The sequence below is a fragment of the Desulforamulus ruminis DSM 2154 genome (genome assembly GCF_000215085.1).
Classification (GTDB): domain Bacteria; phylum Bacillota; class Desulfotomaculia; order Desulfotomaculales; family Desulfotomaculaceae; genus Desulfotomaculum; species Desulfotomaculum ruminis.
The window spans coordinates 2,133,848-2,191,518 of record NC_015589.1 but is presented as its reverse complement, the minus strand read 5'-3'; the positions used below and the strand labels follow the sequence as shown (position 1 = coordinate 2,191,518).

The window sequence follows — 57,671 nt, the reverse complement described above, 5'->3', positions numbered from 1 at the left end:
GAGGCTAGTCCTTGATTAAATAATGTTTCTAACACCGTGGTAATGTCTGAAAACATATCGGTATTTTTAGTAATAAGCTCTTGATTGATATTAACCACTTTATTATCCTGCTGAGTCATGAATATGGCCTCCTTTATTATTTGCATTTATTATTTCCCGACTTTCCATGAAATAAAGAACGCGAAGAAAACTTGATCACCGCTGTCAAAAGAATTAAAATATTATGGACAAAAAGAATTTATGAGAGGGGTTTTAAATATGGTGATTCCCATTATCAAACCATTAATTGAATGGGATTATGACTTTAATAACGAATTTAAAAACCGGGAAAGAGGATATACCTTTGTCATAGATGTCTGGGAGTGTAAACCCAAATTGGCTTTATACAAATTTACCCCCTTTGGCGTAAAGTGTGACCATCTGGATCAACAACCTCCGGAGGAAATGCTGCAAAGCGCCCTTAGGGAGCAGACGGAAAATGCCCAGGACGGCATTTATAAAATCTCTCCGGAATTAAGAAGCTGGATTGAAAAAAACGTTTTACAGGAAGAGTCTTAAAAAGAAATAATTTACTAAAGGTTAAAGGAAATTTTGATTTATCAGTGAATATATAGATTAAGGCTGACTTACCACGAAAGGATGGGAGGTGTTGACCTTGATCCGGGCTATATTTAGTTTATTTTCAGTATTTTCCATCAGCCCTGTCATTGAACTTGTCATTTTCTCCGCCCTGGTGGGCACGGTATTTCTTCTCCAGTTAGTTATTCTATAAATAGGTGTTATTAACCGGCCGGGGGCCGGTTTTCTTTAGCAACAACCTGGCTTCCGCCTGCTCTAAAGGCTTGGCGGGAGCCAAGTTTTCTTTCTTCATTAGCAATATAGCCATTATTTTAGAATAAGCTAAAAGAAGTACAGGGAAACGGGGTGGACGGTAGGTGACGGAGAAGGCATCCAAAAATTCCGGGATTCGATTATTAAAGCTGTCTATAGGGGTATTGGTGCTTATTTTTTTAGTCTTGGCAGGGGGATTGACTTATACCGTTATACAGGATTATGAAGAGGTTGCCTCACGCTATAATTTGGATCAGTTTGAATATCAAAGAAATCAAAAGAGTATCATTTACTCCTCCAACGGAGAAGTCATCGCTGAGTTGTATGAACGGGAGAAACGTTACGTATCCCTGGACAAAATCTCAGCACCCATGAAAGAGGCTATTTTAGCCATTGAAGATCACCGTTTTTATAATCATTTTGGCATTGATTTTATTGGCACCTTCAGGGCCCTTTACCGAGACCTGGCCCACCGGGAAGCGGTTGAGGGCGGCAGCACCATCACCCAGCAACTGGTAAGAAATCTGTTTCTTACCAACGAAAAAACCTTTCAAAGAAAGATTACAGAAATTTTTTTAGCCTTAAAAATGGAAAGCCGTTTTAGTAAAGATGAAATTTTGGAGATGTATTTAAATGAAATCTATTTTGGCAACGGCTGTTATGGGGTGGAGTCCGCTGCCAGAAAATACTTTAATAAAAATGCCGGTGATCTCAATTTGGCCGAATCCTCCATGCTGGCAGCCATACCCAAGGCGCCGAACCTTTATGAGCCCTTAAACCATTTAGAGGCCAACAAAGTTCGTCAAAAAGATGTCCTGAATCGAATGGTTCAATTAAAGATGATTGCTTTCCAGGAGGCGGAAGCTGCCCGGCAGCAGGAAATACAGGTGCATCCTGTTCAGGCCTCAGAGGAATCGTTCCATTACGCCTTTCCTTATTTCACCACCGAAATTGTAAAACAACTGGTGGATCTGTATGGCCGCCAGAGAGTCTTTCATGAAGGGCTGGTGGTTACAACCACCTTAGATACCCGGGCGGTTAAGGCAGCGGAGGAAGTGGTCCGGCGAAAGGCCGCCGAATTAAAGCAAAGGGGAATCGCCGCCAGCAATATTTGTATTGTATCGGTGGATCCGGCCGATGGGGCGGTGCTTTCCCTGGTGGGAGGCACGGATTTCCGGGTGGATCAAAACAACCTGGCCATGATTCCCAGGCAGCCCGGTTCCTCCATTAAGCCCATTCATTATGCCGGGGCCCTGGAACAGAAAATCATTAATGAATCCTCTCAAATTAACGCCCGTTCCAAGGACTTCAACAAATATTATGTGGCTTCCAAAGTGGACGGCAGCGTAACGGTGCTGTCGGCCTTAAAGTATTCCATGAATGTACCGGCAGTGGAAGTTGTTAATTTAATGGGTGTAAAAAACGCCATTGAAAACATGAAACGGTTTGGCATCACCACCATCAGCAGCGAGCATGATGCGAATCTGGCCATTGCTCTGGGGGGGATGTATTATGGCGTGAAACCCATTGAGATGGCGGCGGCCTTTGCCACCTTTGCCAATGATGGGAAATATAATAAACCGTATATGATTAAAACCGTAGAGGACCAAAAGGGAAATATTCTTTACCAGCATGACTCCCAACCCAAACAGATTATTTCCGCCAAAACCGCTCAAACCATGACCAAAATACTGACCGAGGCGGTACGGGGCGGCACCGGCACCCGGGCCAATATTACCGGAAACGAGGCCGGGAAAACCGGTACCACCGATGACAGCCGGTGTTTATGGTTTGTTGGCTATAACCAGGAGATCTCCACTGCGGTTTGGGTCGGCAACAGCGATAATCGCCCTGTCCGGGGCTACAGCGGGGGTGACCTGGCGTCTCCCATCTGGCGTGAATACATGATCTCTTTGATGGATAGCCGGGTCATCAAAAGACCCTCCCGGAGCATCCTTCCTTTGCTTGAGGATACCCCTGTGAAGGAGCAGGAAGAGAATCTGCCGGAGCAAGAGGAGACCGCCTTGCCTCCGGAAGAGCCGGTGCAGGAACCGGTAGAGCCTGGAGCTGAACCTGAAACGGAACCCTCTTCTCCGGTAAACACTCCGGAGCAGCCAAAGGGCAATGAACCCCTAGAACCAAACACCCCTGTGGAGAGCCCGGAAACGTCTGAAAATCCTCAAACCACGGAAGTTAATCCCGCAAATATGCCGTAGGAGTGTTGCAAAACTACCTTTTAATTGCGTGTCAAAGAACAGCGAGATAACGCAATGAACAATCGGACTAATAAAACACGGATTTTACAGATTTTTACGGGTTCGCATCTTTATCTAAAAATCCGCGTAAATCCGTGTTTTATTCTTTTCCCCAAACCAGAACCCCCGGATATTCTCCGGGGGTTTCTTAATGCTTAATTGCTGTTACAGCCACAACCGCCGCCGCTGCCTCCAAGAAGCAGTAGGATAAGGATTAAAAAGATGATAAAAACACAGCTATCATATCCGCCGCCACCGCATCCATAGCCCATTGTATATTCCCCTTTCCTGTTTGATAGTTCATGGTATGGAAAGAAAAGCTGGAATGTTACAAGGAAAAATAACCCCGACTTGAGTTTGCTTCAGGAGGGCTGTCCTTGGGGCGGCTTTTTTATCAATAATCCGGATTTGGGCTAACGTAATTCCGATATGAGTAGAGAAATGATCCGGCGATTTTTATACTTGGATATAACAGCACCCTTCAGAGGGGTTTTAGCTGCATCCTGCCCTTTATGGAAGAACCGTAGCGGGGTTGACAGAAGTTTTAAATGGAAAAACGAATAGGAGGAATGACATTGACCGAGCAAAGCATGAATCAAAAAAGAACCTTTTGGCTATTTGTTCTGACCGGGATGCTCCTGGTACTCACCACCAGCGGGTTTGCCCGTATGTCCTATGGGGCGGTGCTTCCCTACATGCAGGAGGATTTAAGTTTATCCATCTCCCAGGCAGGTTTGATCGGCACGGTGATGTTTTTAGGTTATCTGGTTACGGTGGGATTATCCGGCGTTTTAGCCTTCCGTTGGGGTGCCAAGGCCGTACTGCTGGCAGGGGGAGGCGGCGTCCTGGTTAGTATGCTGGGTCTGGCCTGGGCCTCTTCATTTTGGTGGGTGTGCTTGTTTATGTTTGTTTCCGGCGCAGGAAGCGCGCTGGTTTTTACCCCTTTGATGTCCGTAATGATCGGCTGGTTTCCGGACAAAAGAGGAATTGCCCTGGGCATCATTTTAAGTGGAGCGGGAATCGGCATGCTTTTAAGCGGCATCCTCACGCCTTTGATTATGCAGCAGTTTGCAGATTTAAGCTGGCGGGCGGTATGGATCTTTTTTGGCCTCATCTCACTGGCTGTTTTACTGCTGGCGGTGGTAATTTTAAAAAACCCAGCACTGACCCATACAACCGATACCCAGGAAAACAAACCTCAATGGCTTAAAAACAGAGAACTGACGAAAATAGCACTGCTCTATTTCTTACTGGGTGTTTCCTACCTGATCCCCAATCTTTATCAAACCAGCTACATGCTGGAAAACGGATTTTCCAGTGCAACGGCGGGGTGGGTATATGCCGTAGCCGGGGTCTTCAGCATTGTAGGAGGTCCCCTATGGGGAGGTATTTCCGATAAAATTGGCGCACAGAAAACACTGCTTGCTGCCTGGATTTTTGCTGTGGCCGGCGACCTTATTCCCGTGCTTGGCACCCATATAGGAGGATTTATCCTTTCGGCGGCCATTTGGGGATCCAGTATCGGGGGATTGGTTACACTAATTCAGGTTAAGGCCTCTCAGCAGGTGCCTCAAAGGTATGTTTCTGCGGTAATTGGTTTCATCTCGGTATTTTATGCGGTGGGTCAGATGATGGGGCCCGGTTTATCCGGCTGGATCAGCGACCATATGGGCGGTTTTGCCAGTGCCTATGTATTTGGCGCCATCATCTATGCCGCAGGGCTGATGGTAACCTTGAACCTTTCAAAGGAAGCCGCAAGAATTTCAATGGCGGCCAAGAAATAGCAGTGGTCCAGGAGGTTTGTTGCTGTCACCCTTTAAATCAGGGGTCTTGCCAACCTAGCCGGGCGGGCCGCTAAGAACGGATGGTCCTTGTAGCCTTAGAGGGTATCCCTTGGGCGGCTTGACCAGGCCATGGCTCACCTGCTAAAATTTAGATGTTACAATAGAAAGGCATTGGTAGCATACTCCTGAAAAATAGGATGAAAGGATGACTCCTGTGAAGAAGCGTTTAATGAATGATATGAAAGAAGCCATGAAGGCCAGAGATAAACTGAAAGTGGACACCATCCGCATGGTGAATGCCGCCGTCAAGAATGCGGAAATCAACGGGAAAAAGGAATTGGGCGATGCGGAAGTAACGGATATTATTGTCAGGGAAATCAAAATGAGGCGGGATGCCCTGGAAGAATATAAAAAGGCGGACCGTCCGGAAGAGGTGGCTAAGCTGGAGCAGGAAATCAATTTACTGCTGAACTACCTGCCGGAGCAGCTTTCTGAAGAGGAGATTAGAAAAATCGTTCAGGAAACCGTTCTCCAGGTGGGGGCCCAGGGACCCAAAGAGATGGGGAAGGTTATGGCCGCCTTAATGCCAAAGGTGAAAGGGAAGGCCGATGGCAAGGTTGTTAACGGTATTGTTAAAGAAGTACTGGGTGCCTAGAAATTTGTATTTTGCAAAGTAAAAACCATTAAACCCACAGTCCATCTAAAAAGGACTGTGGGTTTAATTTTTTAACTTACCGCTTTAATCTCCTCTTGAAGCTTTTCCTCAACCTCTTCCCAGATTACGGTTTCCGCCTTGGCAAAGCCGTTAAAAGTAGTAGCCGAGGCCGATGAATAAGCGCCGCAGTTGGCTACCAGCACCAGATCGTCAATTTCAAGAGGGGGAGTTTTATAGTCTTTAAAGACCACATCCAGGGAATCGCAGCTAGGACCGGCAAAGGTTGCTTCAATTTCCGGACCTTTTTTAGTTTTGGCCACTTCCATTTCATATTCCCAGTGATCAAAAAGAATTCCTGAAAAAGTTCCGTAAATTCCTTCGTCCAGATAGTACCACTGCCGGCCGTTACGAATCTGGGAACCGATAATCCGTGTAATTAAGTTCATGGTGGTGCCGCTGAGATAACGCCCGGGTTCCGCCCAAATCTCGGTATCCGGGAAAAGGCTTTGCAAGCCATAATGAATCTGATCCATAAAGGAGGCCATATCCATATTTAAATCGCCGGTAGGGATGGGGAAGCCGCCGCCGATATCCAGAATTTTTAAATGGATTCCTTGCAGGGCTGCATCATCAAAAATCCGCCGGGAGATGGAGAGGGCATCCAGATAAGCGTCGGCACTGGTATTTTGGCTTCCCACGTGGAAGCAAAGCCCTGCTACCTCCAGACCCTCCTGGATGGCCAAAAGCATTAAAGGAATGGCGTCCTTGGGATCGGCGCCAAATTTTTTATTTAAATCCACCAGGGAGTGGTTATTATCCACCCGGATGCGCACTAAAACACGGGCTTGTGGATTGGAACGGGCAATACGGTAGATTTCACTTTCGCTGTCCAGGGTGAAATCGCGGACACCGGTTTTACCGGCGGTTTCCAGACCTTTATAGGTTTTTACCGGATTGGCGTAAACCATACGATCCGGAGAAATGCCCATACTGACCAGGGAGGTAATTTCGCCTTCCGAGGCCACATCAAAAGAACAGTCCATCTCTGCCAGTTTTTGAACCAGCCGCAAATCAGGATTGGATTTGATGGCATAAAAAATCTTAACTCCGGGAAGGTGCTGGCGGAGAAATTCATAGTTATGCTCTACCTGCTTTAAAGAGAGTATCAGTAAAGGCGTACCATACTCCTGGGCCAGTCCCTCAACCTTCCCCCAGGGAAGCTTGAAAAATTCTTTCATGACCGTTCCCCCCGGTAAAATATTTAAAACACACGAAATAAATTGTACCACAGATTGTCAAATCTGCAATAGATACGGCAAAAAAATTAAAAAGAATATGGCAAAGGTCCGGTGGATTCAGAAAATAAAGGGAATGACATGATAACCGGGCGGCCGTTGCAGGGGATAGCACAGTATAAAACTACCAGTAATGCAAATAATTAATAAAGATGGAGTCCGTTTAAACGGGAGATCAAATGAATGCGCAAATTGATTAAGCCGTCCAGGCCAAACTCGTTAAAAAGCCGTAAGCAGAATTCCAATAAAAATGGTGATACGGAAAAAAAGATTCCGGAAAACCCGATTCAGCAGAGTCTTCTGGAGCCTGATATTGAAAACAACCTTCAGCGAATAAAAGAAGTTTTTAAAGATTGCAGCGACGTGGTTTACCGTGAATTTCTTTTTGCCCAGCAAGAAGATATAAAATTAGCCCTGGTCTACATGGATGGGCTGGTTGATGAAACAATCGTTTCGGACCAAATCATGAAAGCATTGACCCTGGAGGCGGCCATGGCTACGCCGCCTTCCGACATTTCCAAGGCCAGGGCCTATCATTTAATTAAAGAGCGTGGGTTGTGTACCCAGCAGATCAAGGAAACCGTTAAACTGGCAAAGGTTGTGGACGCGGTATTGGCCGGGGATACGGTACTGCTGGTGGACGGGCACGCCAGTGCCATAATTAATGGCGCCAGAGGTTGGAAAGCCCGCCAGGTTGAGGATGCCAAAACCGAGATGTCCATCCGCAGCCCCCGGGAGGCCTTTGTTGAAACCCTACGGGTTAATACCGCGCTGCTTCGTCGCAAGATCAAAAGCACGGATTTAAAAATGGAAATGCTGAAGATCGGCCGTCTGACCCAAACCGATGTGGCCGTAGTTTATATCCAGGGTATTGTGAACGACGGCCTGGTAAAAGAAGTTAAAAAACGGCTGCAAAGAATTGACATTGATGGTGTGCTGGAGAGCGGCTATCTTGAGGAAATGATTCAGGACAATCCATTCAGCCCATTCCCCAATGTTAACCATACTGAACGGCCGGACCGTCTGGCGGCCAAGATACTGGAAGGACGGGTGGGCATCATGGTTGACGGAACCCCCTTTGTCCTCACGGTGCCAACCACGTTTTTTGAATATATGCAGGCGGCAGAGGATTATTACGAACGATTTCCCACGGGCACGGCGGTTCGCGTCATCCGTTATTTGTCCTTAGTGCTGTCGTTGTTGGCGCCTTCTTTATATATTGCTCAGGTTTCCTTTCACCAGGAAATGCTGCCCACCTCCCTTTTGTTAAGTCTTGCCGCCCAGCGGGAAGCGGTGCCTTTTCCCGTGCTGGTGGAAGCATTGTTGATGGAAATTTCCTTTGAGATACTGAGAGAAGCGGGACTCCGGCTGCCCCGTCAGGTGGGTCAGGCAGTCAGCATTGTGGGAGCTCTGATTGTGGGTCAGGCCGCTGTTCAGGCCGGGCTGGTGGCTCCCGCCACCGTCATTACAGTGGCCATCACGGGAATTTCTTCCTTTGTATTTTTTTATCAGATGGGGATTGCCATCCGGCTGCTGCGCTTTCCCTTGATGGTTCTATCTGCCACCCTGGGGCTTTTCGGGTTGATCTCGGGCATTATTTTAATTATAACCCATCTTTGTACCATGCGTTCTTTTGGGACGCCCTATCTCAGCCCGGTGGCTCCTATGAAAATTTCCGATATGAAGGATTATATTTTCCGGGCGCCCCGCTGGGCGATGATCAAGCGTCCCAGTCTTTTAGGAGTAAAAAATGTTCAGAGAATGAAACGCCATCAAAAACCCAAGCCACCTGAAAACCAGTCCGGTGCCAAAGGAGGGACAAAAAATCATGCTGGAAGGGGGAAAAATCAGCACTAGACAGGCGATCTTTTTGCTGACCACCACCATCTTTGCCACAGTCATTCTTTTTGTCCCCAGCATTACTGCCAACTATGCCATGCAGGATGCCTGGATTTCCGTACTGCTGGCCACAGCCTGCGGGTTGTTGATGGCCTGGTTGATTACCAGGCTGGGACTCTATTATCCGGATAAAACCATCTTTGAATACGCCGGCAAAATTGTTGGCCGCTGGCCCGGCAAAGCAGTGGGATTATTATACATCCTCTGGTTTTTGCATTTAAATGCCGAAGTGATCCGGGAATACGGTGAATTGATGACCGCCGCTTTTATGCCGGATACGCCCATTATTGTCTTTCATCTGATCGTGGTGGCTCTGGCCGCTTATGCCGTAAGAAACGGCCTGGAGGTTTTGACCCGGGCCAACGAAGTTTTTTTTCCGGTTATTTTAGGGTCCATTATCCTGGTATTACTCTTATCCATAGGAAACATGGATTTCAACAGGCTGCTCCCTATTTGGGACGCCGGAGCCATTCCTGTTCTCAAGGGAAGCCTGGTACCTTTGTCCTGGTTCGGTGAGATTGTGACCATTATGATCCTTTTGCCTTATCTCAACAAGCCCGGCAAGGCTTATCAGGTGTCGGCGGCGGCCCTTCTGATCTCCGGTTTGTTATTGCTGTCCTCCGTTGTGGGAGCCCTGGCCATTTTTGGGCCACAACTCTCCGGTGCTTGGATGTTTCCCACCCTGAACAATGCCAGGATCATCAGCATTGCCAATTTTATAGAAAGAATGGAACCTTTTGTTATGGGCGTCTGGGTTACCGGAGGATTTATTAAAATCTCTGTTTTTTTTTGGGTAGTGGTTTTGGGCACTGCCCAGATATTGGAACTGAAGGACTACCGTCCGCTGGTGCTTCCCATTGGCGCTACCCTGGTGGCCTTGTCCATGTTTCTCAACTCCAATATTCTGGATTTATTGCTGTTCTTGTCTCAGGTTTGGCCGGCTTATGCTCTGTCCATCTTCGAGGTGGGTATTCCCCTGCTGCTGCTGGTTATTGCCTGGCTCCGGGGTAAGAAGGAGGGAAGTCATGAATAAAAAAAGGATTTCCTTTTTAATCCTGATACTGGTACTGGTCTTGCTCAGCGGCTGCTGGAGCCGCCGGGAGATCAGTGATCTGGCCATTGTACTGGGGGCCGGGGTTGACTTAACCCCGGATAAGAAAGTTCGCATTACCCTTCAGTTGGCCAGGCCTTCCGCCTTTAGCAGCGGTTCGGAGACCGGCGGCGGAAGCCAGTTGAAACAAAATATCGTCTGGGTGGTATCCGCAGTGGGGGATACTATTTTTGAAGCAGAGAGGAAATTAGCTCTAACGGTAGACCGGAGACTTTACTGGGGACACAGCATTATTCTGGTGCTGGGGGAGGAAATGGCGAAACAAGGCGTCCGGCATGTCACTAATTTTTTCGTACGCAATCCGGAGCCCCGTGAGACTGCCTGGGTTTTTGTCACCCGGGGGGAAGCGAAGAGGGTTTTGGAAAGCCATTCGGAGCTGGAAAGAACATCGGCACAGTCCGCGGGTTATCTGGCCAGGAACCAGGTGGCCTTTTCAGTGATTTTGAAAGATTTTATTATAGACCTTGCTTCCAAAGCAACCAATCCCCTTGCCCCGGTTATTGAATTAAAGCCTGAAGGAGAGCCCCAGGGACCGGGATTGGAAGAAGCGCCTCAACATGAGGAACTGGCCATTACCGGAACAGGGGTATTTAAAGACGAAAAGCTCATTGGCTGGTTGGATCTTGCGGAAACCAGGGGGCTGTTATGGCTGCGGGGAGAGATAGAAAAAGGAACCATTACCATACCCTCACCGGGGGAGCCGGACAAACTGCTTTCTCTGAATGTTGTTCGTGCCCAAACCAAAGTGGAACCCTATTATGACGGACAAACCATTCATTTTAAAGTCTCCATGACCTGTGAAATGAATTTGCTGGAGCAGCAGTCAAAGGAAGAACTCTTTAATTTGGAAAAAATCGCAGCCTTAGAAAGGAAAGCGGAGGAGAACATTATTGCCAAGTCCACCGGAGCTTTGGAGAAGGCCCAGGAGGTATATGGCGTGGATATTTTTGACTTCGGAGAGGTTTTTCACCGCAAATATAAAAAAGAATGGAAAGAAATGAAGGATCACTGGGACGAGGAATTCGTTAATTCAGAAGTCAGCATTTCCGCGGAGGCCAAGCTGCAAAGCACCGGGCTGCAAAGAAGAAGAACCAGCCTGGAAGATTAACGCCAAGCATTCTGTATGTATAGGAGTTCTGAAATGATTATACTCATCGTCTTAGCCTTTGGCGTCATTGTTTTCCTTGAGGTGCCGGGTCTTGTAAAGAAAAAAGCCTGGCGGGAACTGGCTGCCTTTAGCTTTTTTTTAATCCTTGGCTTTACTCTGGCCCTGCTGCAGGTAATGGGAGTTGCCCTGCCGAATCCTAATCACGCCATTGAAGCCTTGTTCAGGCCCTTTACAGAGTGGATGGAATAATCTCATGGGATGTTAAAAGGCTATTGACATATTTATGAATCTTTAGTATTTTTATAAAAAATCTATATGCGCGATGCAAATAGATTAAAGAAATTTCGTCCAGGGATTGACGAATTAGTTAAATGCTATTGAACTCCTGAATGGAAATAAGAAAGGGGTGCTAAAAATGCATTTTCCGGTATCCGGGATTGATGTGCTGCCCTTTATACCACCGCTGGTGGCCTTCCTGGTTTCTTCCGTCACCGCTTCCGCAGGAGTTTCCGGGGCGTTTTTACTGCTGCCCTTTCAAATGAGCGTGCTGCACTATACAAGTCCTTCCGTAAGTCCAACCAACATGATTTATAATATTGTGGCTATCCCGGGAGGGCTGTACCGGTATATCCGGGAAGGAAGAATGGCCTGGCCCCTTACCTGGGCTATTGTTTTGGGTACGCTGCCCGGTGTGTTTTTCGGCGCCTGGATAAGAATATTATATTTACCGGATCCCGGGACCTTTAAATTGTTCGTGGGCCTTGTTCTTTTGTATCTTGGCTACCGGCTGCTGTCGGAAGTAGCGGGTTGGAATAAAAAGATGAAAGAACAAAACAAAATTATGCAAAAGAAATTTGCTGAGCAAATCGCCAAACTGAGAGTAGAGAATACCCGTCGTTTGGCTGCCGGTTTGCCTGCGGAGGCGGTTGTCAAAACCAAATCCATTTCTTTACGCAGGGTTGAGTATGAATTCTGGGGTGAAACCTATTCCTTCAGCACCTTGGCTATTTTAACCCTGTCCCTGGCGGTGGGGTTGATTGGCGGCATTTACGGCATTGGGGGAGGGGCCATTATTTCACCTTTTTGTGTGGCTGTTTTAGGATTACCTATTTATACGGTGGCCGGTGCCGCTCTGGCCGGGACATTGATCACCTCCATCGCCGGGGTTGCTTACTATCACCTCCTGGCTGCAACCTCCATAGCCGGCAGTGTTGCCATTGCGCCGGACTGGTTGCTGGGAACTTTGTTTGGTGTGGGTGGCTTGTTGGGGACCTATGTGGGAGCAAGGATACAAAAATTTCTTCCGGATAAAATCATTAAAACCGTTCTTTGCCTATTGGTTTTATTCCTTGCCTTTAGTTACATTGCTCAATATTTCTTACCCTAGCGTTTCTGCTAAGCAGCTTAAAAGATCTTTAGTTTATTGGATATTTAAAAAAGATTGGTATAAAATATGACCATTGCCATATTTAGTCTTGTTAAGCCAAGGTTCTTATCGTATAATATTATTTTAGTACGGTAGGTTTGTTTCTTTTTGATTTTTGGCGAAGTTAAACGCTATATTTATTCCCTGGATAAAAAGCCCCTGCCAAGGGGTTTTTTCTGTTTTTAAAGATTTTTTATAGAAGATTCTATGGAGGAGGATAGGGGGTAAAGAGATTGTTTATAGATATGCACGCTCATTTTTTTCCCGAAAGTATTGCTTTTAAGGTGACTCATCAACTGGCCGATTATTATGAAGTTGACGTTCCCTATCAAGGGACCCTGGAGGAGTATCAAAATTTGATCCAGCGCCAGGGGGTGGATGCAGCGGTCTTTTTTACTGTGGCCACCGTTCCTGCCCAGGTAAAAATAGCCAATGACTGGGCCATTCGCAATACCAAGGGCCCCTTGATTGGATTCGGAACCCTTCACCCGGATTACCAGGATATTGACGGGGAAATCCAAAAATTAAAGCGAGCCGGCATTAAAGGGATTAAGTTTCATCCTAATTTTCAACAATTTTATATGGACGACCCCAAGGCGCTGTCCATGTATGAAAGAATTGTTTCAGATTTTATTGTTCTTTTCCACGTGGGAGATACGCCTTTTAGAAAGGATTTCTCTTCACCGACAAGAATGTCTCGAATATTGGATCTTTTTCCCGGCATGCAGTTTGTGGCTGCCCATATGGGCGGCTGGCAGATGTGGGATCAGGCTTTGGAACATCTGGTTGGCAGAGAGGTATATTTTGATACTTCCAGCAGTGCGGGTTTTTTAGCGCCGGAAAAATTTAAACAAATGATTCGGGAACATGGTTACCGACGGATTTTGTTAGGCAGCGATTATCCCATCAGTGATCCTTTAAAAGAATCCCAATATTTAGACGGGTTGAATTTAAAGGACCATGAGTATCGGGGAATCCTCGGGGAGAATGCCAGGAAATTATTATCACGCTGATCTTTTATCCCGTTCGTCATAAACTGGTAAATCCCTAAAGGAGATTATCAAGGTTAATAACAATTTAAGCAAAAAATTCACATAAAATACTGAGGCTTTCTGCATGAGTAAAGAGGGAAGGAGTAAGTATCCCTGAAAATGGAAATCATATGTACCGGGGATAAGAAAATAAAAATTAAATTCATTTGTGTCAGCTTTTACTAGTCAGAAGAGAGGCGTGTTTTTATTTATGACATACTTTTATGAGTTGGGGTTAAGTGAATCTTTGCTCCAGGCCTTGGCCAACATGGGTTTCGAAGAGGCCACACCCATTCAGGAAAAAACCATACCCGTTGCCCTTCAGCAAAGGGATTTGATTGGACAGGCCCATACGGGAACCGGGAAGACCGCTGCCTTTGGTGTTCCCATGGTTGAGAAATTTGAAGAAGAAGCAGATCGGGTTCAGGGCCTGGTCATTACTCCCACCCGGGAGTTGGCGGTTCAAGTGGCCGAGGAGTTAAACCGCATCGGCCAAATAAAAGGCATTCGTACCCTGCCGATTTACGGTGGTCAGGATATTAACCGGCAGATTAAGGCTTTGAAGAAAAGGCCTCATATCATTGTTGGTACTCCGGGCCGGCTGATGGATCATATGGACAGAAGGACGCTGCGCCTGCAGGGGATTAAGATGGTGGTCCTGGATGAGGCGGACGAGATGCTGAATATGGGATTCATCGAGGATATTGAAGCCATTCTGCAGGAGATTCCGGAGGAGCGTCAGAGTCTTCTTTTCTCAGCCACCATGCCTAAACCCATCCAGGTATTGGCCCAGCGCTTTTTAAAAGATCCGGAATTTATTAGTATTAAAGCCAAGGAAGTGACCGTACCCAGCATTGATCAAAGCTACATTGAGGTTCAGGAAAGAGAAAAGTTTGAAGCCCTCTGCCGGCTTTTGGATACTCAATCACCGGAATTGGCCATTGTTTTTGGCCGTACCAAACGCCGGGTGGATGAACTTTATGAAGCCTTAAATAAACGGGGCTATTCAGCCGAAGGGATTCATGGGGATCTTTCCCAGTCCAAAAGGGATAGTGTCCTGCGTCAGTTTAAAGAGGCGACCATTGACGTTCTGGTGGCCACGGATGTGGCGGCACGGGGATTGGATATCAGCGGTGTAACCCATGTTTATAACTTTGACATCCCCCAGGACCCCGAGGGCTATGTCCACCGCATCGGGCGAACCGGGCGCGCGGGTAAAAAAGGGGAAGCCATAACCTTTGTTACTCCCAGGGAAATTCATCATTTAAGAATGATTGAAAATATTACTAAACGAAAGATTACCCGGCAGTCCGTGCCTACAATGAAAGAGACCATTGAAGGGCAGCAGCGTCTGACGGTGGAGAGATTACTAAAAATTGTTGAAGAAGGAGATTTTCAGCACTACTATAAATTGGCTGAGGAACTATTGGCGGAAACCGATTCGGTGACCCTTCTGGCCGCAGCTTTAAAAAGTCTAACCAGGGAGCCCGATCGTTCGCCTGTTCAATTGACAGAGGAAAAACCCCTGCGTGTCAAGAAAACCCATGTACCAAAGCCCCGCCCCAAGCAATACCATAAAGAGAACCGCGGCAGACAGCAGGAGAATAAAGGGACGGCAGCCAAAGGCAAAATACGCGGCAAACGGAAGGTTTCCATATAACAGCAGAGGAATCGGTTTTATATAACGTCCTGCAGGGAAGTTAAAAGGTTAATGACAATTATTTTATATTGACCTATCAGCCATCCTGTGATATTATGATATAATAATATCAGGAAGGAGGGTCGATGATGTCTACAGAATTAATTAACAAAATCCTTGAGGACATTGGCTTGGAGAAAATAAGCCGCACAGAAGAACAGGATAGAGAGTAAGAAATCGAAGGCGGAAATAACCCACTCGCCTTCGATTTTAGTTTTTAGCGCTCTTTTCAATTGTCCCCGCGGTTTCCTTCTTTACTCTTCTTAAAAACTTTTCCCAGGAGATAATCTAAATAAGCAAAGATTGATCCAGGACGGTGCTTAAGAGGATGTAAGCCAGATTAAATTAACCCCCAGGGTACCGTAAGGAAACATAACCAAGGATCGAGGATTGAAAAGAATGCTAAAGATGCTAAAGCCAAAGCCGACGGCCAAATAATTTACTTGAAATCACCTTTAAGCCACTGATATTTTTTCAACTGTAGCTTTTTCTTATGGTTATTGAATCATAGAGATAACTACCACGATTTAAATTTTCTTACTCATGGGCATCCTTTTAGATACAAACTTTTTCCCATTTTATTTAAATGATAGGGCGTCATTCTTGTCCTTAGGGCGATCTGCGTCAAAGGGAATGAGATGAATGAAAGGGACAGATCCTAACCTCGTATCGGTAATCGGTATTCAGAAATAACGTGACAAAGAGCAAACAGTATTATACCATAGTAATATAGTGATGTAAGCCAATCCATTGATTTCAGGATAAAGGGAATTCCTTTTGGAGGTGATGAAGTGGACCGGGCAAAGCAGCAGGACACTTGTGAAACCTTTTGTTTTAACGAAGAGAAAGTAAACCGTTTGAGGGGCGAGGTAAAGATTACCGAAGGATTGGCGGAGATTTTTAAAGCCCTGGCGGATGATACGCGTATAAAGATTATTTACGCTCTCTCCCAGGAAGAACTTTGCGTTTGCGATGTGGCGGCCATTATTGGCTCAACGGTACCGGTAGCTTCCCATCATCTGCGCTTATTAAAGAACATTGGCCTGGCGAAACATCGCAAACAAGGAAAGATGGTATTTTATACGCTGGACGACGAATGTGTAAAGACCATCATTGAGGCGTCATTACTGCACCATAAGCACCACGATCAATAGGAATTATTTTCTTTAAATGGTCATTGCCAAAAGACCGGATTATAATTATAATGAGATGGTAATAGAATATTGGCAGTTACATGACTGGCGGAAGAAATGTGGAGTATACCACAGAGGATTGTAACTGTTGTAAAGCCGACCGCCTGGGCAATTCACCGTACATGGTACGATGTGATTGCCCAGGCGGTCTTTTGTTTTTTTAAGAAAGGGGATAGGAGAAGTGAGACAAGCATGGGCCGGTTTTCAGGGTGAAAAATGGCGGCTGGAAGTGAATGTCCGGGATTTTATCCAAAACAATTACACCCCTTATAGCGGTGGAGAGGAATTTCTCTGCCGGGAAACAGAGAAAACGCAAAAATTATGGCAGAAATGTCTGGCTCTCTTTCGGGAAGAAAGAAATAAAGGAGGGGTTTTAAGTATTGATACTTCCCGGGCAACCGGAATCAATGCCTATGGCCCCGGCTTTATTGATCAAAACCTGGAAATCATCCTGGGCCTGCAGACCGAAAAACCCCTGGAAAGAGCCGTAAATCCCTTTGGGGGACTGCGGATGGCCAAAGAAGCCTGTAAAGCCTACGGCTATACCCTGGACCCGCAGTTGGAGGATTTTTTTGTTAAATATAAAAAGACCCATAACGACGGGGTCTTTGATACCTATACCTCTGAAATGCGCAAGGCCAGAAGTCTGGGCATTATTACCGGCTTACCCGATGCCTATGGACGGGGCCGCATTATCGGGGATTACCGCAGAGTGGCCTTATATGGGGTAACCCGGCTCATCGAAGAGAAGGAGAAAGATCTGGAAAACATGGCCTTTTTGGCCATGACCCAGGAAGCTATTGTCCTAAGGGAAGAAATCAGAGAACAGATAAAAGCTTTACGGCTGTTAATGGAGATGGCCTCTGCCTACGGCTTTAACCTGAGTGAACCGGCTGCCAATGCCAGGGAAGCCTTTCAGTGGCTGTACTTTGCTTATCTGGGAGCCATCAAAGAGCAAAACGGTGCGGCCATGTCCCTGGGACGCATTAGTACCTTTCTGGATATTTATATTGAAAGGGATCTGGCGGCCGGTCTTTTAACCGAGACGGAAGCTCAGGAACTGGTGGACCAATTGGTCATTAAACTAAGATTGGCCAGGCAGTTAAGAACTCCGGAATACGATAAATTTTTCGCCGGAGATCCCCTATGGATTACCGAAGCCATTGGCGGCATGGGGCTGGACGGCAGGACTCTGGTTACCAAAAACTCTTATCGTTTTTTGCATACCCTGATAAACCTGGGACCGGCTCCCGAGCCCAATTTAACGGTGTTGTGGTCCAAAGACCTGCCCCAAGCCTTTAAGGATTTTTGCGCGGCCATTTCCATTCAAACCAGCTCCATTCAGTATGAGAATGACGACTTAATGCGGGCGTTTTATGGCGATGATTATGGCATTGCCTGCTGTGTATCCGCTATGAAAATTGGTAAACAACTGCAATTTTTTGGCGCCAGAGTCAATTTAGCCAAACTTCTGCTGCTGGCCATCAACGGGGGAAGGGATGAGATAACCGGGAAACAGTTGGCGCCTGAAATTCCTCCTTTGGACGGTGAAGTCGTGGATTATCACCAGGTGAAAAAGAATTTTCTCATCTTGCAAGATTGGCTATGCAGACTTTATGTAAACACTTTGAATATCATCCATTGCATGCATGACAAATACGCCTACGAGAAAATTCAAACCGCCTTGCACGACAGCCGGGTTGAACGGCTGATGGCCTTTGGGGCTGCCGGTTTATCGGTGGCGGCGGATTCCTTCAGTGCCATCAAATATGCCCAAGTTTATCCCATCCGGAACGAGGAAGGAATGGCGGTTAATTACCGCATTGAAGGTGAGTTTCCCAAGTACGGCAACGATGACGACCGGGTGGACGACATCGCCGTTGAGCTGGTACGGGGCTTTAGTGATAATTTAAAGAAATACGACACCTACCGCCAGGCCAGGCATACCCTGTCCATCCTTACCATTACCTCCAATGTGATGTATGGTAAAAAAACCGGGGCAACTCCCGACGGACGTCCAAAGGGCAGCCCCTTTGCCCCGGGAGCCAATCCCATGCACGGCAGGGACACCCACGGCGCCCTGGCCAGCTTAAACTCGGTGGCCAAGCTGCCCTATGAAGCCTGCCTGGACGGTATCAGCAATACCTTCTCCATTATTCCCACCGCCCTGGGCCGGGAACCGGAGGACCGGGTTAATCATTTGGTCCATATCCTGGATGGTTATTTTGAACAACGGGCGCACCATCTAAATGTAAACGTGCTGCACCGCAAAATGCTGGAAAAGGCCATGGAGGAGCCGGAAAATTATCCTCAATTAACCGTTCGGGTTTCCGGTTACGCGGTCCATTTTACCCGGCTCTCCAGAGAACACCAACTGGAAGTGATCCGGAGGACCTTCTTTGAAAGATTTTAACCAATAAAATATAAAATGACTTCACGGGCAGTCCATGTTCCTAGACGCGTGTAATTCCAGGATCACTCATTATACTTGACACTATACCGTCTGGACGGTATAGTTGAGTAAAAGGGGGAGATCCAGTGAGTTCAGATAACAGGACATCGGCACGTGCGCGTATATTAACGGCTGCTTCCGACATTATTCGCAATCAAGGCTTAGAACGATTAACCCTGGAAGCAGTGGCGAAAGAAGCCGGACTCAGTAAAGGCGGCTTGTTATATCACTTTCCCAGTAAAGAGGCTCTGATTACAGGCATGGTAGAAGAGTTAAACAGTAATTATGCGGCGGATATTCAAGAAAGAGTAACCAATGACAGTCGAGCCAAGGGAAAATGGAGCCGGGCCTATGTGGAATCAACTTTTAGCGGCTTAGAAGACGGCTTTCCTATGAGTTCGGCTCTTTCGGCAGTTCTTTTTACAAACCCGAAATTACTGGAAGAAATGCAAACACAATATGGCATTTGGCAAAGAAACATAGAAAATGACGGAATCAATCCGGTTCGCGCCAGTATTGCCAGGCTTACCGCGGACGGTTTATGGTTTTCGGAGGTGTTTGGATTATCCCCTTTAGATCAAAAACTTAGAGAACGTGTTTTTCATGAACTGATGAATTGGCTAAAGGGGGAGGATGAATAATGGCTTATTTATTCTTAGCCATTTCTATCATGAGTGAGCTTTTTGGCACCTCTATGCTCAAAGCATCCCAAGGATTTACCCGGTTGCTCCCGGTCCTAGCGACAGTGATCAGCTTTACCTGTTCCTTTTTCTTTTTATCATTGTCGCTCAAGACCATACCGCTGAATACCGCTTATGCCATCTGGTCCGGCGTTGGCACGGTGGCTACCGTGGTCATATCCATACTCATTTGGAAAGAGAAAATAAATATCGGCAGTGTGATGGGAATTTCTCTTATTGTCATCGGTGTGGTGGTCTTAAACCTTTTTGGACCGGGGCATGGAAGCGAAGCGGCTAATTCTTCAAATGCTGAACGGTCTTTTACCCAGCAAGGGGAAAGGCATTGAACGAACTAATCGCGCGAAACAAAAGGATCTAAGACTTTAGGATGACTGGATATTGGGGAGGGGAAAAGGTGAAGGGGAGGATTCATTCCATTGAAAGCTGTGGTACTGTGGATGGACCGGGACTGCGCTGTGTGATTTTTTTTCAGGGCTGCCTTTTGCGATGCCGCTATTGCCACAATCCGGACACATGGAACCCAAAAGGCGGGCAGAAGATCGATTCCGCCGAAATTATCAGCAAGGTTCTTCGGTTTAAACCCTACTTTAAGCACCAGGGCGGAATCACTTTGTCCGGAGGGGAACCCCTGCTGCAGCCGGAATTTGCCGCTGAAATATTACAGTGCTGCCAAAATGCAGGTGTACACACGGCCATCGATACCTCGGGTTGGGTTGATAGACGGGCACTGGAAAAGGTGCTGCCCTTTACCGATTTACTGCTTCTGGACATAAAGGCTTTGGACAGCCCCCTGTATCAATGGATCACAGGCAAACCCCAAGAGCCCTTTTCTTTGGCCCTGGAATACATCAAAGCAAGCAAAGTGCCCCTGTGGTTACGGTATGTGGTTTTACCGGGCATCAATGATTCGGCCCTGCACATGCAAAAATTAAAAAAATTTGTGCATGCCCTGGAGAACCAAGTGGAGAAGGTGGAGCTGCTGCCTTATCACCCACTGGGGGTTCATAAGTGGCAAAAACTCAACTTGGTCTATACACTGGGCCACCTGAGTCCGCCAACAGAGGACGCTATGCAGCGGCTGCATGAGGAAATGAAACAAAGCCGGATTTTTTCTACGGCCTAATCCGGCTTTGTATTTTGCCCTTATATTTTTCCAAACAAAAGCCAGTAGAATAAATACATTGCCATGATGATTCCGGCGGTCCAAGCGATCTTGGCCAACCCCTTTAATCGAGTTGAGCGGATGACGTGCCGATACCAGGCTGACCATTCGTCCCCCGAAGTCAGGCATCCTTTGGGTTGGACATTCATGATCCAACGGTGGAGGTCAACGGTTCCTTCCCTGATCCAAAAACCATGACTGGTCAAGGCCATGGAGCGGAATAATTCTTCCAGAGGTTTTCCCATGGTCTGCCAGGTGGGGCCGTGAAAGACGGCCAGCGAGGCGCCCAGGGATATTTCTCCCTTGGCCCTCAAGATTTCCAGTGTCTCCAATAATTTTTGCCCCGGGGACATGCCGTTCACTTCAATAATTACCCGTTGCACCCCCGGGGTACAAATGAGCTTTTGCATTTCAACCGGGGGAAAACCCTTTTCCCAATCCCAAGAACAGACCTTTACCCGGGAGCCGTAATCAGGCAGTTGAAAGTCTCCCCATTCGGTTTGCAGGACAAGAATTTTTTCCTTGGTAAAAACCTCTCGAATCAGGTGATCAATCAAAGTGGTTTTTCCCGATCCGAGAAATCCCTGTACCACATCCACAACTCTCATATCATTGAATCCTCTCGATCCTCAGGAAAATCCTTTGGTTGCTTTTTTAATAGGCATAGATATAGGGGTCTGGAGGAAGGGGAATCTCCTCCCAATCCGTCACCTTCAGTCGGGGTCCTTTATCATCCAGAGCAGTTAATTTTCCACGCACCTTTACCCAGGTATTATCAGAGCAGGGGGCCTCTCCATCGGCCACAAATCCCACCGTTACCGCATCGGCCACACAGCAGGCAATGGCATACCGGGCGATCAGATAATGGCTTGCTTCCAGCCCTTCGGGATGGAAAATAAAACCGTCCACCTCCAACTCCTTCCCCAAATACTGAGCTGGATGATTATACATGTCATCCAGAAGTTCTACATAATTTTCCGAGGTAAACCGGATAATCGGATCATTGTTTCCGGGAAGGTTAGCCGGAGGCGCCTGGGTCTGATCCGGAGTTGCCGGATTCTGATCTCCCTGAGGAGCGGACGGCATGGTTTCCGGTTCTTTAATAGAAGGGTCCGTCGATTCCTGGAAATCCTTGTTGTCGTCATTATTAGCAGAGGGCTTTTGTTCTTGTGCCTTCTGCTGATAGGACATCATCCCCTTTTGACCGGCCATGGAACTATCCATCATCTTTGGAGGGAAAACCAGGGGCATTAAAAAGGCCAGCCAGATAATCAGCGTAGCTATTTTTAATGACCCGCGGCGTCCTTTGCTGTACCACAGGGAGATCCATTGCAACAGGCTGAAAAGGGACAGCAGCAGCAAAAAGGCCAGGGAAAACTTGGTCAATGGGATAAAGCGCGGATTAATGTAAAGGGATATTTGGCCTGTACTTAATAAGTTAAACAAAGTGTAGCTCAACATCAGCAAAGAGGTTAACCGGAATAAGGAATTCATCGGATCATCACCGCCGTTTTATTAATGGCAACCCCCAGTAAAAAGGATAGGGTGGCAACCCAAAAAACCAGAGTTATAACAAATCTCTTTTTAAATACCGCCAGCATCATGAGTAAATTCTTTAAATCCACCATGGGTCCAAAAATCATAAAAGCCAGAATAGACCCCGGGGTAAAAGTATTGACAAAAGTATTGGCCACAAAGGCGTCGGCTCCGGAACAGAGGGAGAGCAGAAAGGCCATGCTCATCATGACGCCCACCGAGCCTGTGGCGTGAGAACCGGCTTGAGTAAGCCATTCCCTGGGCAGGAATACCTGGGAGGCTGATGCTAAAAAAGCTCCAATGATGAGATAGTACACAATTCCGAAGAATTCTTCCTGACTGTGAGCAAAGACGCGGCGGATTTTTCCCCCGAAGGAACGGTTTAATTCATTACCGTGGGAGAATCCGCAGCCACAATAATAGCCCGTCCCTGGTTTCAGCGGCAGCCTCTCAGACCAGTGGCGGAGAAGCAGAAACCCGACCGTTATGGCTAAAAGATAAGCTCCTCCCAAACGCCATAAGACAAATTCAGGTTGTCTCATAAAAGCAAAATGAGTGGCCATGCCAACCACCGGGTTAACCACCGGAGCGGTCAATAAAAAGACGGTGGCCAGAGGGGCGGGCACACCTTTTTCCATTAATCGCTTTACGATGGGCACCAGGCCGCATTCGCAAAAGGGAAATAAAAACCCCAGTAAACCGGAAACCATAATGCCCAGAAACCAGGTGCGGGGCAGCAGCCGCTGAATCAGTTCCGGTGAGACAAACACCTCTAAAAGAGTTGAACCTAACACCCCCAGAATAACAAAGGGGAGCGCCTCAATAATGATGCTAAAAAAGATGACCTGTAAATTACCGAAAGCCCCCTGGCTCAATTCCTGGAAAAAACCCCCCGGTATCCGTTGAAGCTGGGCGGCAAAAACCGCCATAAGATTGATGACGATCAGAAGCAGCAGGAGAAAAGTGATACTACGTCCCTTGTAGACAGCAGACCGCAACATGTTTTAAAAACTCCTTTATTCCTTAAATTGGAAAGTTGTTTATATTCATTATTCAGTTGATATACTTAAAATTAATAAAGCAGGCAAAAATTTTAAATGTTTTTTGAGCAGGTTTAGCCTTTGAAGTAACTCTTTTTATTAAGAATAATTATGATCTAATAATATTATTATCATGGCATCCAATTTATGTCAAACAAGAATCTTGTCCTGATCAACCCTTTAAGAAGCAACGCAGTTCCTATTCATGAAAGAAAGTATCTTATGATATGATAAGAATGGTGAAGAAAAGGGTTTATTGATATTTCTGGTCCAGAATAAAAAAGTATTGAGGTGTTGTCTGTGGTAATGATGGCAAGTAGTATGATGAAAAAAATGATCGCCTATTTTGGGGCCGATGTAAAACGGATCAACCATGCCCTTAAGGTGTATGCGCTGGCCAAAAGCATTGGTGAGTTAGAGGGGCTTACCGGAGAAAAACTTGAAATCTTAGACGCAGCTTCTATTTTACATGATATCGGGATTAAAGAGAGTGAAAGAAAATATTCATCAACAGCCGGAAAGTATCAACAGTTCGAAGGCCCCCCCATCGCCCGGGAGTTTCTGCAGGAGTTCAATTTGAGTCAAAGTTTTGTTGAGCGGGTTTGCTATTTGATTGGGAATCATCATACCTATACCAAAATTGATGATCTGGATTTTCAGATTTTGGTGGAGGCAGATTTTCTGGTCAATATCTTTGAAGGGGACCTGGGGCAGGAACAAGTAGAAATCATTAAAGAAAAATATTTTAAAACCAAAACCGGCCGGAGTTATCTGGAAAGCATGTATCTTTCATAACTCCGGCAGCCCCAATATCATTCTTTCACTGTCATCAGCGGGGAAAAAGACTTTGGGATAAATCGTTAAAGCATAGGTTAAAGATAAAAAATTAACCGGGGAAATTTGGAGCTGGCTGGCTGGTAGTAGTGAATTTATTGCTACCGCCGGTCTGTTTTTTTCAAGCAATCCCAAACTTTCTTTAAAGGAAAATCCCCGCCAACGCAGAAGATCATCAAGGTGGCCAAAGTGGTAGGTGTTTCTATGGAGGCGGGTTATGGAAGAACTTTTATTTAGCAAAAAAATTGTTGCCTGTATTCGTAAACTGAAGGATTTGCCTGAAGCCTTGGCGCATAAAAATATTGATGCAATTATTGCCCTAAACGGGGATATCAACTATTTACCCAGTTTAATTAAGAGATCCCGGGAAGCCGGCAAATTACTGCTAGTGCACATCGATCTCTTTGAAGGGGTGGGCAAAGATCGCCCGGGGCTTCATTTTCTAACCAGGCTCGGCTTAAGAGGAATTGTGACAACAAAGTCTCATCTTATTAAAATCGGTAAGGAAGAAGGCTTGTTGACAGTACAGCGGATATTTGTGGTGGACTCGGAATCCTTAAAGACAGCCATTAAAGTAGCCCGTCAAGTACAGCCCCATGCCATTGAAGTTTTACCTTCCAGCGTGCCTGGGTATGTCATTAGTGAGCTGCAGGAGTCTTTAGCCATTCCCATCCTGGCCGGCGGTTTGGTAAAAACCGAGGAAGATGTCCATGAAGCATTGGATAAAGGGATTAGCGCCATTAGCACAAGTCTTAGGGATTTGTGGAATTTAAACTTATTAGGGAACTGTAAAGATTGAGTTTCATATTTTCTATAAAGCAGGAAGTACTTCCTCAGTAAGCCTAACAAAGGTCTGTACCATTTATCGGGGTTTTTTGCAAAATAGTTTTATTATGATAAGGAAAGCATGGTATAATGTTCTAGAAGAACAGAATAAATGCCCAGGAGTATTGGAGCGGGTCAGTTGGTAGTTACATTAACTACCTCTGGCCCGTTTTTGTTTTTTCCAAAAGATAAAATAATAGGAGGAATGTCATATGACCACCAAGATTGCCATTAATGGGTTTGGACGTATCGGCCGAAATGTATTCCGGGCCATGGTAAAGAGAGGTTTTTTAAATCAGGGTTCAGCCATCGAAATTGTAGCGGTTAACGACCTAACCAATCCGGAAACACTGGCACACCTGCTGCAATATGATTCGGTGCACGGCGAGCTGGAAGCAGAGGTTGCCTGCACGGAAACCACCATTCGGGTGAACGAGACTGACATTCACGTCTATGCGGAAAAGGACCCTTCAAAGCTGCCCTGGGCCGATCTGGGCGTAGAGATTGTAATCGAATCCACCGGTTTCTTTACCAAGGGCCCTCAGGCAGGCAAGCACATTGAAGCAGGGGCTAAAAAAGTAATTATTTCCGCTCCGGCCAGTGAAGTGGATGCAACCATTGTTATGGGGGTTAACCATCCTATCTATGATCCGGCGTGCCACCATATTATTTCCAATGCCTCTTGTACTACCAATTGTCTAGCTCCCCTGGCCAAAGTGCTGAATGAAAAATTTGGTATCGTCAAAGGTCTTATGACAACGGTGCATTCCTGTACCAACGATCAGCGAATTTTGGATTTGCCGCATAAAGATCTGCGTCGCGCCCGGGCTGCCGGACAATCCATCATTCCCACCACCACCGGTGCTGCTAAGGCAGTGGCGCTGGTTTTACCGGAACTAAAAGGAAAGCTGAACGGTTTTTCCATGCGGGTTCCCACTCCCAATGTATCGGTAATTGATCTGGTGGCTGAATTGGCCGTGCCGGCCACCGCCATGGAGGTAAATACTGCTTTGCAGCAAGCTTCCGAAGGTCCATTAAAAGGAATTCTGAGTTTCAATTCTCTGCCCTTGGTTTCCCGAGATTTTAACGGCAATCCCCATTCTTCCATTGTTGACGGTCTGTCTACCATGGTCATTGAAGGAAATATGGTCAAGGTGGTTTCCTGGTATGACAACGAGTGGGGCTATTCTAACCGCGTACTGGATTTGGCATTGATGCTGGCCGAAAAAGAATGCTAATGATTTTTCCCGACTCTTGATAAAAAATAGAAGGCTGTTGGATAGCCAACGCCTTCTAAAATAAGAATGGAACACGGATATAAAACAAAGATTAAAAACCCCGTGTAAATCCGTATCATCCGTGTTCTATGGTTTTTGGCCCATAAAACATTTAGAGTTTTTATTTAGCCTTTACCATTCGCTAGAAGGGAGTCCAATGCTTTTTTAAAGGTATCATAGGGTTGTGCGCCGACGATTTTTTTCTGCTCGTTTATAATCATGGTTGGTAATCCGGTTACCTGCCAAGGAACGCCGGACTGCCGGTTCTGTTCCAGACGATGCAAATATTTGGGCTCCCTGAGAGCTGCTTCTGTTTCTGTGAGGTTCATTCCCAGAAGGGCAGCAATATCAAGAAGTACGTCCTTCGATCCAATATTCTTCCCTTCTGCAAAATAAGCCTTAAAAACGGCCTGATGGAATTCATTAAAAATCCCTTGATCCTTGGCATATTCCGTAAGCATCAGGGCCAATCGCGTATTAGGAAGAAAAGTGACGGGACCGAAAGAAAGATCATACTGGGCACCCAGTCTGTTAAATTGCTGGCAGGCGGCTTCCGCATCAAAATCGGGGATCAGCCGGTCCAGGCGTTCCCCCTCCGGAGGCCTTTCAGGCCGTAGTTCATAACCGGCCCAGCGGAGGGTAAGGGAATATTCTTTAGACAATTTTTCGACAATACCTTTGCCGATATAGCAAAAGGGTCAGGCATAATCTGAAAAGAGGGTCAGTTTAATCGAAGTCATGTTATCACCTTGTATAATGGAGTCCGGAAAGGGCTCCATTACCTTTCTCCCGATTATGGGTTAAAATGTTGTCTGCGCTGTGGATTGGTTTGATCACCTACAGCGGTACGGCCGACTGGTTATACCTTAGAGGCTACAACCACAGCTTCATGCTCATTTGTTTATCGGTTGGATAGCGCATTGGACGCTTCATATCGGACAAGGATACATTCAGCATGAAGTGCGTGGACACACAGCGCCAAAATCAATCAATGGGAGATGATTCTTTGATCTACGTGGGTATCGATGTAGCGTCCCGGAAACACGACTGCTGCATCCTGAATCGCGATGGCTCCGCCCTCTTTGAAAACTTCACCTTTACCAATGACCGCAACGGTTTTGAGACGCTGATAAGCAACATCGTTTCCTTAAAATCGGCTTCCGGATCTCTAAACGTAAAAATAGGGCTGGAATCCACCGGCCATTTCAGCACGAATCTCACAAACTTTCTCATTGGACAGGGGTTTGAAGTCACTACCTTCAATCCCCTCCATGTCAATCTATACCGTAAGGCACAGACTCTGAGAAAAACCAAGACCGACAAGTCGGATGCAAGATTCCTGGCTGCCATGCTCTTCTCCGATGACACCAAGCCCTATTCTCCCGCATCATATCATATCTCCGAGCTGAAAGCACTAACCCGGCACCGGTTTCGTCTGCTTTCTATACGCTCTAAACTGAAAACGTCCTATAACCGGCAGCTTACGATCCTCTTTCCGGCTTCATACGGCCGTCTGGTCCATCCATCAGAATTCTTGTCTTGCCCTCCTCAGCCAGTTCCCCTCCGCTCAGGCCATCGCCCAATGTCATTTGACTCGCCTTACGAGCCTCCTTGCAGAAGCCTCACAAGGAAGGTATGGCAGAGAGAAGGCGATCCAGATTCGTGAGCTTGCCAAGGTTTCTATCGGTTCCTGCTCTCCTGCGCTCAGCTTCGAGCTGGTCCAGACGATTCAAACCGTCCGTTTTCTCCAGACTCAGATCTCTGCCATCGATGCCCGTATCAGGGAGGTTATGGTGGCGCTTGATTCTCCCATTCTCACGGTACCGGGCATATCTTATACCCTTGGAGCCATCATCCTGGCCGAGGTCGGCGACATTACTCGCTTTGCCACTCCGGCTAAGCTCCTTGCTTTTGCCGGTCTGGACCCTTCTACTTATCAGTCCGGTAAGTTCTCCGCCAATTCCACTCCGATGGTCAAGCGCGGTTCCTCTTATCTCCGCTGGGCTTTAATAAACGCCGCTAGACTTATTGCCATGCGCGACCCCACCTTCAAGTCTTATATGGCGAAGAAAAAATCCGAGGGTAAGCATCAATTTGTCGCTTTGAGCCATGTCGGCAAAAAACTTGTTCGTGTGATCTTCAGTCTGCTTAAAAACAACTCCATTTTTATCCCTCAGGCCTAACCATTCCTTTCTCTTTTTGCTGCCGGATATCCCGACAGTTTGCTTAAGCATGCCTTTTTTCGCTACTACTTTTTTACTTCCTTCTCTTATTTTTCTCTTGACTTCATATAGTTGGTCTCATCTTTCTTTATATTTAGATTGTTCCATTGTCAGAGGAAAAATCCTTTTTAACATGAACCGTTAAATATTATAAATAAAATACCGATGGGTGGCATAATACCAAATCCCCTAATAGGAAAATTTTACACGGAAAGAGAATTCTATGAAAGAGAATCCTGTGTAAAAATTTTAGGGAGGTATTTTTTTGAAACGGTTCGCGGGAATCATTTTTTTAGTCATGTTTTTTAATGTTTGGCCAGGGGTTTCCTTTGCCGACACACCGGTTACTTCCACCCCCTTTGCCAATGCCTACAAGGACCGGCAGATTGTAGAGGAGGCCATGACCTGGGGCGTACCAACCGAGGAAATTACCCGGTTCCTGCAGGATCCCAAGCAATCCCTGGACATCAAGGCTGCCGTGATCAACGCCATGTATCAGCAGCAGACCTGGGAAGTCCGGAACCATGCGGAGCTTTACGCAGAGCAACGGTACGACAAACCAGTTGCCGATCTGGATCTGAAGGATCTAAACGGGGACGAGTTGTTCTGCCTTGGATATCTGATTCTGCTGGATGATTATTTGACACCGCAAAAGGCCATTCCCTATCTAGAAGAAGCAAAAATAAAAAATCCCCAGAGCTTTACGGTTTCCATGATCCTGGCCTTGGCTAAGGCTCAGAGTTCCATGCGTACAAACGACGGAAACAATCTTTGGGATCTGACAGAACCGGTCTTTACCGATTCATTCCTCACTCAGGATATGAAAAAAGAAGCGGTGCAGATTATTAAAGATTATATGATCCTTTATAAAGTGGATTCCGCCGGCCCTGCGGAAGAAGCGGTACCGGATAAGGTGGAAAAACCCGTTGCCACCAGCGCCGGTGAGTTGGCCATTAACGTGTATATGAACGGAAGCAGGATTATTTACGATGAACCGCCCCTTTATGACCCCCAAACCAACCGGACCCTGGTGCCGTTCCGCAAAACCTTTGAGGCCCTGGGAGCAGAAGTTTGGCTGGACGAGGCCGGCAGTTCGGTATTTGGAAAGAGGGATGAAGTCGTCATCCAACTGCCCGTTGGCCAGGCTAAGGCCTTGGTTAATGAACAGGAAATAACCCTGGATGTGCCGACGAAGATCATAAACAATCGAACCATGGTGCCCTTGCGCTTTGTCGGCCAGGCCTTTGGTTACGAGGTAACGGCCCAGGGAGAGCCAGCCAAACTGGATGTTTTTATTAAGACCGTGAATCCAACCATTTGCAGTCAGTAAACAAAAAGGTTTTGTAAACCATTTTCATCAGAAGCGGCCCTATAGCAAAAGACGAAAGAACCCTCCGGTAAACCGGAGGGTTCCCCTGTTAGCGGGGTTTATAGTGTTTCATTTCTTTGTGGATTTTTTTCCAGCGTGCTTTATCCGCCAAAAGTTCCTGTTGATTCTCTTTGCGGGAAAGATAAGCCAGTTCCTTTTGCAGTTTAAGATAATGGTTAAACCGGGCGGGATCCAGCTTTCCCTCCGCCAGGGCCCTTTTGACGGCGCAACCGGGTTCACTGGTATGCCGGCAGTCGGTAAACCGGCACTGGCCGGCGTAAAATTCCACATCCTCAAAGGTCTCATGAAACCCTTCATGAGAATCCCAGAGTTGTAATTCACGCAGGCCCGGGGTGTCCACCACAAGGCCGCCCCGGGGCAGCAGGAACAGCTCCCTGGAGGTGGTGGTGTGCTTGCCCCGGTCGTCCCCCTGCCGGATATCCCGGGTTCTTTGGGCCGGTTTCCCCATCAGGCGGTTAATTAATGTGGACTTTCCGGCCCCGGAGGAGCCCAGCAGGGCAACCGTCCGACCCTCTCCTAGATGGAATTCCAGGGACTCAATACCCTGGCCGGTAATGCTGCTGATAACATAAACCGGTACGCCCAAAGCAATGGCTTCCGCATTCTGCACCTTATTTGGGATATCCTGGCACAGATCGGCCTTGCTTAAAACAATGACCGGGTTCGCTCCGCTCTCCCAGGCCAGGGTAAGATAGCGTTCGATGCGGCGCAGATTAAAATCCTTATTTAGCGCTGTTACCAGGAAGACCGTGTCCACATTGGCGGCGATAATTTGTTCTTCCGTAGCTTTTCCCGCCACCTTGCGGGAAAATTTACTTTTCCGGGGCAGAACTGCATGGATTACAGGGCTTGCTTCATCCTCATCACGGAGAACAACCCAGTCACCCACCGCTGGAAAGTGATCCCGGACCGCTGCCTGATAACGCATTTTGCCGGAAATACCGGCCAGAAAATCCCCTTTTTCCGTGTATACCCGGTAAATCCCTTTGTATTCAGCGGCAATTCGCCCGGCCTTAAAACCTGGCTGTTGATAGTTCCTAAAATGCTCTTCCCAAAAATCGTTCCAACCTAAAGAAATTAAATTCATTGAGAATCCTCCTGAACCAAAATAGGCCGCAGAAGAATCTCATAAGCTACTGTCGGTCAGTATGAATGAGAACCCTGCGACACTTAAGCTGACAAATGGATTACCACCGACTCCGCTTGAACAAACATAAACCACACTCCTTAATTAAAATTACATCCATTATAGGATGAAAGGGCGGAATTGACAACTATGGCGGGGCCTCCTCATATCTAATAAAAAACTGTATACTTTCGAAAATAGAATGTTTATCAGACAAAAATATTTTATACTAGCTATATGAACAATCATCATTCAAAAATTCAAATTAAAATATCCCATCGTACCATGCCGGAGATCATCGCTAATCTTCTTCGGGATGCAATTTTATCCGGCGAGATAAAAGGAGGAACCCCATTAAGACAGGAGGAATTGGCGGCTCGCTTCGGCGTAAGCATGAGCCCCCTGCGGGAGGCCTTAAAGAGCCTGGAAGGGGAGGGGTTGGTAAAATTTTATCCCAACCGCGGGGCGGTGGTCAGCGAACTGTCTGCGGCGGAGGCCCGGGAAATCTTTGACATACGGTTGTTTCTGGAACTGGGAGCCTTGGAGCTGGCCCTTCCGAATCTGACCGGGGAGAACTTGGAACGAGCCCGGCAAATCCTGGACCAGACAGATGTGGAAACCTGCTGCGCCCGTTGGGGAGAGATGAACTGGCGCTTTCACGAAACGATTTATTTGCCCGCGGAAAGGCCAAGATTGCTTGCTTTAATTCAGACATTGCATAACAACGCGGAACGATACATGCGCTTATATTTATCGGCCATGAATTACCAGGCAAAATCCCAGGCGGAACACAGGGAATTATTGCAGGCCTGTGTGCAAAAGAACGTCCAGGCGGCCCAGAGGGTGCTGCGTAAACATATGGAAGATGCCAGCGCTGTTCTGGTTGACTACTTAAAAGATAAAGAACGGATAGGGGGTTAAAGACATGTCCACCCAGCGGGTGCAAGATTTAAAAAAACTATATCTGCAAACCAAGCCGCGCATTAGCATTAAAAGAGCCCTGGCCTTTACGGAATCCCATAAAAACACCGAAGGCCAATCCATGATTCTGCAGCGGGCGGAAGCCTTTAAGCATGTATGCAGCACACTGCCGGTAACCATTTTTGACAATGAGTTGATTGTGGGATGTATTGGTGAATTTAAGAAGACCGGCCTGGTTTGTCCCGAGTATTCCTGGAAATGGGTGGAGCAGGAAATGGATTCCTTTGCCAACAGAATCCAGGACCCTTATATCATTGATGAAGAGACAAAAATTATTCTTCGTAAAGGAGTTTTTCCTTACTGGAAGGGCAAATCCCTGGAAGAAGCTTTTTTGGCCAGGATTCATAAAGACACGGCGAAATTGCTGATTGACACCGGAATTGTGGACAATGATTCCAAATGGCGGAATGCCGTGGGGGAAATCACGCCCGATTATCAGGATGTGATATTTAAAAAAGGTTTTGCCGGCCTTAAGGAGCAAGCTTTGACCTTGCTGGAGAATTTGCAGCCGGTAACAGCAGAAGCCTTGGAAAAGATCGACTTTTATCGGGCGGCCCTATTGGTTTGTGAAGGAATTGTGACCCTGGCCCACCGTTATGCGGAGAAGGCCCGGCAATTGGCGGAAACCGAAGGGGACGCGGTCAGAAGACAGGAACTGCTGGAGATTGCCAGGATCTGCCGGAAGGTGCCGCAGCATCCGCCGGAAACTTTTCATGAAGCCATTCAGACCGTCTGGTTTACTCAGCTTGGTTCCATCCTGTCCGAGAATTCACTGGCTTTAAACCTGGGAAGATTCGATCAGTATATGTATCCCTATTATGAGCAGGACATAAGCAAAGGAACCCTCACCGATGAAAAGGCCCTGGAATTCATCGAGTGCCTTTGGCTTAAACTTTCCGAATGGGTATGGGTTATTTCAAGCAACACCGCTAAGTTCTTTGCAGGCTATAACGCTTTTCAGAACCTGACGCTGGGCGGAAGAAAAAGAGACGGGCGGGACGCCACCAACCAATTATCCTATCTGTGCCTTAAAGCCACCGAGAATGTAAGAACGCACCAGCCGGGGCTCAGTGTGCGCATTCATCCCGACAGTCCCGAGGAATTTTTGCTGGCTGTATGCCGGCTTATCCGTACCGGAACCGGTTTTCCGGCAGTCCATAATGACCGGGTTGGCTCAGAGATGCTGCTGGCCGTGGGATTATCCCCGGAGGATGCCAGAGACTGGAGTAATTGCGGCTGCGTGGTGCCGCATTTCAGAAAGAATGGTGAGTGGACTTCCGCCGTCAACATTAACCTGGCTTCAGCCGTGGAATATGCGCTGAACAAAGGAAGAAGCCGCATGACCGGAATGGAGATGGGTCTTGAGGAAAAGGAGCCTGCGGAATTTACAACCTATGAAGAAGTGGAGGAAGCCTTCTTCAGACAACTGGCTCATTTAATTAAACATGCGGTCATTGGAACGGTGACGGCTCAGCAGATCCACTGGGAAATGGTGCCTCGACCTTATTTATCCATGCTGGTGGATGGGTGCATGGAGAAAGGAAAAGACTTAAGCAGAGGCGGCGCCAAATACAATGTGGGACCGGTTCTCACGGGAATTGGCGTGGCCGATGCGGCCAATTCCCTGGCGGTGATTAAAAAACTGGTCTTTGAAGAAAAGAGATATTCCCTTCAGGAGCTTGGCGCGGCCCTGGAGGCCAACTGGGAAGGGCATGAAGAGATGAGACGGAGGGTTATGGAATGTCCCAAGTATGGCAACGATGACGATTACGTGGATGCCATTGCCCTGGAGATTACCGATTTTTATCACCGGGAGGTTCGTTCCTATGGGGATTATTTTGGCGTTCCCTTTAATTCAGCCTTCATGGGGATTTCTAATTATATTCCGGCAGGCAGTGTGATTGGAGCCACGCCCGACGGCAGGAAAGCCGGCAGCCCGTTGACCGAGGGCGTCTCTCCCCATGCCGGGACCGATAGGACCAGCCCCACCGCGGCCATGCGTTCGGCGGCCAAAATTAATCATAACGCCCATTCCGGCGGAACCTTATTAAATCTGAAGTTCACTCCGGAAATGCTGCAATCGGAAAGAGATTTAAAAAATCTGGCGTCCCTGATCCGGGGCTATTTTGCCCTGGGGGCCTTTCACGTCCAGTTTAATGTTATATCAACCGAAACCCTGAGAAAAGCCCAGGAACAACCGGAGGATTACAAAGACTTGCTGGTCCGGGTAGCAGGCTACAGCACTCAATTTGTCAACCTGTCCCGGGAAGCTCAGGAGGCCATTATTGCCAGAACCACCTATGAAACCCTTTAGAGGCGGCGAAAATGGAAGCAACCGGTCAAATCTTTCAAATACAGCGATGGTCGGTCCATGACGGGCCCGGCCTTAGAACCACAATTTTTTTCAAGGGCTGCCCCTTACGATGCCGCTGGTGCGCCAATCCGGAATCCTGGAATAGCAACCCGGAGATCTTGTTTTTCAGAGACCGCTGCACTGGCTGCGGCCAATGTACGTCCACATGTGCGGCCAAGGCGCTGGTCATGGAGAACGGACATCCCCTTCTGGACAAGGAAAAATGCCGGGTTTGCAATCAATGCTGTGAAATCTGTCCTACCGGCGCCAGAAAGAAAATGGGGTTCCGGATCCCCGTAGGGGAAGTGGTTAAAGCGGTCCAAAGGGATGCGGTTTTCTACCGGGAATCCGGGGGAGGAGTCACTTTTTCCGGAGGAGAGCCCTTTGCTCAAGGGGTGTTTCTGAGGTCCCTGGCGGCGGCCTGTAAAAAACTGAACATCGATACGGCGGTTGAGACCAGCGGTTATTTTTCCTGGGAATCATCCAGAGATATTCTGGAGCTGCTGGACCATGTGCTGGTGGATATAAAGCATATGGATCCCCAAACCCATAGGCAATTGACCGGAGTCAGCAACCGCCAGATTTTAGATAACATCATTGCCATGTCCCGTATACACCCTCATGTGCTGGTGCGGGTTCCGTTAATTAGCGGGATCAACGATCAGGAGGAGAATTTGCGGGAAATGTGCCGGTTTCTGGTAGAAAATACAAGCATTACGGGTGTTGAACTGCTTCCCTACCACCATTTGGGGGTTGCCAAATTCAGGGCCCTGGGCTTTACTGGAGCACCGGTTTATAAGACACCCGGGGAAGAAAAGCAGGTGGCTTTAAAGGGGCTGATTGCTTCTTACGGCCTTGAAAATATCGATTTTAAAGCATGATCATGCACATTGAAGGAGGTATGCTGGGTGAAAAAAATCGAGGAAATTAAAAATATTTGCACCCTGGGAACCGGCACCATGGGTTTTGGGATTGCCCTGGTCTTTGCGGCGGCCGGTTACCCGGTACGAATGTTTGGCCGTTCTGAAGCCAGTATCCAGAGGGGCTTGCAAAACATCAAGGAGGCTCTGGAAACCTTCCGGGAAAACGGCCTGGTTGATGCAGAGGATATTCCCCGGATCCTGGAACGGGTTAAGGGCGTCACCATCCTGGAAGAGGCTGTGAAAGACGTGGATTTTGTGATTGAAGCCATTGCCGAAAATCTTGCGGTGAAACAACAGGTTTTTGCACAAATCGAACAGCTTTGCTCACCGGAAACCATCTTGGCCACCAATACTTCCGGTCTCAGCCCCACCTCTATTGCCGGGGCCTTGGCCTATAAAGAGCGTTTTATTGCCGCTCACTTTTGGAATCCGGCCCAATTGATTCCGCTGGTGGAAGTGGTTCCCAGCAAGTACACCAGCCAGCCGGTGGTGGATGCCACCTGGCAGCTAATGGAGAAGATTGGTAAAAAACCGGTGGCCTTAAACCGGGAAGCCCTGGGCTTCATCGGCAACCGCCTGCAACTGGCTTTGCTTCGTGAAGCCCTGTATATTGTGGAATCTGGCATTGCCAGCAAGGAGGCGGTGGATACCACCGTGAAATATAGTTTGGGACGCCGTTTGGCAACCACCGGTCCCCTGGAAAGCGCCGATTTGGGCGGACTGGATATTTTCTATAACATTTCCACTTACCTGATCCAAGATCTCTGCCACAACCCGGGGGTTTCGCCCCTCTTAAAAGAAGCCATGGAAAAGGGAAAGCTGGGCGCCAAAACCGGCAGCGGTTTATACGATTGGACCCCGGAAAGCCTGATACAAATTAAAAAGACCCGTGAAAACAATCTGATGGAGTGGCTGCATAAAGATAAAGCCTAAAAAAGTTACAAAATTTTTTTGAATAAAATTAAATAAATCATTTTTAATGAATAAAATTCCTTATTGAAAGTCTTTAGAATGGGTACAATAAGAACGGAAAACAAAATAAATGATAAGGAGGTCGGATATGCAAAAAAAAGTAATCTATCTTTCGGTTGTGCTGCTGCTGATTTTTAGCATCGCTCAGATTGCCTCGGCAGCATCGCAGACGCAGCCCAGACATCCCGGAGATCATTTAAAATCTTTAAATCTCACCGATGAGCAGTACAGCAAATTGCGCGAAATGCAAAAAAAGAACTACCAGGAAACCCGGGAACTGAAGATCAATCTTCAGGATAAGTTTTTTGAATTAAAGCAGCTAAAGCTGCAGAAAAACCCGGATGAAGCCAAAGTTGAAGCGAAGCTGAAAGAAGTAAAGGAACTGAAAAACAAACTTTCGGAGATTCGCCAGAAAAACAAAGCCGAGTTTGAATCGATCCTGACAGAAGAACAAAAGAAAATGCTACCTGAGAAATCCGGCCCCAATGGGTTTGGACCAGGCTGCCACAAAGGATTCTGCCAGTAATGCTTTTTTTCCCGGTATAAAATAGGGCCGTACAATAATTGGAAGTTACCCTATTATTGTACGGCCTTATTTACATAAGAACCCATCTGTTGAATTGGCATAAAATGGTTTTAAAAACACGAAGGAGATGTAAAAATGATTCCCATGTATCCCTATGTAGGGAAAGAAACCAAATGTGAGGAAAAACCCATTACCTTTCCACCGCAACACCAGGCGCGTCAGCCGGGTTTGGAATATCTGATGAACCCTATCCCCATTTCCGAGAACCCTTCCTACCTAGGAAGCAGTAAATTAATGAATAAGGTAGCCATTATTACCGGTGGGGACAGTGGCATTGGGCGGGCTGTGGCCATCGCCTTTGCCAAGGAAGGCGCAGATGTGGTTATTGTTTATCTTAATGAACACCAGGACGCCGAAACCACCAAGGCCAGAATTGAACAACTGGGACGCCGGTGTTTAGCCCTGGCCGGGGATTTAAGGAATGAGGCCTTTTCCGCTCAGATTGTAAATCAGACCATGCAATGCTTTGGCCGTCTGGATATTGTAGTAAATAATGCGGCGGTGCAATTTCCTCAACAGAGTATCTTGAATATCTCCAGTGAACAACTGCATGACACCTTTCGGACCAATATTTATCCCTTGTTCTATTTAACCAAAGCTGCGTTGCCCTGCCTTAAAGCCGGCAGTTCCATCATCAGTACTGCTTCTGTAACCGCCTACGAAGGGAACAAACAGTTGATCGACTATTCCTCCACCAAAGGGGCCATTGTTTCCTTTACCCGTTCCTTGTCCCAATCTCTGGTTGAGCAGGGGATTCGAGTCAATGCGGTAGCCCCGGGTCCTATCTGGACACCCCTGATTCCGGCCAGCTTTTCTGCCGAACAGGTTAAAGTCTTTGGTACGGATACACCCATGAAAAGGGCCGGACAGCCCTTTGAATTAGCTCCTGCCTATGTCTATCTGGCTTCAGATGATGCAAGTTATGTAACAGGACAGGTGATCCATGTCAATGGCGGAGTGATGGTAAGTTCTTAGCTCTGAAGCCAAGTAGTTTTAAATGAATAAAACCAGTATTGAAAAATGTAAAATTTGTGCTATATTAACTAATTAAATAGTTTACGGTGAAATGGCAGCATGTTTTAAAGTAGCACTTGCACAATAAGGTTAATTTAATTTAAAAGTAGTATGGTAGAATGAAGGGGTTAAAGATATTGACATCCTCATTGGAGGGTGTTTTTTTGTGATTAAACTTGAGGTTTGTGCAGGCATAAAGAATTCGCTGCTTTATAAGAATAGCAACAAGGTGGTGTAGAAATTTGGATCCTGAGGTTCTATTGCGCCTTAAACAAATTGTGGGGGAAACCAAGGTTTTAACCAAGCGGGAGCATCTTTTTTCCTACAGTTATGATGCATCCCCCTTAAAACTGCAGATAAGCAATCTGCCGGGAGTGGTGGTATTGCCCCAAGATGCCCGCCAGGTCAGCGAAGTAATCAAGCTGGCCAATGAAAAAGGGATACCGGTCATTCCCCGGGGGGCCGGCTCCAATGTGAGCGGGGGCACCCTGCCGGTGGCAGACTGCATTATTCTCAGCCTGAACAACATGAACAGGATCATTGAAATTGACCCGGACAATATGCTGGCTGTGGTTGAGCCCGGCGTGATTAACGGTGATCTGCAGAGAGAGGCAGCAAAAAGGGGACTGTTTTATCCCCCGGACCCCCAGAGTGCGGAGTTTTCTACCCTGGGCGGCAATGTGGCTGAGAATGCCGGAGGACCCCGCTGCCTAAAATACGGGGTTACCAGGGACTATGTTTTGGGACTGGAGGTTGTACTCCCCAGCGGCGAGATCATTAGCACCGGTTCCAGAACTTTGAAGAACGTCACCGGCTACGATATAACCCGTTTATTTGTGGGTTCGGAAGGGACTCTCGGGGTGATTACCCGGATTATTCTAAAACTGGTGCCCCGGCCGGAGGCAACCAGGATCGGCCTGGCCGTATTTCAGACCATGGAAGCGGCGGCGGAGGCGGTGGCCAGGATCGGTTCCAGCGGCCTTGTACCCGCCATGATCGAGTTTCTGGACCAGGTTTATATCCGCAATATCGAAGAATACTCCCATATCGGTTTTCCCTTGGATGCCGGAGCGGTGCTGATTTTGGCGGTGGACGGGGACAAAGAAATCCTGGACAAACAAATGAACCGCATGGCCGAGGTTTGCCGGGATGCCGGGGCTGCGCAAATCCGTATTGCCCGGGATGATGCGGAAGCCGAAGAAATTATGAAGGCGCGGCGGGCCGCCTTTGCCAGCATGTCCAGGTTGAATCCCACCATTATTGGGGAAGACTTTACCGTCCCCCGTTCCAAAATTCCCGGCATGGTAGCTAAAATCCAGGAAATTGCCCGTAAGCAAAAAATCATTATTGCAACGGTGGGACATGCCGGGGATGGCAATCTGCACGCCACCTTCTCCTGTGATGAACGGGATGATCAAGAAATGAAACGGGTGGAAGCGGCCATCGACGACCTGGTGGAAGCCGCTCTCTCCTTTGACGGCGTGATTACCGGAGAGCATGGCATTGGACGGTTAAAAGCCAAATATATGAACCGGCAGTTCGGGGAAGGTCCGTTGCATTTGATGAAAACCATCAAACAGGCCATGGATCCCAACGGAATTATGAATCCGGGCGTTATGTTCGGGGAGTCATGAGTATGCAGCAGATAAAACAGGAAGGTTGCAACCTTGAAGCAGAAATGATTAAATGTATCCGCTGTGGGGCCTGCCAGGCCGTCTGCCCCATCTTTAAGGAGATTGGGGTGGAATCCTATACCGCCCGGGGAAAAGTACGGCTGCTGAGGGCGGTTCAGGAAGGGCTGCTGCCGGTGAACCAGGAAATTGAGCGTTTACTTTCCCACTGTCTTTTGTGTAGCGCCTGTGTCAATAGCTGTCCCGCCGGGGTGAAAACCAATGAAATTGTAGAGGCCGGCCGGACCCTGGTGGTCAACCGGCGGGGTCTGCCGCTGTTAAAGCGAGTGATCTTTAATCTAGGGCTGAAGAACCGGAAGATTTTTAATTCCTTCATGGCCCTGCTGCCGGGCCTGCAGCGTTTTTGCTTTCGCAGGGTGCCGGGAGTTGGGGGAATGCTGCCCCGTTATCCCCTGGGCTTGGATCAGCGCAGGCTGCTGCACCCGGTGGCGTCCCGCTCTTTCCGCAATGGATGCCTGGAACGGGTGCGGGCTGAAAAGCCCCGCCAGGGAAAGGTGGCCTTGTTTACCGGGTGCATGGCCAATTTCCTTTATCCTGAAACCGCCGAAGCCGCGGTAAAGGTATTAACCGCCAACGGTTTGGATGTGATCATTCCCCGCAACCAGCATTGCTGCGGAACCCCTGCCCGGGTCTCCGGGGACCGGGCCGCAGCCAAGGAAATGGCCCGGATCAATGTGGACGAATTTGCTTCCCTGCCGGAACCGGTGGACGCCATCATCGTGCTCTGCGGTTCCTGCGGCACCGCTTTAAAAAAGGAGATACCGGTTCTGTTGGCCGGAGACCCTGTTTATGAGGCCAAAGCCCGGGCCATGGCGGATCAAGTGCGGGATATTGCCGAATTTATTGTGACCCTGCCTAGTTGGCGGCAGCCTATTCAACGGCCCCTTAAAGGCCGGGTGACCTATCATGATCCCTGCCATCTAGGAAGGGGGCAGGGGATCACCGCCCAGCCCCGGGAGATCCTCCGGGCCATACCGGGCCTGGAGTACGTTGAACTTCCCCGGTCCCAGGCCTGCTGCGGCTGTGCCGGGACCTTCAGTGCTTCTCATTACGATCTTTCCCTGCAGATCACCCAGCGGAAGATGGCCGATATTGAAAGCGTGGGCGCCGAATGGGTTGCCACCGGCTGTTCCGCCTGCCGTATGCAGATGGAGGACGGCCTCAACCAGGCCGGCCGCAAAGTAAAAGTCCGTCATACCATTGAATTGCTCTGGGAGTCCTACCGCCAATAGCCGGCATATATTCCGGCAGGGGATTCTTTTTGAGCAGCCCCTCACCGGGTTTGGAGAGGGCTGGCATTTGGGTTTGATTATTAATAGACATTTACCAAAGGGAGTAAGGAGTTTATCAAATGGCAAAACACCGGGTTTGGCTGCTGCTGGTACTGTGCAATTTATTTTGGGCGGGCAATTATGTGTTTGGCAAATATGTTATTGCCGAGATGACGCCCCTCTGGATTACCTTTTCCCGCTGGCTGTTAGCCTCTTTGCTGCTGCTGCCGACGGCTTTTTGGCTGGAAAAGCCGGAGTTGAAAATAGTGAGAAAGAGCTGGCCCGCTCTGACGGCCATGGCGGTGCTGGGCATTATCGGATACAACTTGGTGCTTTATTCCGCCCTTGCCTATACTTCAGCCACCAACGCGGCCCTGGTCAGCGCTTTAAACCCCGGTGTTATCGTGTTGTTTTCGGTCTTTCTGCTGGGGGAGAAAATTTCGGGAATTCAGACCTCCGGAGTGCTGGTTTCCCTCATCGGAGCTTTAGTCATTTTAACCCAGGGCCGCCTGAGTCAAGTCCTGTATACCGAATATAACCAAGGGGATTTGCTGATGCTGGCCGCCGTTGTGATCTGGACCTTGTATTCCATCGTCGGCAAGCGTCTTACCGCCGTCCCGCCCATCACAGCCACGGCGGTATCCGCTTTAATCGCCACGCTGCTGATGGTTCCCTTTGCCCTGGCCCAAGGCATTGATACGCAAAAAATCGGCCCCTTGGCTGTAACGGGGATTTTATATATGGTCATTTTTCCCTCGTTATTTTCCTATGTTTTCTGGAATATGTCCGTTCGTGCCATTGGAGCCAGCCAAGCCGGAATCTTCTTAAACCTGATTCCTTTTTTCACCGCCATTATCAGCGGGGTGCTTGGTGAAAAGATTACGACCGCCCAGATCGGCGGCGGCCTGTTGGTCTTTACCGGCGTATATTTGACCACCGGCATGCTGGATCGAAGATTAACCAGGGAGAAGCGGCAGGGGGTAATACGATCATGACCGGGATCACAGCGCAAATTATATTATAGAAGAAATCCGGTAGATCAAAGCTTGTTGAAAAACAAGGAGCCGGGCAAATGGCCCGGCTCCTTAATGGTTGACACAAGCTGTATGATAAATAAGTTTATCAAGATAACGTAAAAAATTAAGCCCCTTCATTGGCCCTGCCGGTGGATTCCTTTCCGTTGGACGACAGTGTCTGACTATAAAGCAACCCTTCAATAAAGCCTTCTACTTTAATTTGATCCCGGGGAGCTAGTTGGTGGAATTTTGCCAGCAATTCCAAATCCCTTGGAGAAATTTCTTTTCCGCAGCTCTGGGAAAATAAATCCGTATTTTGTAACATTTCTCCCGTAAGAATCCAATCCACTGATACATTAAAAAATCTTGACAAAAGTAGTAAAGCCTCCGCTCCGGGCTTGGCCCTGCCCCTTTCCCAATCCCCTACGTTACCTCGCGATACCTTAATTTTATCCGCCAGTTCTTCCTGACTAATCTTAACCAGGTTCCTCAATTCTTTAATTCTCGCCCCAATATTCAATAAAAATCTCCTTTCCGCATATGTTTTCACATCAAGAAGGTTTTTGCACGAAAAATAAAACATTTTGTTGACTATACACTTATATACGTGTAATCTTATTTTTAAATGGACTGTTTTTTAGATAAACTATTTTATCATTGAAAGAATTCTAGCATACATTATTTCCAAAAATACAACAAAGCGAAACGAAAACTGAAGAGTAAAACCACAGAAAGGGCGTAGCTTAGGGGAAAGAAACGAACCGGTAATCCATTTATCAGTTTCTTAAAATTCATTGGGATGGTGACATCCTTTAATGATCCAAAGCGCTGTAGGAAAGGAGGAGCGCCCTTGCAAAAAAGGAAACTGACCCAGGTTGGCATCATCATCAGGAAGCGGCTGATTGAAGTCGGGAAAACTCAGGTGCAACTGGCCAAAGAGATCGGCACCAGTAAAATCTATCTGAACCATATTCTACACGGCGAAAGGTCCGGGAAAAAGTATCTGGCCAAAATATTTTCCATCCTGGGAATCGACCCGGACAGTGTCAAACGAACGGCATAGAAAAAATACGGAATGCAAGACCTGGCAGGACGGTGGACAAGGGTACGAAAGGGGCGGCCCCGCAACCGAAAGGAAAGTCTAAAAACATTCCCCTCCATTATAATCATGCATACTGACTCGGCGCAGTTGCCGTAAAAGTTTTAGCAGGGCTATAAAAATAATGGAAGGAAGGAACAACCTATTGAAAAAGATTTCAACCAAAATTTGGGCAGGGTTTATATCGATTATTTTGCTGATGTCGGTGATCGTCGGTTTTACCTACTACCAGATCGGGCAATTGGTTGAACAAACCGTGCATCTTTCAGAACGGGATATTCCATTGACCAATGCTTCTCAAGAACTGGCCTTTAATTATGTCCGTCAGGCCTCCGGGGTTCGAGGATACCTGGCAACGGGGGATGAAATTTTTTTACAGGAATATCAGGATGCCCAAAAAAAGGCCAATGAGCACCTGGCTTACCTGGACAAACAGATTGTATCAAAAGAGCAGCGAGAGCTTTTCGAACAGGTTAAACAAGCCCTGGGGGAGTTTGAGCAATACCCGCCGGTGGTCTTTTCTCTTTATGAGACAGAAGGTCCGGAGTATGCTGCCACCTATATGCAAATATCGGGCACCCCTGCCAATGATCGGGCCATTGAAGCAATCAAAAAATTTACCGCTTATCAGGAACAGCAAATGCAACGGGATGGGAGCAACATAAAAAACAAAGAAACTCACATCAGCAGCATCCTGCTGACCATGCTGCTGCTGGGGCTGCTGTTGGGACTGGGCCTCGCCTACTTTATTGCCAAACCCATTACCAGAGCCCTGGAGAAGGTGAACAAGGTTTCCTCCCGGTATGCGCAAGGGGATTTTTCCGAAGGCATTGAAATCAAGTCGGCGGACGAATTGGGCCAATTAGCCAAGGCCCTAAATAAAATGCAGCAAGCCTTTAAAGAGATCATTTTAAAGCTGCAAAGTTCCTCGGTTCATTTGAACCAATCAGCCAGACAACTGGCCGCACAGGCCCAGCAAACTTCGGCGGGATCGGCGGAAACCGCCGCTACGGTGGTGGAGATTGCTTCTACCATGGAACAAGTAACCAATAATGCCCAGGAAGTAGCGACGCTATCGGAAAAAGTCTCCCGGGAGGCCGAGGAGGGTTTCCAGGGAGTTAAGCAGATCACCAGTCAGATGGAATTAATCTCTTCTTCCAGCGGGGATGCCTCCAGAGTGGTGGAGGAATTAACCAACACCTTAAACCGGGTCAACCAAATTGTCGATTTGATTACCAACATCGCGGATCAAACCAATTTATTGGCCCTGAATGCGGCCATTGAAGCGGCGCGGGCCGGAGATCACGGCCGCGGCTTTGCCGTTGTGGCGGAAGAAGTCCGCAAACTGGCCGAGCAATCCGCGGACGCGGCCAAGGACATTAACCTCTTAATCTCCCAGGTGCAGGTTGAATCCCAAAAAGCGGTGGAAGCGATGACTGAAGGAAACAAACAGGTCCAAGAGGGAAATTCCGTGGTAGAAGAAGTGGGTATCCACTTCAATGGAATTATTCGTTCTGTGGAAGGACTGGCGGGACAAATTCAAAATGTTGCCTCGGCGTCACAGCAGGTTTCCGCCGGGGTGCAAAATGTCTCCGCCACAGCCGAAGAACAAACGGCGGCCATGGAGGAAGTGGCCTCGGCCACAGAACAGCTTAATAAAATGGCCGATGATTTAAATGAGATGGTAGATAAATTTAAAGTATAAAAGATTAGCCATATCTGAGCCAGAACGGTGAGATAATAAACCGGAATTCCCATGAAGGAGTTCCGGTTTATTATTTAATATTGTTGTCATTATTTACTATACTTTTTTATGATAGAATAGTGAAAAGTTATCCCATATTCAAGAATGGATTTTTTTAATAAATAAATCGTAAGGGGGGGAGAACCATGGTTAAAAATAAAGAAGATCCAGTAAAATATATTGTATTGTGAAAATACCCGGAAGGCTAAATGCATAAGATTTGACAGGCATGGTTGACAAATTTTATAAAAGGTGGGATTGCTGTTGGAACAAAAAGGATGGCATATTCTCTCAACCCGAGAAGTACTGGATAGCTTGCAAAGCGGAACAGAGGGATTAACCAACGCCGAGGCTGAACGCCGGTTGGTACAGAACGGTCCCAACAAGCTGGAGGAAGGAAAAAGGAAAACACTGTTCTCTATATTCCTAACTCAGTTTGCGGATCTCATGATCTGGGTGCTTATCGCCGCTGCGGCCATATCCGGCGTTCTTGGCGAATGGGTGGATTCTGCCATTATTGCGGTAGTGATTCTTTTAAACGCCATTCTGGGCACCATTCAGGAAAGCAAGGCTGAAGCGGCTCTGGAAGCTTTGAAACAAATGGCGGCTCCTACCGCCCGGGTACTGCGTGACGGCGCGGTGGCCAAGGTTGCGGCTGCGGACCTGGTGGTAGGGGATGTGGTCCTGCTGGAAGCGGGAGACAGCATTCCTGCCGACCTTCGGTTGATTGAAAGCGCCTCCCTGAAGGTAGAAGAATCGGCGCTCACCGGGGAATCGGTTCCGGTGGAAAAAATCAGCGACTCCTTGGATGATCCTGAGGCTGCCTTAGGAGACCGGTTAAACATGACGCACATGGGCACCAACGTTACCTATGGGCGAGGCAGCGGCGTAGTGATTGCCACCGGCATGAATACGCAAATGGGAGCCATTGCCGGACAATTGGCCTCCACCCGGAAAGAAATCACTCCTTTGCAAAGAAAACTGAATCAAATTTCCAACGTGATTTCAGTGGGTGTCATTTGTATTGCGGCGGTGATTTTTGGTATAGGCCTCTTAGGCGGCAGAGAACCGCTGGAGATGTTCCTTACGGCGGTGTCTCTTGCCGTGGCGGCCATTCCGGAAGGGATGGTGGCGGTGGTTACCATTGTGCTGGCCATGGGCATGTCCCGTATGGCCGGACGGGGAGCCATTATCCGTCGTCTGCCTGCGGTGGAGACCCTGGGTTCCACACAGGTTATCTGTTCTGATAAGACCGGGACCCTTACCCAAAATCGCATGACCGTTAAGAAAATTTGGAGTGAAGATACGGAACTGTTATGTGACGCCATGGGACACTGCAACGACTCGAAACTGGATGAAAACAACAAACCCCTGGGCGACCCCACCGAGACGGCTTTAATTGATTACATCCTTAAGGAACAGCATTGGAGCGCCGAAGAGGTCCGGTTACGCAAGCGCATGGGAGAAATTCCCTTTGACTCCGAGCGGAAGCTTTCAACGGTGGCGGTGGAACATCCCTCCGGAGAGGGAATGCGCATCTTTGTCAAAGGAGCGCCGGATGTTTTGCTTAACCGCTGTGTGCAGGAACATCGTTCCGGCGGCGGTGCGGTTCCTTTGGATGCTGAAAGACGCCTGGAAATCGAAAAGGTCAACGAAGAGATGGCCAAACAAGCCCTGCGGGTATTGGCTTTTGCCTATAAAGACGCTCCAGCGGCGGACTTTACGGATGCCGGGGCGGTGGAGAGCCAGTTAACCTTTTGCGGGCTGGCAGGCATGATTGACCCCTCCCGTCCGGAGGCCCGGGAGGCCATCGACGTTTGCCGCCATGCGGGGATTCTTCCGGTGATGATTACCGGCGACCATAAGATTACCGCCGTGGCCATTGCCGAGGACTTAGGCATTTTGTCCGATGGACGAAAAGCCCTTTTAGGTGCGGAATTGGAGAAAATGTCCGAGGAGGATTTGGACCGGCAGGTGGACCGGATCGGCGTGTATGCCCGGGTAGCACCGGAGCATAAAACCCGCATTGTGGCGGCATGGCAGAAACGCGGCCAAGTGGTGGCCATGACCGGAGACGGCGTGAACGATGCTCCGGCCCTTAAAGCCGCCGACATCGGCGTAGGCATGGGCATCACCGGCACCGACGTATCCAAGGGGGCCTCCGACATGGTGCTTACCGACGATAATTTTGCCACTATTGTGACGGCGGTAAAGGAAGGGCGGCGCATTTTCAACAACATCCATAAAACCGTGCGCTTTTTGCTTTCCTGCAACGCCGGCGAGGTTTTGGCCATTTTAACCGCCACCATGGCTGGATGGCACTTGCTGGCGCCCATACACATTTTATGGATTAACCTGGTGACCGATGCTTTTCCGGCCCTGGCCCTGGGGGTTGAACCGGCGGAAAAGGATATTATGGACAGAAAGCCCCGGGACAGCAAACTGCCCTTCTTTACCGGACGTGACTGGCGCTCCATTGTGATTGTAGGCGCTGCGGAAGCCATTCTAACTCTTGCCGCCTACGTTCTGGGGGGCAAAGGCATTGTGGGCACCACCATGGCATTTCTGACGCTGTCCTTGGCGCAGCTCTTTGCCTGCATCGGATTCCAAAGCGAACGGCACAGTATTTTTTCCATTAAAGTGAAAGAACATCCCATGTTATGGCTGGCCTTTTTTGGCTCTGCCATGCTGCAAATCATGGTCATGATTATTCCACCTGTGCGCAATCTGTTTGGATTGGTTCCCCTGGATGCCGTCCAGTGGCTGACCATTCTGGGGCTTTGCCTGGTCATGCTGGGCTTTATTGAAGTCCAAAAATGGATTGCCCGGTTGCGCCATAGCAACTAAAAGAAAAATTGACTGAAGGGCGTTGAAAAGATTGAAAAGGCAATTGACCAGAGAGCAATTGCAATTCCTGGACCGGGAATTGCAATACCAGCAGGAAAGGGGCGTTATTTCAGAAGAGCAAAAACTTCAGATGCTGACCGATTACGAAACAAAGCAGGGGCTTAGTTTTATCCGGATCATGCTGACCATCGGAGCCCTGCTGGTTGGCCTCGGGATATTGTCCTTCATTGCATCCAACTGGGCCGAACTAGGTAAGGCTGCCAAATTATCCATTATTTTGGCAGTCTTCCTGGGGGCCATGCTGGCTAGTTATCAAATATCCGGCCCTTATCCCAAAACAAGCAAAAGCCTTTTGTACATCGGGGTGTTAACCTATGGGGCCGGCATCTTCCTAATTGGGCAGATGTTTAACTTCGGCGGCCATTTTACCGGCGCGTTTTTACTGTGGGCACTGGGAGCTTTCCCCATAGCGGCTTTGTTCAGGGATAAGCTGGTCTATCTTTTTACCTGTGTGCTGGTCATCATCTATGTCAGCGGTTATTTTGCCCTGGATGGATACCCTTATATGATCCTGGCCTTGATCCCGGCGCTTTATTACTGCAACCGGTATTTGGACCATTCCCGGATGATCCTGTTCTTTATTAACCTGATTACCTTGGATGCGGTGCTGCTTTTAACCCATGTCTTGGATATGGACCAGTTTTATATTGGTCTGCTGTTCTTCGGCCTGGGGCTGGCCCTGTATTACTTGCCTCTAAAAATGAATACGGCGGTCTACCGCCTCCAGGGCACTCTCGTGATGGGGGTGGCAGGCTTGTTTCTTACACTGCCGGAAATGTGGCGGGGGCCTCTTTATCCCGGCCTGCAGCTCGACCTCGCCGCAGGCCGTCTTGCCAGCAGTGTTTTTGCAGTGGCCCTGATGATCTACCTGTTATACCTGACCCGGAAGGAAAACTTGACGGCACTAGTTTTCATCTGTGCCATCATCTTCCGTTATTACGTCGATACCTTCATTGACTTTATGCCCAAATCCGCTTTCTTTATCTTAGGCGGCCTGCTGCTTTTAGGCTTTGGTTACTATTTTGAACGGTTGAGAAGAAAGAAGGGGGGACTGGGCGTTGGACAATAAACGGAAATATTTCATTGCCTCACTGATACCGATCCTGATCCTGCTGGGCCTCTGCATCAAGCCCCTGGCCACCTTGTGGTTGGGCCAGGAGATCCTATTGCAGACAGCGCCCTATGATCCCCGGGATTTGCTGCGGGGAGACCATGTGGTATTGAATTACCAAATCTCGGATATTCCGGTGTCCAGATTCCCCGCTGAGTTTCAAAAAGATTCCTTTCAGAACAAGGACCTTTATGTGGTTTTGAAAAAGACCGGGAACCATTACGATGTGGACAGCATACAGATAAAGGAGCCGGAAACAGGGTATTATCTCAAGGGTAAAATCCAATATATCACCAAGAATCAAGAGGGTCAGGACGTGGCTCATGTTGACTACAGCCTGGATAAATTCTTTGTGCCCGAAAACACCGGAACGGAACTGGAGGAAAAATCCCGGCAGGGAGAGCTAACCGCCCGGGTGAAGGTATTCAAGGGCTATGCCTATCTGATTCAGGTTGAATAAAAAAGGTTTTCCTCGGACCCCTTTGAAGGGAGAAAAAAATGAACAGGAAGTTTTTAGTTTTCCTACTTTTCCTGGTCTTTATGGTTTTTATCTGGTCCGGCATTTATCCCAGAGACCGGTTTACCTGGTTTTTGGAGGTCCTGCCGGTCCTGATCGGTTTAAGTATCCTGGCAGCCACCTACCGCAGATTTAAATTTACCGGTCTGATTTATCTATTCATTGCCGCCCATATGATTCTCCTGATGGTGGGAGGGCATTACACCTATGCCCAGGTGCCCCTTTTTAACTGGATTAGGGATACCTTTGATTTAACCCGCAATCACTACGACCGGGTAGGGCATTTTGCCCAGGGCTTTGTGCCGGCGTTAATCGCCCGGGAGATTCTCCTGCGGCTTTCTCCTTTTAGAAAAGGCCCGGGACTCTTTTTTATGGTGCTCAGTATTTGTCTTTCCGTCAGTGCTTTTTACGAGTTGCTTGAGTGGTGGGTGGCAGTGGCTACAGGGACTGCTGCCGAAGCTTTTCTGGGCACCCAGGGAGATGTTTGGGACACCCAGTGGGATATGTTTTTAGCCCTTTGCGGGGCGGTTGCAGCCTTAACCCTTTTCAGCAAACTACATGATTGGCATCTTGATCGCATAAAGATAAAGGATTGAACTTTTTTTGTAAGATGTGGACACATCCCGGAATTTACATCCGGGATGTGTTTTTTTGTAGGATAGTGTCGATAAATTGGAGGTTGTGACAAAAAAGAATACAAAATACAATTCTGAAATTGTTACCATAGGACTAGAAAATTTTCACATATAGTGTAAAATTATTTAGTAATACGGTAATTTGTCCAGCGTTTAGACAAAATGACATCTTTGACAGGGGGCAATAATCAGAAAATGGATCAGATTTGTGAGAAAATCCAGATGTTAAGGAATCAGCAGAATTTAACCTTGAAGGAATTAAGCGTAAAGACTGGATTATCCGTTAGTTTTCTCTCCCAGGTAGAACGAGGAACCTCTTCCTTGGCCATTACCTCCTTAAAGAAAATCGCCGACGCTTTTAACGTACCCATCACCACCTTTTTTGAAAGTTACCAGAACCATACCTTTGTGGTTAAAGCTCAGGAACAGCAACCCTTTAAAATTGAAGGCTGCCGTTCGGAATATGTCCGCCTGGCCGGCGATTTTACAGAGAAGAAATTAGAGCCCATGCTGGTAATCCTGCCGCCGGGGAAACAGTACGATACGGTTTTTAATCATCCCGGCGAAGAATTTAACTACGTTCTGGAAGGAGCGGTTATTTTTAATATTGACGGCAAAGAATATTTGATTCAAAAGGGAGATTCCATTCACTATCCATCCAGTTTACCTCATTTTTGGGTTAATCCCCTGGAACATAACTCAAAAATTATCAGCGTACTGACACCATTAATTTTCTGAAAAGATCTGCGCATAATTTTCTAACAAAGAAAGGTGGGTAACGATGCGGGTAGCAACTGATATCGGCGGAACATTCACGGATCTGGTTGCTGTTGATGAACAGGGCAGAATCAGGATTGCCAAAAGCCACACCACACCTCCCCGTTTTGAACAGGGGGTCCTCCATGTGGTTCAGGACAGCGGCGTTGATCCGGAAGGGATGGAAGCCTTTATCCATGGCACAACAGTGATCATTAATGCCCTTACGGAGCGGAAAGGAGCAAAAACCGGGTTAATCACAACCAAGGGATTTCGGGATGTTTTAGAACTGGGCCGAGGCAACCGGCCGGATCTTTACAACCTTCGCTATGAAAAGCCCAGGCCCTTTGTGCCCCGTTATTTGCGGCAGGAAGTGGAGGAGAGGCTTAATTACAAGGGGGAAGTACTGACTCCTTTGAACAAAGAACAGGTGAAGCAGGCGGTGGAGTACTTTAAAAAGGAAAAGGTGGAGGCCATTGCCGTAACCTATCTGCATGCCTACGCCAACCCTGCTCATGAGCAGCAAACCGTGGAGATCATTAAGGAACTCTGGCCGGAAGTGGCCGTAACGGCTTCCTGTGAGGTGACCAAGGAGTGGCGCGAGTACGAGCGTACCAGCACCTGTGTGCTGAATTCCTACGTTAAACCCGTTGCTTCATCCTATATTGACCGTCTGGAAGCAAAGCTTGCGGAAACCGGCGCCCAGGGCAAAAAGTATATCATGCAGTCCAACGGCGGCACCACCACCTTTGCTCAATCCAAGAAAACTCCCATCAATATGGTGGAATCCGGCCCGGTGGCGGGGGTTTTTGGGGCGGCGGTGCTGGGACAACTGCTGGGAGAAAAAAATATCATTGCCTTTGATATTGGCGGCACCACGGCTAAATGCTCACTAATTGACAAGGGTGAAGTAAAGGTCACCACCGATTATAAGATTGAAAAAACCGATCGTACCGCCGGTTATCCCATTAAAGTTCCGGTGGTGGATATTGTGGAAATCGGCAACGGAGGCGGTTCCATTGCCTGGATTGACGATGCCGGCTCCCTTCGGGTGGGACCCCAGTCCGCCGGCGCTTTGCCGGGACCGGTAGCCTACGGCCGGGGCGGCAGCGAGCCTACCACCACCGATGCCAGTTTACTGACCGGCCGGCTGTCGGCAAAGAATTTTGATAATGAGGTCAACCTGGAGGAAGTGAGCCGGGCGGTTTACGAGAAGGTGGCCCGGCATTTTAAGATTCCCGTTGACGAAGCGGCCTTGGGCATCATTCGTATTGCCAACGCCAACATGCTTAATGCCCTGAAACTGATCTCCGTAAGAAAGGGTTACGACCCCCGGGAATTTACCCTGGTTGCCTTTGGCGGAGGCGGCCCCATGCACGCAGCGGCCCTGGCCAGGGAACTGGGAGTAGGCAAGGTGATCATTCCGGTGGCGGCTTCGGTATTTTCCGCCTGGGGCATGTTAATGACCGATCTGCGCAGCGATTATATTCAAACCCATATTCGCAGGGTTCAGGACTTGGATCTGAAGGAACTGAATGAAGAATGGCGGAAGATGGAAGCCCGGGCCCTGGCTGAATATCAGGCCCAGGAGATGGAGCAAGAGAAGATTGTTTTCTCAAAATTTGTGGACATGCGCTACCTGGGCCAGGAACATACCGTAAAGGTGCCGGTTCCGGACCGGGAATGGGACCAGGAGACGATACAGGAAATGGTGCGGCGCTTCCACGAACTGCACCAGCATTACTACACCTTTAAACTGGAAGGGGCGCAAACCCAAATTGTGAACCTGCACCTGGTAGCCTTTGGCCGGGTGCAGAAGCCGGAATTTTATAAGCTGCAAAATACCGCGGGCACGGCGGCGGAGGCGCTGCTGGAAACCCGCCCGGTGCTTTATGAGGGAGCCGGTTGGCTGGAGACAAGGGTTTACGACCGGGACAAGCTGGCTGCCAATATAACCCTTGAAGGACCGGCCATTGTGGAGGAGCCCTCCGCTTCCACGGTGATTTATCCGGGACAAACCTTAACCGTGGACCTCTACGGCAATTTAATCATTGGAACGGGGGTGTAATTATGAGTCAAACCGTAAATGAACCCATTGACACCTTTGCGCTGGATATTGTCAAGGACTCGCTGATTGCCATCGGCGAAGAAATGTTTTACGCCTTGGCCCGCACCTCCATGAGTCCCATTATTTATGAAGTATTGGACTATGCCAGCGGACTGACGGACGTTAAGGGGCAACTGCTGACCCAGGGCAACGGGGCCACCGGCTTTATCGGGCTGCTGACCTTTATGGTCAAAGAGACCATTGCCAAGTTTGGTCCGGAAGGGCTCAAACCCGGAGATATTATCATCATTAATGATCCCTATGTGGGGGGCGGGTCCCACCTTTCGGACGTGGGTCTGGTATTGCCCATATTCTATCAGGGGGAACTGGTGGCTTTTTCGGCTAATAAAGCCCACTGGACCGAGGTGGGGGGCAAGGACCCCGGTTCCTGGACCACCGATTCCACCGAGATTTTCCAGGAAGGCCTGCAATTCCCCTGCGTCAAGATTTACGATGAGGGCAGATTGAACCAGGCCCTGGTGGATATTATCGCGGCCAATGTACGCTTCCCGGATCTCTCCCTGGGGGACATGTGGGCCCAGATTGCCGGACTGCGCACCGGTGAAAGACGTTTTATCGAGCTTTGCGATAAATACGGCAAGGAGATGGTCATGGCTTCCATTGATCGCCTGCTGGATAACGGCGAGAAAATGACCCGCAAACAACTGGCCCAACTGCCCAAAGGGACCTATGAGGTGGTTGACTATATTGACGACGACGGCCTGGGCAACGGACCGTTAAAAGTCCAGGTCAAGGTTACCATTACCGACGAAAAATTTATTTGTGATTTTCGCGGCAGTCACCCCCAGGTGCTGGGACCGGTCAACTGCTCCTATGCCGCCCTGGTTTCCGCCGTACGGATTGTTTTTATGGCCATTACCAATCCTTCCCAGGATGTCAATGACGGCATTTTCCGTCCCCTGGAGGTTATTTCCGATCAAGGGTCCATTTTTTCCTGCCAGCGGCCGGCGGCAGTCTCTACCTATTGGGAGACCATGCTGTACGGTGCGGACTTAATCTGGCAGGCCCTGGCGCCGGTGCTGCCGCACCGGCTCACCGCAGGTCACCTGCTTTCGGTATGCGGGCTGGTGCTTTCGGGTACACACCCGGATACCCGGGACCCCTTCTTAATTGTGGAGCCCACTGCCGGCGGTTGGGGTGCCGGTCAGGGCAAGGACGGAGAGGCCGGTCAGTTTTGTTTGGGTGACGGCGAAACCTTTAACGTGCCCGTGGAAGTGGCCGAAACCAGCTACGGCGTCATGGTGGACGAATACAGCTTCCGGGCCGACGGGGCCGGGGCGGGAGAATACCGGGGGGGCTCCGGATGCATCCGCGCTTACCGGGCTTTAACGGACAATCAGTTTATTACGGCTACCTTTGGACGGCATAAATACCTGCCCTGGGGCTTTAACGGGGGAAAAGCGGGATCGGAGAATTCCTTCAGCATTATCAAAGCCGGCGGCGAAAAGGCCGGTCCCTTTGGCAAATACGCCCGCTTTCCGCTCCATAAAAACGATGTGGCCCGGCTGGTAACCGCCACCGGCGGCGGCTACGGGGATCCCTTCCAACGACCGGCCGAAAAGGTGGCCCTGGATGTAAAAAATGAGTTTATTACCCTGGAGCAGGCCAAAGAGGACTACGGTGTTTTGCTCCATCCCGAAACCTTGGAGATAGAAGGATTTACCGAAGAGAGACAGCAAAAGGAGAAAAACCGTGGAAATTGTAACCATTAAAGACGCAGCGGCGGAAACAGGCCTAAATACCGACGCCATTCTCAAGACTTTATTTAAACAGCAAGAGGGAACAAAATTTGGCACCGTGGTGATTCCGCCCGGTGTCAGAATTCCCCGGGAGGGAACCGGCGTCCACGGTTCCGATGAATATTCCTTGGTACTAAAAGGTACTGTTACGGTGATGAGCGGCGGCAAAGAATATCAGGTAACCAGCGGCCAGGCAACCTTGATTCCCGCGGGGGAAGCACACTGGAGCATGAATCGGGGCAGTGAAGATTGCGAGATCGTATGGGTGCTGATATAGGGTAAGTTCTATCTTTGTAACCGGATTGTGATTATTTGGGAAGGAAGGGAATCATTTGAGTGTTTTAAAACAAAGGATTGTCCGGGCTCAGCAACTGCTGTCAGACCACGGGCTGGCGGCGGTGGTAGCCACTTCTCCCAGAAACCTGTTTTACTTTAGCGGCATTTGGCTGGATTCCAACGAAAGGCTGCAGGCCGTAATCATTCCCCAAAAGGGGGTGCCGGTCATCATTGCCCATGAAATGTTTAGGGAGGAGGTCCGGCCGGTTCAAGGGATGGAGCAACAATTCTGGGCGGACGGCGAGGACGCCATTGCCTTGCTGGGTCAAGCCTTACCCCGGGGAGCGGAACCAATATCCGTGGACAGCCACTGGCCCAGCGGCCACTTCATTCAGTTGATGAAAATCCATCCGCAGCTTTCTTATGTTGATAGCACCAATATTATTGAAACTCTCCGGTCCGTCAAAGATGCTGCTGAAATTGCCTTGTTGCAGGAATCCGGGCAGGCTGTTGACCGGGTGATGGAGAAGCTGATGCGCTGGATCAAGACGGGCCTCACAGAGTTGGAGGTAGTCCGGGAGGTAAAAAGATTATTTCGAGAGGAGGGAATCTACGACCTGTCTTTTGAGCCCATTGTGGCCGCCGGCGGCAACGCGGCACTGCCTCATCACCAACCGGACCAGACCGTGCTGAAGACTGGCGACACCGTGGTGCTGGATATCGGGGGCGTCAAAAATCATTATTGCTCGGATATGACCCGTACGGTTGTTCTTGGTGAGGCCAGTGCGGAAATTAGCGAAGTCTACCGGGTAGTACAGCGGGCCCAGGAAGCAACCGTAAAGGCTATTCAACCGGGCCGGCCCATGCAGGAGATCGATCAGGTGGCCCGGGGGATTATCTGCCAAGCGGGCTACGGGCCCTGCTTTACCCATCGTACCGGGCACGGGATTGGCTTGGAAGTACACGAAGAGCCCTATCTGGCGCCCGGAAACCGGAAGGTGCTGGAGGCGGGTATGGTGGTTAGTGTAGAGCCTGGAATTTATCTGCCCGGAAAATTTGGCATTCGAGTAGAGGACATTGTGGTTGTTACTGCCAATGGAGCCATAAGGCTCAATCAGGTAACCCGCCAACTGGTTTGTGTTAAAGAATGACCGGTTTCGGACAAGGAGGAAAGGGGAAGTTCAAGGTGAAAAAACTACCTGTTTTACTGTTGGGTTTGCTTTTCATGATGTCATTGTTAACGGGCTGTGGAGGGAATGAGGACAAGCAGGGAGCCGGGGGCGGCGGTGAGGTGGAAAAGATCATCCGTACCGCCGAAGGCAACGTGCCCAAGCTTGATCCCGGCGTGGGCTCGGACTACAGCAGTTCCGTGGCCCTGTGCAATCTGTACGATACCCTGGTATTCCCAAACGCCGATGGAACGCTGAAACCCATGCTGGCTACCCACTGGGAGACCTCTCCGGATGGTCTCACCTGGACCTTTGACCTGAGACAAGGAGTGAAATTCCACAACGGTGAAGAATTAACCGCCGAAGATGTTGTTTTCTCCATGGAGAGAATGCTGAAAATGGGAGAAGGTTATGCCTACCTTTTTACCAATGTGCTGGAAGAAGCCAAAGTATTGGAGCCATACAAGGTACAATTTAAGCTGAAGAAAAGCTTTGGACCCTTCCTCTCCTCCCTGGTGCGCCTTTATATTTTGGATAAAAGTCAGGTTATGGCCAACCTGAAGCAGCCCGGACCCTACGGGGAAATGGGAGACTACGGCAAGGAATGGCTGGTATCCAATGATGCCGGCAGCGGTCCTTTTAAGGTAAAGGAATTTAAAATTCAAGAATATCTCTATGCCGACCGCTTTGCCGATTATTGGGGCGGTTGGGAGCAAGACGCGCCGGAATCCTTTAAAATTATCGGCACCAGCGCCGCCACCACCATTCGCACCTTGATGACCCGCCAGGAACTGGAAATCAGCGACCAGTGGCAGACCGAAGAATCCTTGAAAGCCTTAAGCGGTATTCCCGGAGTAGAGATTAACTCCGTATTTTTAGGAAGCATGTTTAATATTATGCTGAACACCAAAAAGGCACCTACGGATGACATTCACTTCCGTAAGGCGCTGGCCTACGCCTTTGATTACAAAACCGTGGAAGAGAGAATTTTCCCGGGCAGCAAAAAAGCCATTGGACCGGTGCCCTTTAATCTGCCCGGCGTAGCCAGCGACCTGCCCCAATATGAACGGAATTTGGAAAAAGCCAAGGAAGAACTGGCTAAATCCAAATATGCCAACCAATTGGATCAATATCCTGTGGAAATTGCCTGGATTGCCGATGTGCCGGATGAAGAAAAAATTGCCCTGCTGTTCCAAACCAATGCCGCGGAGCTGGGCATTAAAGTGAACATTTTTAAGACGCCCTGGCTTTCCTTTACGGATCAGGTGGTCAGCCCGGAAAGCACCGCCAATGCCAATACCGTTTTTGTCTCCCCTCATTATAATGAAGCCGGTTCCATGCTGGAATCCCGTTATCACTCCAAATCCACCGGAACCTGGGAACAATGCGAGTGGTTAAAGGATCCAAACATTGATGCAGCCATTGAAGATGCCATCGGTACCTTGGATACCCAGCAGCGGCTGGCTAAATACCAGGCCATCCAGGCCACCCTGGTGGATCTCTGCCCCACCGTGTGGGCTTTTGACCAGGCAGAAAAGAGAGCTTACCAAACGGAATACATCTACTGGCCTACGGCAGAAGATCAAAAGGCCGGCAAACCGGTGAACACCGTAATGGGTTATGCTTACTATTTCCATGATTTTAAAGTTTTTCCCGACAAAAAGACAAAGTAAGCTGCTGGAATCAGATATAACATTCAATCATACTATGGTGACTTCCTTTCTCCTTTAGGGAGTCGCCATAGTACCTTTGCTTATGGATAGGGGGGCCAACTTTGAATTTGCGTAACTTTATCTTAAGGAGACTGCTGCTGTCGGTATTTGTTCTGTTAGGCCTTTCCATTGTCATCTTCGTCATCTCACGGGTGGTTCCCGGTGACCCGGCGCGCATGGCGCTGGGGCCTAAGGCGCCCCAGTTTGCGGTGGATGCCT

At 48.5% G+C, this 57,671-nt stretch carries 52 protein-coding genes and 1 riboswitch (2 of these 53 running past the window's edge); of the genes, 44 read left to right on the top strand and 8 right to left on the bottom strand.

Features of this window, described 5'->3' with window-relative positions; all coding sequences use genetic code 11:
- Positions 1-119 carry the beginning of a hypothetical protein gene (locus DESRU_RS11005; protein WP_013842182.1) on the bottom strand. It extends 508 nt beyond the left edge of the window, so 119 of the gene's 627 nt are visible here — the first part of the coding sequence; its start codon is at positions 117-119; its stop codon lies beyond the left edge, outside the window.
- A gap of 121 nt (positions 120-240) precedes the next feature.
- Here DESRU_RS11005 and DESRU_RS11000 point away from each other — a divergent pair, with 121 nt between their 5' ends.
- From DESRU_RS11000 to DESRU_RS10985, 4 genes are all read left to right on the top strand, one after another.
- Positions 241-558, top strand: a complete 318-nt coding sequence (locus DESRU_RS11000) for a DVU0772 family protein (RefSeq protein WP_238446276.1) — start codon at positions 241-243, stop codon at positions 556-558.
- 377 nt (positions 559-935) lie between these two features.
- Entirely contained in the window at positions 936-3,047 is a 2,112-nt protein-coding gene (locus DESRU_RS10995) for a transglycosylase domain-containing protein (RefSeq protein ID WP_013842180.1), read from the top strand.
- 614 nt (positions 3,048-3,661) lie between these two features.
- Positions 3,662-4,870, top strand: coding sequence for an MFS transporter (locus DESRU_RS10990; RefSeq protein ID WP_013842179.1), 1,209 nt, complete (start codon positions 3,662-3,664; stop codon positions 4,868-4,870).
- Between the two features lie 205 nt (positions 4,871-5,075).
- Positions 5,076-5,525 carry a GatB/YqeY domain-containing protein gene (locus DESRU_RS10985; protein ID WP_013842178.1) on the top strand — a complete coding sequence of 150 codons (450 nt, stop codon included), beginning with the start codon at positions 5,076-5,078 and terminating at the stop codon, positions 5,523-5,525.
- Between the two features lie 71 nt (positions 5,526-5,596).
- Here the strand turns inward: DESRU_RS10985 and DESRU_RS10980 are convergent, their stop codons facing one another.
- Positions 5,597-6,763, bottom strand: coding sequence for a type III PLP-dependent enzyme (locus DESRU_RS10980; RefSeq protein WP_013842177.1), 1,167 nt, complete (start codon positions 6,761-6,763; stop codon positions 5,597-5,599).
- 240 nt (positions 6,764-7,003) lie between these two features.
- On the opposite strand from DESRU_RS10980, the gene DESRU_RS10975 reads away from it, so the two are divergent.
- The 12 genes from DESRU_RS10975 (at position 7,004) to pflA (ending at position 20,563) form a co-directional block, all read left to right on the top strand.
- A complete protein-coding gene (locus tag DESRU_RS10975) occupies positions 7,004-8,677 on the top strand; it encodes a spore germination protein (protein ID WP_013842176.1) in 1,674 nt (557 codons plus the stop codon).
- On the top strand, positions 8,649-9,752 hold the full coding sequence (locus DESRU_RS10970) for a GerAB/ArcD/ProY family transporter (protein ID WP_013842175.1): 1,104 nt from the start codon (positions 8,649-8,651) through the stop codon (positions 9,750-9,752). Before DESRU_RS10975 ends, DESRU_RS10970 begins: the two co-directional genes overlap by 29 nt.
- Positions 9,745-10,938 (top strand): Ger(x)C family spore germination protein, encoded by a 1,194-nt coding sequence (locus DESRU_RS10965; RefSeq protein WP_013842174.1) that lies wholly within the window; start codon positions 9,745-9,747, stop codon positions 10,936-10,938. Before DESRU_RS10970 ends, DESRU_RS10965 begins: the two co-directional genes overlap by 8 nt.
- Before the next feature lie 33 nt (positions 10,939-10,971).
- Entirely contained in the window at positions 10,972-11,187 is a 216-nt protein-coding gene (locus DESRU_RS10960; RefSeq protein WP_013842173.1) for a hypothetical protein, read from the top strand.
- Between the two features lie 166 nt (positions 11,188-11,353).
- Positions 11,354-12,325: a sulfite exporter TauE/SafE family protein gene (locus tag DESRU_RS10955; protein ID WP_013842172.1), complete on the top strand. Its 972-nt coding sequence runs from the start codon at positions 11,354-11,356 to the stop codon at positions 12,323-12,325.
- Positions 12,326-12,597: 272 nt separating this feature from the next.
- On the top strand, positions 12,598-13,377 hold the full coding sequence (locus DESRU_RS10950; protein WP_013842171.1) for an amidohydrolase family protein: 780 nt from the start codon (positions 12,598-12,600) through the stop codon (positions 13,375-13,377).
- Positions 13,378-13,606: 229 nt separating this feature from the next.
- Positions 13,607-15,055 carry a degradosome RNA helicase CshA gene (cshA, locus tag DESRU_RS10945; RefSeq protein WP_013842170.1) on the top strand — a complete coding sequence of 483 codons (1,449 nt, stop codon included), beginning with the start codon at positions 13,607-13,609 and terminating at the stop codon, positions 15,053-15,055.
- A gap of 830 nt (positions 15,056-15,885) precedes the next feature.
- Positions 15,886-16,248, top strand: a complete 363-nt coding sequence (locus DESRU_RS10940; protein ID WP_013842169.1) for an ArsR/SmtB family transcription factor — start codon at positions 15,886-15,888, stop codon at positions 16,246-16,248.
- Positions 16,249-16,318: 70 nt separating this feature from the next.
- Positions 16,319-16,404, top strand: a riboswitch (ZMP/ZTP riboswitch).
- A 64-nt stretch (positions 16,405-16,468) separates the two neighbouring features.
- Positions 16,469-18,700, top strand: coding sequence for a formate C-acetyltransferase (gene pflB, locus DESRU_RS10935; RefSeq protein WP_013842168.1), 2,232 nt, complete (start codon positions 16,469-16,471; stop codon positions 18,698-18,700).
- Positions 18,701-18,825: 125 nt separating this feature from the next.
- A complete protein-coding gene (locus DESRU_RS10930) occupies positions 18,826-19,380 on the top strand; it encodes a TetR/AcrR family transcriptional regulator (protein ID WP_013842167.1) in 555 nt (184 codons plus the stop codon).
- Positions 19,380-19,766: a DMT family transporter gene (locus DESRU_RS10925; protein ID WP_013842166.1), complete on the top strand. Its 387-nt coding sequence runs from the start codon at positions 19,380-19,382 to the stop codon at positions 19,764-19,766. Before DESRU_RS10930 ends, DESRU_RS10925 begins: the two co-directional genes overlap by 1 nt.
- 68 nt (positions 19,767-19,834) lie before the next feature.
- Positions 19,835-20,563: a pyruvate formate-lyase-activating protein gene (pflA, locus tag DESRU_RS10920; protein WP_013842165.1), complete on the top strand. Its 729-nt coding sequence runs from the start codon at positions 19,835-19,837 to the stop codon at positions 20,561-20,563.
- A 20-nt stretch (positions 20,564-20,583) separates the two neighbouring features.
- On the opposite strand, the gene DESRU_RS10915 is transcribed toward pflA, so the two are convergent.
- From DESRU_RS10915 to DESRU_RS10905, 3 genes are read right to left on the bottom strand one after another with little or no spacing between them, the layout of a single operon-like run.
- A complete protein-coding gene (locus tag DESRU_RS10915) occupies positions 20,584-21,210 on the bottom strand; it encodes a GTP-binding protein (protein WP_013842164.1) in 627 nt (208 codons plus the stop codon).
- 46 nt (positions 21,211-21,256) lie between these two features.
- Positions 21,257-22,096 carry a TIGR03943 family putative permease subunit gene (locus tag DESRU_RS10910; protein ID WP_013842163.1) on the bottom strand — a complete coding sequence of 280 codons (840 nt, stop codon included), beginning with the start codon at positions 22,094-22,096 and terminating at the stop codon, positions 21,257-21,259.
- On the bottom strand, positions 22,093-23,139 hold the full coding sequence (locus tag DESRU_RS10905) for a permease (RefSeq protein WP_013842162.1): 1,047 nt from the start codon (positions 23,137-23,139) through the stop codon (positions 22,093-22,095). The genes DESRU_RS10910 and DESRU_RS10905 overlap by 4 nt, the downstream gene beginning before the upstream one ends.
- A 339-nt stretch (positions 23,140-23,478) precedes the next feature.
- On the opposite strand from DESRU_RS10905, the gene DESRU_RS10900 reads away from it, so the two are divergent.
- The 3 genes from DESRU_RS10900 (at position 23,479) to gap (ending at position 26,075) form a co-directional block, all read left to right on the top strand.
- The gene (locus DESRU_RS10900) at positions 23,479-23,973 is read left to right on the top strand and encodes an HD domain-containing protein (RefSeq protein WP_013842161.1); all 495 of its coding nucleotides are present in this window, start codon (positions 23,479-23,481) and stop codon (positions 23,971-23,973) included.
- Between the two features lie 256 nt (positions 23,974-24,229).
- Positions 24,230-24,811, top strand: a complete 582-nt coding sequence (locus tag DESRU_RS10890) for a glycerol-3-phosphate responsive antiterminator (protein ID WP_013842160.1) — start codon at positions 24,230-24,232, stop codon at positions 24,809-24,811.
- 238 nt (positions 24,812-25,049) lie between these two features.
- On the top strand, positions 25,050-26,075 hold the full coding sequence (gene gap / locus DESRU_RS10885; RefSeq protein WP_013842159.1) for a type I glyceraldehyde-3-phosphate dehydrogenase: 1,026 nt from the start codon (positions 25,050-25,052) through the stop codon (positions 26,073-26,075).
- Positions 26,076-26,239: 164 nt separating this feature from the next.
- On the opposite strand, the gene DESRU_RS10880 is transcribed toward gap, so the two are convergent.
- Positions 26,240-26,800 (bottom strand): DsbA family oxidoreductase, encoded by a 561-nt coding sequence (locus DESRU_RS10880; protein ID WP_081462007.1) that lies wholly within the window; start codon positions 26,798-26,800, stop codon positions 26,240-26,242.
- 305 nt (positions 26,801-27,105) lie between these two features.
- Here DESRU_RS10880 and DESRU_RS21640 point away from each other — a divergent pair, with 305 nt between their 5' ends.
- From DESRU_RS21640 to DESRU_RS10870, 3 genes are all read left to right on the top strand, one after another.
- A complete protein-coding gene (locus DESRU_RS21640; RefSeq protein ID WP_337998876.1) occupies positions 27,106-27,780 on the top strand; it encodes an IS110 family transposase in 675 nt (224 codons plus the stop codon).
- Positions 27,781-27,904: 124 nt separating this feature from the next.
- On the top strand, positions 27,905-28,297 hold the full coding sequence (locus DESRU_RS21635) for a transposase (RefSeq protein ID WP_337998875.1): 393 nt from the start codon (positions 27,905-27,907) through the stop codon (positions 28,295-28,297).
- 304 nt (positions 28,298-28,601) lie between these two features.
- The gene (locus tag DESRU_RS10870) at positions 28,602-29,666 is read left to right on the top strand and encodes a copper amine oxidase N-terminal domain-containing protein (protein WP_013842157.1); all 1,065 of its coding nucleotides are present in this window, start codon (positions 28,602-28,604) and stop codon (positions 29,664-29,666) included.
- Between the two features lie 88 nt (positions 29,667-29,754).
- Here DESRU_RS10870 and rsgA read toward each other — a convergent pair whose 3' ends face one another.
- A complete protein-coding gene (gene rsgA / locus DESRU_RS10865) occupies positions 29,755-30,813 on the bottom strand; it encodes a ribosome small subunit-dependent GTPase A (RefSeq protein WP_013842156.1) in 1,059 nt (352 codons plus the stop codon).
- A gap of 276 nt (positions 30,814-31,089) precedes the next feature.
- On the opposite strand from rsgA, the gene DESRU_RS10860 reads away from it, so the two are divergent.
- From DESRU_RS10860 to DESRU_RS10820, 9 genes are all read left to right on the top strand, one after another.
- Positions 31,090-31,773, top strand: coding sequence for a GntR family transcriptional regulator (locus DESRU_RS10860; RefSeq protein ID WP_013842155.1), 684 nt, complete (start codon positions 31,090-31,092; stop codon positions 31,771-31,773).
- A 4-nt stretch (positions 31,774-31,777) separates the two neighbouring features.
- Positions 31,778-34,147, top strand: coding sequence for a glycyl radical protein (locus DESRU_RS10855; protein ID WP_013842154.1), 2,370 nt, complete (start codon positions 31,778-31,780; stop codon positions 34,145-34,147).
- A gap of 11 nt (positions 34,148-34,158) precedes the next feature.
- Entirely contained in the window at positions 34,159-35,067 is a 909-nt protein-coding gene (locus DESRU_RS10850; RefSeq protein ID WP_013842153.1) for a glycyl-radical enzyme activating protein, read from the top strand.
- Between the two features lie 27 nt (positions 35,068-35,094).
- Entirely contained in the window at positions 35,095-36,042 is a 948-nt protein-coding gene (locus tag DESRU_RS10845; RefSeq protein WP_013842152.1) for a 3-hydroxyacyl-CoA dehydrogenase family protein, read from the top strand.
- A 127-nt stretch (positions 36,043-36,169) separates the two neighbouring features.
- Positions 36,170-36,607 carry a Spy/CpxP family protein refolding chaperone gene (locus DESRU_RS10840; RefSeq protein ID WP_013842151.1) on the top strand — a complete coding sequence of 146 codons (438 nt, stop codon included), beginning with the start codon at positions 36,170-36,172 and terminating at the stop codon, positions 36,605-36,607.
- A gap of 135 nt (positions 36,608-36,742) precedes the next feature.
- Complete coding sequence (locus tag DESRU_RS10835; RefSeq protein WP_013842150.1) at positions 36,743-37,642, top strand: SDR family oxidoreductase; 900 nt, start codon at positions 36,743-36,745, stop codon at positions 37,640-37,642.
- A 281-nt stretch (positions 37,643-37,923) separates the two neighbouring features.
- Positions 37,924-39,315, top strand: a complete 1,392-nt coding sequence (locus DESRU_RS10830; RefSeq protein WP_013842149.1) for an FAD-binding oxidoreductase — start codon at positions 37,924-37,926, stop codon at positions 39,313-39,315.
- 2 nt (positions 39,316-39,317) lie between these two features.
- Entirely contained in the window at positions 39,318-40,604 is a 1,287-nt protein-coding gene (locus DESRU_RS10825; protein ID WP_013842148.1) for a (Fe-S)-binding protein, read from the top strand.
- A 119-nt stretch (positions 40,605-40,723) separates the two neighbouring features.
- Entirely contained in the window at positions 40,724-41,638 is a 915-nt protein-coding gene (locus tag DESRU_RS10820) for a DMT family transporter (RefSeq protein WP_013842147.1), read from the top strand.
- 145 nt (positions 41,639-41,783) lie between these two features.
- On the opposite strand, the gene DESRU_RS19875 is transcribed toward DESRU_RS10820, so the two are convergent.
- Positions 41,784-42,179 (bottom strand): helix-turn-helix domain-containing protein, encoded by a 396-nt coding sequence (locus DESRU_RS19875; protein WP_013842146.1) that lies wholly within the window; start codon positions 42,177-42,179, stop codon positions 41,784-41,786.
- A gap of 330 nt (positions 42,180-42,509) precedes the next feature.
- On the opposite strand from DESRU_RS19875, the gene DESRU_RS10810 reads away from it, so the two are divergent.
- The 13 genes from DESRU_RS10810 to DESRU_RS10750 form a co-directional block, all read left to right on the top strand.
- Complete coding sequence (locus DESRU_RS10810; protein WP_013842145.1) at positions 42,510-42,722, top strand: helix-turn-helix domain-containing protein; 213 nt, start codon at positions 42,510-42,512, stop codon at positions 42,720-42,722.
- Positions 42,723-42,903: 181 nt separating this feature from the next.
- A complete protein-coding gene (locus tag DESRU_RS10805) occupies positions 42,904-44,463 on the top strand; it encodes a methyl-accepting chemotaxis protein (protein WP_238446275.1) in 1,560 nt (519 codons plus the stop codon).
- A gap of 303 nt (positions 44,464-44,766) precedes the next feature.
- Positions 44,767-47,349 (top strand): cation-translocating P-type ATPase, encoded by a 2,583-nt coding sequence (locus DESRU_RS10800; protein WP_013842143.1) that lies wholly within the window; start codon positions 44,767-44,769, stop codon positions 47,347-47,349.
- A 31-nt stretch (positions 47,350-47,380) separates the two neighbouring features.
- Positions 47,381-48,478: a DUF2157 domain-containing protein gene (locus tag DESRU_RS10795; RefSeq protein WP_013842142.1), complete on the top strand. Its 1,098-nt coding sequence runs from the start codon at positions 47,381-47,383 to the stop codon at positions 48,476-48,478.
- Complete coding sequence (locus DESRU_RS10790) at positions 48,468-48,980, top strand: GDYXXLXY domain-containing protein (RefSeq protein ID WP_013842141.1); 513 nt, start codon at positions 48,468-48,470, stop codon at positions 48,978-48,980. Before DESRU_RS10795 ends, DESRU_RS10790 begins: the two co-directional genes overlap by 11 nt.
- A gap of 38 nt (positions 48,981-49,018) precedes the next feature.
- Entirely contained in the window at positions 49,019-49,633 is a 615-nt protein-coding gene (locus DESRU_RS10785) for a DUF2238 domain-containing protein (RefSeq protein ID WP_013842140.1), read from the top strand.
- Positions 49,634-49,867: 234 nt separating this feature from the next.
- Positions 49,868-50,410: a helix-turn-helix domain-containing protein gene (locus tag DESRU_RS10780; RefSeq protein WP_013842139.1), complete on the top strand. Its 543-nt coding sequence runs from the start codon at positions 49,868-49,870 to the stop codon at positions 50,408-50,410.
- A gap of 43 nt (positions 50,411-50,453) precedes the next feature.
- On the top strand, positions 50,454-52,496 hold the full coding sequence (locus DESRU_RS10775) for a hydantoinase/oxoprolinase family protein (RefSeq protein ID WP_013842138.1): 2,043 nt from the start codon (positions 50,454-50,456) through the stop codon (positions 52,494-52,496).
- A gap of 2 nt (positions 52,497-52,498) precedes the next feature.
- Positions 52,499-54,268, top strand: coding sequence for a hydantoinase B/oxoprolinase family protein (locus tag DESRU_RS10770; protein WP_013842137.1), 1,770 nt, complete (start codon positions 52,499-52,501; stop codon positions 54,266-54,268).
- Positions 54,249-54,572, top strand: a complete 324-nt coding sequence (locus DESRU_RS10765; RefSeq protein WP_013842136.1) for a cupin domain-containing protein — start codon at positions 54,249-54,251, stop codon at positions 54,570-54,572. The genes DESRU_RS10770 and DESRU_RS10765 overlap by 20 nt, the downstream gene beginning before the upstream one ends.
- A gap of 55 nt (positions 54,573-54,627) precedes the next feature.
- Positions 54,628-55,722 carry a M24 family metallopeptidase gene (locus tag DESRU_RS10760; protein ID WP_013842135.1) on the top strand — a complete coding sequence of 365 codons (1,095 nt, stop codon included), beginning with the start codon at positions 54,628-54,630 and terminating at the stop codon, positions 55,720-55,722.
- A gap of 35 nt (positions 55,723-55,757) precedes the next feature.
- Positions 55,758-57,413: an ABC transporter substrate-binding protein gene (locus tag DESRU_RS10755; protein WP_041275383.1), complete on the top strand. Its 1,656-nt coding sequence runs from the start codon at positions 55,758-55,760 to the stop codon at positions 57,411-57,413.
- Positions 57,414-57,514: 101 nt separating this feature from the next.
- Positions 57,515-57,671, top strand: partial view of an ABC transporter permease gene (locus DESRU_RS10750; RefSeq protein WP_013842133.1) — the 5' end (the start) only. 863 nt of this gene lie beyond the right edge of the window; only the first 157 of its 1,020 coding nucleotides appear in the window; its start codon is at positions 57,515-57,517; its stop codon lies off the right edge, out of view.

Coding starts and splice junctions, on each gene's coding strand:
- DESRU_RS10960 (WP_013842173.1), top strand. CDS start 10,972: ATGATTATACTCATCGTCTTAGCCTTTGGCGTCATTGTTTTCCTTGAG.
- rsgA (WP_013842156.1), bottom strand. CDS start 30,813: ATGAATTTAATTTCTTTAGGTTGGAACGATTTTTGGGAAGAGCATTTT.
- DESRU_RS10855 (WP_013842154.1), top strand. CDS start 31,778: ATGTCCACCCAGCGGGTGCAAGATTTAAAAAAACTATATCTGCAAACC.
- DESRU_RS21635 (WP_337998875.1), top strand. CDS start 27,905: ATGGTGGCGCTTGATTCTCCCATTCTCACGGTACCGGGCATATCTTAT.
- DESRU_RS10785 (WP_013842140.1), top strand. CDS start 49,019: ATGAACAGGAAGTTTTTAGTTTTCCTACTTTTCCTGGTCTTTATGGTT.
- DESRU_RS10860 (WP_013842155.1), top strand. CDS start 31,090: ATGAACAATCATCATTCAAAAATTCAAATTAAAATATCCCATCGTACC.
- DESRU_RS10965 (WP_013842174.1), top strand. CDS start 9,745: ATGAATAAAAAAAGGATTTCCTTTTTAATCCTGATACTGGTACTGGTC.
- DESRU_RS10915 (WP_013842164.1), bottom strand. CDS start 21,210: ATGAGAGTTGTGGATGTGGTACAGGGATTTCTCGGATCGGGAAAAACC.
- DESRU_RS10775 (WP_013842138.1), top strand. CDS start 50,454: ATGCGGGTAGCAACTGATATCGGCGGAACATTCACGGATCTGGTTGCT.
- DESRU_RS10975 (WP_013842176.1), top strand. CDS start 7,004: ATGCGCAAATTGATTAAGCCGTCCAGGCCAAACTCGTTAAAAAGCCGT.
- DESRU_RS10835 (WP_013842150.1), top strand. CDS start 36,743: ATGATTCCCATGTATCCCTATGTAGGGAAAGAAACCAAATGTGAGGAA.
- DESRU_RS10840 (WP_013842151.1), top strand. CDS start 36,170: ATGCAAAAAAAAGTAATCTATCTTTCGGTTGTGCTGCTGCTGATTTTT.
- DESRU_RS10780 (WP_013842139.1), top strand. CDS start 49,868: ATGGATCAGATTTGTGAGAAAATCCAGATGTTAAGGAATCAGCAGAAT.
- DESRU_RS10850 (WP_013842153.1), top strand. CDS start 34,159: ATGGAAGCAACCGGTCAAATCTTTCAAATACAGCGATGGTCGGTCCAT.
- DESRU_RS11000 (WP_238446276.1), top strand. CDS start 241: ATGAGAGGGGTTTTAAATATGGTGATTCCCATTATCAAACCATTAATT.
- DESRU_RS10910 (WP_013842163.1), bottom strand. CDS start 22,096: ATGAATTCCTTATTCCGGTTAACCTCTTTGCTGATGTTGAGCTACACT.
- DESRU_RS10905 (WP_013842162.1), bottom strand. CDS start 23,139: ATGTTGCGGTCTGCTGTCTACAAGGGACGTAGTATCACTTTTCTCCTG.
- DESRU_RS10970 (WP_013842175.1), top strand. CDS start 8,649: ATGCTGGAAGGGGGAAAAATCAGCACTAGACAGGCGATCTTTTTGCTG.
- DESRU_RS10985 (WP_013842178.1), top strand. CDS start 5,076: ATGACTCCTGTGAAGAAGCGTTTAATGAATGATATGAAAGAAGCCATG.
- DESRU_RS10820 (WP_013842147.1), top strand. CDS start 40,724: ATGGCAAAACACCGGGTTTGGCTGCTGCTGGTACTGTGCAATTTATTT.
- DESRU_RS10980 (WP_013842177.1), bottom strand. CDS start 6,763: ATGAAAGAATTTTTCAAGCTTCCCTGGGGGAAGGTTGAGGGACTGGCC.
- DESRU_RS10925 (WP_013842166.1), top strand. CDS start 19,380: ATGGCTTATTTATTCTTAGCCATTTCTATCATGAGTGAGCTTTTTGGC.
- DESRU_RS10770 (WP_013842137.1), top strand. CDS start 52,499: ATGAGTCAAACCGTAAATGAACCCATTGACACCTTTGCGCTGGATATT.
- DESRU_RS10955 (WP_013842172.1), top strand. CDS start 11,354: ATGCATTTTCCGGTATCCGGGATTGATGTGCTGCCCTTTATACCACCG.
- cshA (WP_013842170.1), top strand. CDS start 13,607: ATGACATACTTTTATGAGTTGGGGTTAAGTGAATCTTTGCTCCAGGCC.
- DESRU_RS10890 (WP_013842160.1), top strand. CDS start 24,230: ATGGAAGAACTTTTATTTAGCAAAAAAATTGTTGCCTGTATTCGTAAA.
- DESRU_RS21640 (WP_337998876.1), top strand. CDS start 27,106: ATGGGAGATGATTCTTTGATCTACGTGGGTATCGATGTAGCGTCCCGG.
- DESRU_RS10825 (WP_013842148.1), top strand. CDS start 39,318: ATGCAGCAGATAAAACAGGAAGGTTGCAACCTTGAAGCAGAAATGATT.
- gap (WP_013842159.1), top strand. CDS start 25,050: ATGACCACCAAGATTGCCATTAATGGGTTTGGACGTATCGGCCGAAAT.